Below are 57,671 nucleotides of genomic sequence, written 5' to 3' on the forward strand. Positions count from 1 at the left end.
TTTGGTGAGCGGCACTGTTACCTGCTTCAAAAAAAAGATGGTGGTGAGATTTTTTCAGGTGAAACACTGATTAGTCATAAAATTTTCCATGTATCGCCATTTTGTGATGTTTCTGGTGAGTATCGGTTTCGGTTTCTTTTTTCCAAAGACAGCCAACGCAAAATAGATTCGGTATGTCGCATTGAGCTTTATACCGATCATCGGCCACTGATCTACACCAGCATTAGCGGTCAAGATTTTCCCCTATCACGCTCTGCTCTAAGCCGCGCGAAGTTGCGCTACCCAATGATGACCTTTGGCGTGATTGCGCGCATTCATTGGCAAGCCCTCAAACTTTGGTTAAAAGGGGTACCATTTCATTCAAAACCAACACCTCCCAGAATTGAAGTGAGTTCATGATTCGCCCCGGACAAACCCTACTTCATAAATTATCGGCATCGCGCACTGAAAAAATCCCGGCAGATGGAAAACTAAGTCTTGCTGCTCGGACCATTGAGCGCCTCTTAAAGCAGTTATCCATCGGTCATCTGGTGATGACTTTTCCAAATGGTGAACAGCGTGAATTTGGCAATCGCACCGACTCCTTACATGCTGAGATTCACTTCCATCGCTGGTCTGCATTCCAAGATATCTTGCGGCATGGTGATATTGGCTTTGCTGAAGGGTATATCCGCGGGGATTGGGACAGCCCCCATCTTGAGAAGTTACTCGATCTTGCCGTTAAGAACCGAAATGTTCTCGAGCGTGCCATCTATGGTAATTGGTTTGGTTCCCTAGTATATCGATTTCGGCATTTTCTAAACCGAAACAATAAGGCGGGCAGCAAAAAGAATATTCATGCGCACTACGATCTAGGCAATGCCTTTTATCGCCTGTGGCTTGATCCCAGCATGACCTATTCGAGCGCTTGGTTTGGGGCTGACTCGAATGCCAGTTTAGAGCTTGCGCAACGGGCAAAATATCGCAATATCCTAAATTCTCTGGCACTTCAACCCAATAGCAAGATTCTAGAGATCGGTTGTGGGTGGGGTGGATTTATGGAAGAAGCAGCCCTTGCCGGTCACCGGGTTACAGGACTCACCCTCTCAACCGAACAGCAGTCATTTGCAATGGACCGCGTCAATCGACAATGGCGCAATCGCCATGAAGTACGACTTCAAGACTATCGGGATTGCAAGGATCAATTTGATGGAATCGCCTCCATTGAAATGTTTGAGGCGGTTGGCGAACAATATTGGCCAATGTATTTTGAAACGATTGCTCGCTGCCTGAAGCAAAATGGCAAAGCATGCATTCAAACGATTGTGATCGCTGAAAACCTGTTTGACCGCTATCGTAAAAGTACAGACTTTATTCAGCAATATATTTTCCCGGGTGGGATGTTGCCATCCCGAGAAGCATTTAAACACTATGCACAACAAGCGGGACTCCAGATCGAATGTGAATTCGCCTTTGGGCATGACTATGCCAAAACCCTTTGTATTTGGTATGAGCACTTTAATCAAAAACTCCCTGAAATCCGAGAGCTTGGGTTTGATGAACCCTTCATTCGGTTATGGAACTTTTATCTGATGTACTGTGCAGCCGGCTTCAAAGAGCAGAATATTGATGTCGTTCAATTCACGCTAAGCCACCAACCGAAATAGGTCAAGCAATGAAGCAACCAGCGATTACTAACTATCAGCAACAACGCGTATGGGTGATTGGGGCATCGAGTGGCATCGGTGAGGCTTGCGTTAAGGCTCTTTTTCAAAAAGGTGCTCGTGTTGCACTATCTAGTCGTCGCGTCGAACGCCTTGAGGCAATTGTGCAGAATCATGCCAAGGATGATTATCTAATTCTGCCTGTTGATGTCATGCGCGAGGCTGATATCCAAGGAGCCTATCAAAAAATAGAGAAAGAATGGGGCGGCATTGATTTACTGCTTTTTGTCTCCGGAATTTATATTCCGATGCGAGCCGATACTTTCAATATGGCCGATGCTGAGAAAACTGTCGATTCGAATCTGTTGGGTCCGATGCGTGCTGTTGGGGCTGTATTACCGGCCATGCTTGCCCGCAGTAGCGGTCATATTGCCATTGTCGGCAGTGTTGCAGGCTATAGTGGTTTACCCAAGGCCTTGGCTTACGGACCCACAAAGGCAGCCATGATTAATTTCTGCGAAACCTTGTTTTATGATCTGCAGCCAAAAGGTATCGGGGTTCATATGATTTCACCAGGCTTTGTGGAAACAGAGGCAACTGCTCAAAATGACTTTGAAATGCCGGCCCTGATCTCTGCTCAGACCGCTGCTAATGAGATCCTAGATGGAATTGCGCGCGGAGAATTTGATATTCACTTCCCTAAACGCTTTTCAGGCTTTTTAAAGTTCTTACGCATCTTGCCCTACCCAATCTACTTTTGGATATTGCGTAAGTTTGTGAAGATCTAAATCTATTTATAGCCGTCTTTGCGGACTTTATTCACTAAGAAATCCATCACTTGAATGGACTTGGCGCGTGACCCAGCAATCGATGGCGATGTAATGTATTTCCCCTGAATCGCCACGGTTGGAACACCATCAATTCGGTAGGCATTCCCTAACTGATTAGCAGCACGCGCTTTTGAAAGAACAGCAAATGAGCGATAGGCTGCTAAGAATGCATTACGATCAACGCCTTGAGCGGCGACCCAATCGGCAATTTCGTTTTCATTCAGGAGTCGCTTATTTTCACGATGCATGGCAAACATCACTTTGTCATTAAGCGCTTCACCTTTTCCCAAAGACTCTAGGGCATAAAACAATAAGCTGTGGGGCATGAGTTCGTCACGAAAGGCAATGGGCACTTTCTTAAATACGACATCTTTATTCTGACGCTTTAACCAAGCCTTTAGATCGGGCTCAAACTCAAAGCAATGGGGGCAGCCATACCAAAAGAATTCAATCACCTCGACCTTGCCTTTGACATCAATTGGCTGGGCAATTGGTAAAACGCGGTAATCAAAACCTTCTTCAACCTTAATTGGGGCTTGGGCAAGCGCAAATGATTGCAGACCAAATAAGGTCAAGATCAGGACAAGGGATTTGAATAACGATTTCATGATCGATTTACACGAATTACGGTTGGTTTGATTCCAAGGATGGTTAATTTACTTCGCACAGTAGTGGTATCTTCGATACTACCAAATGGGCCGATACGAACACGCCAAACTGAGTTTCCATCGACTGCACTTTCACTCAGTTGCGCCTGAATACCCTGCATCGCTAAATTTGCTTTTTGTGCATCGGCTTCAGTGCGCTGATTAAATACTCCGGTCTGAACATAAAACATCGTATCGGCTTTAGGCTCAGGCTTCGCTTCGGGGGTCTTACCCGCTGCAATATCTGCAATTGGATCGCGTGCGGGGTCGGCTCCGCCAATGCCAGGAACTTTAGTCTGTAGCGGCTTATTAAGGTCAAGCTGAGGTGCGGCAACCGCAGTCTCTTCCTCGGTCTCTTTGTCTGATTTTGGTGGGAGCGGCTTCATAAATACGGGCGCGCTTGGGGCCCGAACTCCTGGCTTTTCTTGCGGCTGCGATTTCATTAAATACCAAGCCACAATCAGCGCTAAACCAACCCCAACAAAAACGCCAATCAAAACACCCATAATCATTCCGCCCGACTCGGATGAGCCCAGTATTTGGGTAGCAGATCGCTTTTCTAGTGCGTCAGATGATTTAATGTCATTCATGACCTCTATCTTAACCTTTGCTCAAAAATGCGAGCAAGCCGCTCAAATTACATCTTTTGTGGGGCACTAACCCCTAATATTTTTAGGCCATTTTCCAAGACTTGGCGTGTGGCAGCCAGTAATGCCAAGCGCGCTAACTTCAACTGTTCGTCGTCCACCAAAACGCGGTCGGCGTTGTAGAAGGTATGAAAATCCCCGGCAAGATCGCGCAGATAGAAGGCAATAGCGTGTGGAGCCAAATCGTACGCAGCATTAGCTAATACCTCGGGATACTCCGATAATCTCCGTAGCAAGTGATCGGCCGCCTTACTATCTAACAGACTTAAATTCGCATGCTCTAGGGCGCTAGAGGACCCGCCCCATTGCTGAAGAATCGAACAAATCCGTGCATGGGCATACTGCACATAAAAGACGGGATTCTCATCATTTTGTTGCAAAGCTAGATTTACATCAAATACAAATTCGGTATCTGCTTTACGTGAGATCAAGAAAAAGCGGACCGCATCGCGCCCGCGTTGCAAGGCTAAATTGCGCTCATCATTGCTCATGTCTGGATGGGTACCACCAGACCATTCGACCAAATCTCGCAACGTGACATAGGAGCCAACACGCTTGGAGAGTTTGACCTCTTCGCCATCGCGAATGACCGTGACCATCTTATGCAACACATAATCGGGATAGGTGGTTGGAATTGGCCAATTACGTTTTTGTGCTACTCCCTGTATTCCAGAGCGAACTCGAGCAATCGTGCCATGATGATCACTGCCCTGAACATTAATCACCTTTTCAAAACCGCGGCTCCATTTATTGATGTGATAAGCCACATCTGGAACAAAATAGGTATAGCTACCATCGGACTTACGCATTACACGGTCTTTGTCGTCACCATCTAAGGTCGTCTTTAGCCACAAAGCGCCATCAGCCTCATAAGTTTTATCAACCGCCTGCAGATCGCTAATCACTTGCTCAACGCTTCCATCGGTATACAAAGAGGATTCCAAATAAAATTGGTCAAATTGCACACCGAAGGTTTTCAAGTCAATATCTTGCTCTTTGCGCAAATAGGCAACTGCATGCTGACGAATCTGTTCTAAATCAGACAGATCATGGCCAGCACTTTGGTAAGACTCAGCAATCTCAGCAATATACTCACCGTTATAGGCCTCCTTGGGCCAATTGGGACTTTCGGGATTTAAACCCTGTAAACGCGCTTGCACCGATAGCGCGAGATTATGAATCTGAACTCCGGCATCGTTGTAATAAAACTCCCGATGTACATCAGTATCTTGGCTGTCTAAAAGATTGGCCAATGCATCACCGAGAGCTGCCTGACGCCCGTGTCCAACATGCAAAGGTCCGGTGGGATTTGCAGATACAAATTCAATCATGGCCCGCTTAGGCAAGCTCGGGTCTGCCTTACCCATGCGATCCCGACGGCCAAAACGCGCGCCCTCACGCAATATAAGCCCCACCACCGCAGACTTGGCGGCAAGACTCAAGCGAAAATTAATAAATCCAGGCCCAGCAATTTCAGCGCTTGCAATCAGTTGTCCGTATTCAGGAAATTGATTTAATTGGCTAAGAATGGCTTGTGCCAACTCGCGCGGATTGGTCTTCCATGCCTTCGAAATTTGCAAGGCAATATTGCAAGCAATATCACCATGGTCAGCCACCTTAGGCCGCTCCAGATGCGGAATCGGAAACTCACCGGCTGCGAGTCCACGCTCTTGCGCTAGGGCATTCAAAGCATTCGTGATGCATTGCGTAAGCTGAGTTTTTTGGCTAGACAACATAGAAATGAAAGTTTATCAGTGATGGTATGCTTGATGGATGATTCATCAATTTCAGACCAAAAATGCAGCTCCCGTCATCATGCTAGATGACCTAACGCATCGGATTTTTAATGCGATTGGACGCCCTTTTGAGAATCAGGGTATTTTTCTCCCAGAACAAATTCCGGGATATATCGAACGACTGCAGACCGCGATTGATGCTGAACAAGATAAGGCGCCTAGCTCAGACGGTGCAAACGATGACGAGGATCAGTCGTCTGAATCGGACCCTCTAGGACGAAGGGCTTACCCGTTTCTTGAACTGCTACGTCAAGCGCTAAAAGACCAAGAGCCCATAGTCTGGGGCGTGTAAATCACTGATCCAAAGAACTGGCAAGCGATCGCTTAATTTGATCAAGCGATTGTCCGCTTCGCTTGGCTAAATCATCTGCCTGATCCATCCCGATCTTACCGACATTGAAGTATTGGGCATTCGGATGGGCCAGATAGAAACCGCTCACACTCGATGCAGGATTCATGGCCAATGATTCTGTGAGACTCATGCCAATTTCGTCTGCTTTTAAGGCAGCAAACATCGCTAGCTTGACATCATGCTGGGGGCAGGCTGGATAACCAGGGGCCGGACGAATTCCTTGATACTTTTCATCGATTAAATCATCTGGGCTTAGTTGCTCATTAGCTACATACCCCCAAAGATCGGTCCGGACCCGCCAATGCATGAGCTCCGCAAATGCCTCCGCTAAACGATCGGCCAGCGCTTTGAGCATGATGGCGCTGTAGTCATCATGGTTGGCCATAAATTGAGCGACTTTTTCGTCAACCCCATGACCTGTAGTCACCGCAAAGCAACCTGCGTAATCGCGCACACCACTGGCTTTACTGGCGACATAGTCTGCTAAACACCGATTGGGTCGCATCACACCATCAACGATGGGGCGCTCGGCTTGTTGTCTTAAGTTATGCCATACAAGGAATGGTTGTGAGCGCTCCTCATCGGCATAAAACAAAATATCATCGCCGTCACTATTGGCAGGGAAAAGACCAATCACCGCATCCGCCTGAAGCCATTGGCCCTTAATCAGCTTCTCCAGCATAGCCTGCGCATCCTGGTAGACACGGCGGGCCTCAACCCCCACAACCTCATCGTCCAAAATAGCAGGGAATTTACCTGCGAGGTCCCAAGTCTGAAAAAATGGAGTCCAGTCGATAAACTTAGCAATCTCAGCCAATGAGTAATTTTTAAAGACCCGTCGGCCAATAAATTTTGGCTTGGCTGGCTGACTGCTCGTCCAATCAATCGATTCACGATTAGCACGGGCAGCCTCTAAACTAATTAAAGGGGTACTTTTTCGATTCGCGTGCTGCTGACGAATACGCTCATAATCGGTCAGCAAATCATGCACAAATTTCTTTGCCCCCTCATCGGAGAGCAAACTCGATGCAACCGAAACAGAACGAGATGCGTCCGGTACGTAAACTACTGGACCTTCGTAGTGTGGTGCAATCTTAACGGCTGTATGGACACGCGAAGTTGTTGCACCGCCAATTAGTAATGGGATTTTTTTCTCCCGAAAATGCGCATCCCGTTGCATTTCTTGGGCAACATAGGTCATCTCTTCTAAGGAGGGGGTAATTAATCCAGATAAGCCAACGATATCGGCATTTTCTTCCTTCGCCTTCTTTAGAATTTGATCGCAGGGAACCATCACCCCCATATTGACCACTTCAAAGTTATTGCATTGCAAGACTACCGTCACAATATTCTTTCCAATATCGTGCACATCGCCTTTGACCGTTGCTATCACAATTTTGCCCTTGGCTTTACTCTCCCCGCCAGCCGCAACTAATTGCTTCTTTTCTTCCTCGATATACGGAATTAGATGGGCCACAGCCTGCTTCATCACGCGAGCACTCTTGACCACTTGAGGCAAGAACATCTTGCCAGCACCAAATAAATCGCCCACCACATTCATTCCATCCATGAGTGGACCCTCGATTACCTCAATAGGTCTTCCACCGGATCCCATAATCTCAGCGCGCAGCTCCTCGGTATCGTCCACAATAAAATTTGTGATGCCATGAACAAGTGCATGGGTTAAGCGCTCGCGCACAGGCGCCTCGCGCCACACCAAATTTTCTTCTTGCTTGATGCCCCCACCCTTGTACTGATCCGCGATCGCTAGCAATCGCTCCGTCGGCGTTTGGCCGTCTTTCTCCACAAAGCGGTTTAGGACGATATCTTCAACACGCTCACGTAACTCAGGGTCTAGGTCAGCATATACACCAAGCTGCCCAGCATTCACAATTCCCATATCCATACCCGCTTGAATCGCGTGGTACAAAAAGACCGTATGAATAGCCTCGCGAACTCGGTCATTACCCCGGAAAGAGAAGCTCACATTCGATACACCACCACTGACTTTGGCGGCTGGTAAATGCTCTTTAATCCAACGGGTAGCTTCAATAAAATCGACCGCATAGTTATCGTGTTCTTCGATGCCCGTTGCAATGGCAAAAATATTGGGGTCAAAAATAATGTCTTCGGGCGGAAAGTCCAACTCATCAACCAAGATCTTGTATGAACGTTGGCAAATTTCTATTTTTCGTTGATAGGTATCGGCCTGGCCTTTTTCATCAAAAGCCATCACAACCGTTGCTGCTCCGTAGCGTTTAATTAATTTAGCCTGCTGCCTAAATTGCTCCTCGCCCTCTTTCAACGAAATTGAATTAACAATCGGCTTACCTTGAATACATTTCAACCCCGCCTCAATGACAGTCCACTTGGACGAATCAATCATGATGGGCACTCGAGCGATGTCGGGTTCGGAAGCAATCAGGTTGAGAAAGCGCACCATGGCTGCTTCTGAATCCAACATGGCCTCGTCCATATTGATATCAATCATTTGGGCGCCATTTTCAACCTGCTGACGGGCAACTGCTAACGCTTCATCAAATTGATTATTCAAAATCATGCGTGAGAAAGCTTTTGAGCCGGTCACATTGGTGCGCTCACCAATATTCACAAAGCCAATCTGGGGCGAGATATTACAGGGCTCGAGGCCAGATAAGCGCATTGGCTGCATTATTACTTTACTCATGCCACTTCCTCAGTTCGATCACTATGAAAGGGCCTAGGCTTTCGTTTAGTCATCGCCTTTGCAATTTGGCGAATGTGGTCTGGGGTTGTTCCACAACATCCGCCAACTAGATTGACTAAGCCATCCCGAGCAAATTCATCAACAAGTCCTGAGGTCACTTCGGGAGTCTCATCAAAACCGGTATCACTCATTGGATTTGGCAAGCCTGCATTGGGATAGCACGAGACCGCTGTATCGCAAACGCGTGCTAATTCAGCAATATAAGGTCGCATTAATGCTGCACCAAGAGCGCAATTTAATCCGAACGTCAGAGGTTTAATATGGCGCAAACTGTTCCAAAATGCTTCAACGGTTTGCCCCGAAAGAATTCGACCCGATGCATCGGTGACCGTTCCTGAAATCATCACCGGTAAGCGCTCACCGGATTCTTCAAAAAACTCATCAATTGCAAATAATGCGGCTTTGGCATTGAGGGTATCAAAGATGGTTTCCACCAATAGCAAGTCAACACCACCCTCAAAGAGTCCTTCGACTTGTTCGCGATAAGCAGCACGCAAACTATCAAAATTAACATTGCGAGCACCAGGATCGTTTACATCCGGCGAAATGCTCGCAGTCTTGGGAGTCGGTCCAATGGCACCAGCTACAAAACGAGGTTTATCGGGCGTTGAGTATTCATCACAGGCTTGACGTGCCAGCTTCGCTGCCTGCACATTCATCTCGCGCGCCAGCTCTGGCATTTTGTAATCCTCTTGGGCAATCGAAGTGGCACCAAAGGTATTGGTCTCAATCAAATCAGCGCCCGCCTCAAGATATTGCCGATGAATATCTAAGATGGCTTCTGGTTGAGTAATCACCAGTAATTCATTATTACCTTTGAGATCAATCGGATGATTAGCAAAGCGCTGCGTGGTTTTTAAACCCCGATAATCCTCTTCCGTAAATTTTTTCTGCTGAATCATGGTCCCCATCGCCCCATCCAGAATTAAGATTCGTTCTCTTAATAAGGCAGGAAGAATAGCGCCCCGGGTATAGGGCGAACCAGACTTCGATTGACTTCCTTGGGATTGCATTGGCGCAGAACTCGTATTAATCTTCATTGACCCATCATTTTATCGATAATGGGATTATTTAGCCCGCGAGGAGAGAATATGTTTGGCGCAATACCTGACTTTAACCAAAGCCTAGAAATGTTCAAAACGATCTGGGGTCAGAATGCCACTGGGGCTCCTGGAGCCTCTTTTATGCCAGACATGAGTGCTGGCATGCCAGGCTTTAACGGTGCCATGCCAACTTTCGATATTGAGGAATTGGATAAGCGCATCAAAGATCTCAAAAGCGTTGAGTCTTGGCTGAGCATGAACCTCAATGTTCTAAAGTCAACCATTCAGACCCTTGAGGTGCAGCGTGCCACTCTCATGGCAATCAAATCATTTGGTGATGCAATGGCCAATCCTCCCAGCCCATCGGGTGCCAAAAAATCCTCAGAGTCTAAATCGAGAGAGCGCAAAAGCGCCAAATCCCGTCCGCGCTCAAAGAACGCTGCAAGATCCTCTGGTGCCACAGATAGTTCAAGTGAGCAATAGCTTCGCCCATCGCAAAGCTAAGCTGATGGTTATCAAGCGGTCGCCGAAATAAGACTGGAACAATTTCATAAGCGGTTCGCGGCTCTTGACAGGCCATCACGGTCTCACTTAACCGAGCTCGGTGATGCTCATGCAACTGCTCAATCCGCTCATGTAAGCCCACAAACGGTTTACCATGCGATGGCAAAACGAGGGTTTTAGCAGGCAATGAGCGCCAACGATCAATCGATCGTAAATAAAGATCCAAGGGGTTTGCATCGGGATCGGCATCGTAGACACTGACATTGGTAGAGATACGGGGCAAGACCATATCACCCGAGATAAAGATCCCTAAGGATGCGCAATAGAGGGTGGCATGTTCAGGTGCATGCCCATAGCCCATCGATACTATCCAATCATGCCGGCCTATTCGAATATGGTCACCATCCATGATGCGGCGATACCGTTTGGGTACTTCAGGCACCAAGCGACTGTAATAGTCTGCACGGCTACGAATGCGCTCGAGATCTTCGGCATGCTGCAAGCCATGGTGCGCATAGTGATCAGCCGTTCCGCCATTGCCTGGCGTAGAACCAATCGCGGCACCACCCTCTTTACTACTTAACCATTGAGCCATTAGAAAGTCGCTCATGGAGATCCACAAGCCAACCTGCCAGCGCTCACATAAATAATGAGCAAGTCCAATATGATCAGGGTGCATATGGGTTACCAATACTCGCAAAATTGGCAAACCTTGGAGATGATTGGCAAAGATGGATTCCCAGCACGACTTCGTAAGGTCGTTGGTAATTCCACAGTCAATAATGGTCCAACCCTCTTGGCCATCCAATTGATCCCGTAAGAGCCATAAATTAATGTGATCAAGGGCAAATGGCAGTGGCATCCGTATCCAATACACGCCATGGGCAACTTCTAAGGTTGCTCCCTGCGCCACTAGGGTCTCTCCATATGGATAGACCAATTGCTTTATTACATGATGGTTGCCTGTAGGGCCTGGCTGGGTCATCTTTGAATCCTAATTAATTGCTAGATACACTCTTGGTATGAACAATCCGTTTCCAAAACTATTATCGTCGCAAGTCGCTTTTGATATGGCCCAAACCCTGCTGCAAGGATTTATGCGCCATTACAGCATTTTCAGAGATGCTGGCCGCTTAGCCAAGGCAGCATTTGAGAACCAAGATTGGCATGGCATTCGCCAGCTACTACGGGATCGGATCACCTTTTATGACCAACGGGTTCTTGAAACAGCCCGCCACCTTGAGGAAGAGTTTGACGCACCTGCCTTGTCCGATGAAATTTGGCAGCAGGTGAAATTACATTACATCGGACTTTTATCGAATCTACATCAGCCAGAGTTAGCAGAAACATTTTTTAACTCGGTCACCACACGGATTCTGGTAAGTAAGTATTTCAATAACAAATTTATCTTTGTGCGCCCCACCATATCCACTGAATATTTAGAAAACGATGAGGCCCCCTCAAAGCCGTCCTACCGGGCGTACTACCCAGGCGATATTGGGGGTCTTCAAACTGTCTTAAAAAGTTTGGTTTCTAGTTTTGATCTTAAAAACTCCTTTGAAAATTTGGATCGTGATCTTGAGCTAACAACCAAACTCATCAAGCAGTCCCTCTCGAACACAACGAGCTCAACGGATTTTCAGATTCATGCTCTAAGTACACTATTTTTTCGCAATAAGACCGCCTACATCATGGGGCGCATCATTAATGGAGAAAAGATTTCTCCCCTAGTGCTGGCTCTGATGCATAACCCAAAAGGTGAATTGATTATTGATGGCATCTTGCTCTCGGAAGTTGACCTGCGTCTTATTTTTAGTTTCACGCATAGTTACTTCTTGGTCGATATGGAGGTCCCATCGGCTTATGTCACGTTTATGCGAAGCCTCTTACCGCATAAACCCCGGGCTGAGCTCTACAACATGGTTGGACTACAAAAACACGGCAAGAATCTGTTTTACCGTGACTTTCAGCATCACCTCATGCATTCCACCGATCAATTTCGGATTGCCCCCGGAATACGGGGTCTGGTGATGCTGGTGTTTGATCTACCGAGCTATCCCTATGTATTTAAGCTCATTAAAGATTATTTTCCGCCACCCAAAGAGACCTCGCGCGATCAAATTATGGCGAAATACCAATTGGTTAAGCAGCATGATCGGGTTGGACGAATGGCTGACTCTCTGGAATTCTCCAATGTTGCCTTTCCGTTAAATCGGTTTACCCCGGAATTACTAGCCGAGCTTGAGGAGCACTGTGCATCACTTTTAGAGTTCAGCGGTGAAAAAGGCCCTGATGCCGAATTAGTCATCAGACATCTTTATATCGAACGGCGCATGACCCCTCTTAATATTCGCCTTCAAGAGGGCTCGCCTGCTGAAATTGAAGACGGCGTGATTCAGTATGGCGAAGCGATAAAAAATCTCATCGCGGCCAATATTTTTCCAGGCGACTTGCTTTATAAAAACTTTGGGGTCACGCGCTATGGACGTGTCGCCTTTTACGACTACGATGAAATTGAATACTTAACCGATTGCGAAATCCGAGAAGTTCCTGCGCCTCGCAATGAAGATGATGAAATGGCGAGCGAGCCCTGGTATCGCATTGGCCCTAAAGATATTTTTCCAGAGACTTATAAAACATTTTTGCTTGGTAATGATCAAATCCGTGATCTTCTACTTAAACACCATGCTGATCTATTCCAACCTGCGATGTGGCAATCGTATAAGAATCGTTTACTCGCAGGAGAAATTCCTGACTTTATTGAGTATGATCAGTCCTTACGGCTTAGAAATATTTTCCCGGACAATTACCGATGATTCGAAACATAGATGGCAGCATTGGCTCACCATGCGTCAACTGGTGTGAAATGAATCCTACCTCAAACTACTGTTATGGCTGCTTTCGAAGCATTGATGAAATCGCAAATTGGTCTGTCTTCAGCGAGGCAGAAAAAGAAGCGGTTTGGCAGTCGCTAACCTTACGCCAGGCGACTGCGAACTCTAACGATTAACGTCCACAATCACGCGACCACGAACCTTGCCGTTCATCAAATCTTCAGCATATTGAATACTCTCACCCAAGGAAATTTCCTTAGCAATCGTCATTAATTGCTCAGGTTTACACAAGGATGCGAGCTGGGCCCAAGCCTCAATGCGTTTTTGCTTTGGCTGAGTAACGCTATTGATTCCATAGAGGGTAACGCCCCGCAAAATGAATGGGGCAACCGTAGCCGGAAAATCCATTCCCTGTGCTAGACCGCATGCGGCAACCGCACCATTAGCCTTAGTGGCAGCACATGCATTCGCTAAGGTATGACTTCCTACTGAATCAACCACCCCAGCCCAGCGCTCTTTTGCTAAAGGCTTGCCTGGCTGAGATAAGGAGGCGCGATCGATCACTTCGGATGCGCCAAGTGATTTCAAATAATCTGTTTCTTCGGGGCGACCGCTACTAGCGACAACGTTATAGCCCAATTGATGCAAAAGACTAATTGCAAAACTACCTACTCCACCTGCTGCACCAGTTACCAAAATTTCACCGTCGGCAGGCTTCAGACCATGTTTTTGAAGTGCCATAATGCACAGCATGGCGGTATACCCTGCTGTCCCAATCGCCAAGGATTGCTTAGGTGTAAAGGCTTTGGGTAAGGGAATCAACCACTCAGACTTCACACTTGCCAACTGGGCCAAGCCGCCCCAGTGAGACTCCCCCACACCCCAACCGTTTAATACCACCAGATCACCAACCTTAAACTCGGGACTCTGACTTTCAATGACCTCTCCGGTTAAGTCAATTCCAGGGATCATTGGAAATTGCCGAACAATTGGACCCTTACCCGTAATTGCTAAGCCATCCTTGTAATTTAAGGTCGAGTAATGCACCTTAATCCGGACATCCCCTGCGGGTAAGGCGCTCTCATCAAGGTCACTTAATTGAGCACGATAACCTTGTTCGTCTTTATTAATTAAAATGGCTTTAAACATAGCAGATCCCAAAATAGATTAAATATTGAATGCGTGTACTTTATAAAACCGTTTATCCTACTGTGTCAGGATTGATTATGGGGCTTTTCATGAAACGTATTGTATTAATAGTTGTGACCCCTCTTGTTTTAAGTGCCTGCGCCTCGACCGAGCTAACGATGTCTTTAGGCAATATGCGCTTAATTAGCTCGAGCGCCGATCCTCAGCAAGTGATGGATTTTGCAAATAAAGTCTGTAAAGATGACTTTTATATGGGCGCCAGTTTTATTTCCAAAGCAGGCAAAGATTATCGGTTTAAATGTGTCAGGGCCGATGAAAATGAAGCTCTAGTTCCTATTCCCACCACCAAAATCAATCCGTCTAAATAAAGTTTTTTCATTGCAAACTCAATTCTCATCCCTCGAGTTAAGACAAGCGTTTTCTAGCTTTCCAACTGGTGTCACGGTCATCACGGGGCTTGGCTCAGATAAAAAACCGGTTGGCATTACGATAAGTTCATTCAATACCGTATCTCTATCGCCTCCCCTCATTTTATGGAGCATTGGAAAACAATCTGACCTGAAAGATTGTTTTAGTGTTGGACAACGACAGCTGATTCATGTCCTCGAAGCCAATCAAAAGGATCTGGCTCTCATTTTTGCCAAGCAAATCAAGAAAAATATTCTTGAACTAAATCACAGTATCAATAGTAGTGGTTTATATCAACTCGCAGACTGTGCCGCCTATTACGAGTGCGAGACTGTTGCAGTACATGATGGTGGCGATCATCAAATTATTGTGGCTCGCGTTTTAGCGATTGAACACGATCCAGATTTACAACCATTGCTGTTTGCACATAGCCAATTTACACAACTGGCATTTGATCCAGAAGGGAGTCTCTGATGATGACGCTTTGGGGCAGAAAATCATCCATTAATGTTCAAAAAGTATTGTGGGCACTTGCTGAACTAGAGCTTGTTGAGGGACGCGACTTTGAACGGATCGATGCCGGTCTACACTTTGGAGTCAATAAAACGCCCGAGTTTTTAGCATTGAACCCCAACGGTTTAGTGCCGACTTTACGAGATGGTGAGTTAATCCTTTGGGAATCAAATTCTATCTTGCGCTATTTGGCACATAAATATGCTGATCGCAAACGCTTCTCGCTTGACCTTGCTCAAATGGCAGCCTCCGATAAGTGGCTCGATTGGCAATTAACAACCCTGTGGCCAGCGCTTCGTATCCCGTTTTTAGGATTAACGCGCATTCCTGAGGCCGAGAGGGACTACGCGGCAATCCATAAGGCATTCCAAGAGTCCAATCAATTGCTGGGGATTCTCGATGGTGTTTTGAGCAAGCAAGCCTATTGCTCAGGCCCTAACTTTCACTTAGGTGACATTGTTCTAACTCTATGCGTCAAGCGCTGGTTCATGCTGAGCGATCAATACCCAGACAAAACAGGTCCACGCGCAGAGTTAAACCATATTGCCCGTTGGTACGACCAAATTTGTAAATCAACTGAATTTACCAAAGCGGTTGAACAGTAATTAAACCTGCTTAAATTTCTTTTGTTGGTGATCGGCACCGATGTAGAGATACATCGCCGGCACTACAAATAAAGTAAATAGTGTGCCGATAGCAAGGCCAGTAAAGATCACGATTCCCATTGATTGACGGCCGGCCGCCCCAGCGCCTGAGGCAATCACAAGTGGAATAACGCCCAATACCATCGCAGCGGTCGTCATCAAAATTGGGCGCAGACGCACACTGCTTGCCTCGATAATGGCTTCAAGCTTTGAACGTCCAGCTTCTTGAAGCTCATTGGCAAACTCCACCATCAGAATTCCGTGTTTACTAATTAATCCCATTAAGGTTACTAATCCCACCTGGGTATAGACATTTAAGGTGGTAAATCCAAGGTTAATAAAGATTAATGCCCCAAATAATGCAAGCGGCACTGAAACCAGAATTACTAAAGGATCACGGAAGCTCTCAAACTGAGCGGCCAAAACCAAAAAGACGATTAATACAGCAAACATCATGGTCACCAAAAATCCACCCGACTCAGCCCTAAACTGACGCGATGGCCCTGCATAATCGATCGAGTAGCCCGATGGTGCAGCTTCTTTAATCGTTTGCTCCAGAAAATCCAAGACCTCTTCTTGGGAAACGAATGGCGTACTGACACCACTAATCGTCGCTGAATTTAACTGCTGAAAGCGATTAATCGATTGGGGTACAACGCGACTTTGTATCGTCGCAATGGTTCTCACCTGAATCATCGCCCCTGTCGGCGTTTTAATGTAATAGTCCAAAATCTGATCAGGGTTTAATCGATCCGCCTGCTTTACCTGTGGAATAACTCGATAGGAGCGGCCTGCGACTGAGAAGTAATTAACAAAGCCACCGCCTAAGGCGGCAGATAAAGCATTACCAACATCTCGCTGGGTCATTCCCAAAGCAGCCACTTTCTCACGATCAATTTGCAATACATCTTGGGGCTTATCAATCTTTAGATCAGAATCGACGAAGAAGAACATGCCACTTTGTCTGGCTTTATCGAGAACTGCTTGGGATACCTCGTTTAAATTGGAATAGGGCTCTGTCGTATTGATAACTACCTGAACAGGAAAGCCCTGGGCACCTGGCAGTGCTGGAAACTGGAATGCAGCAATCCGTGTTCCTGCAATGCTATTCCATTTATTTTGAAGGTCTTCTTGGAATTTACTCGCACTGCGACTGCGCTCGCCCCAATCTTTCATAATCACGCCACCAAAACTTGAATTTGGGCTCGTGATCTGAAACATTTGCTTGTATTCGGGCTCTTTACTCGCAATCTGAAAAACTTGATCGGCATACCCCTGCATTTGATTCACAGTGGAATTAGGCGGCCCAACTGCTGACACCAAAACGATACCCTGGTCTTCAGTGGGAGCAAGCTCGGAGCGAGCGGTTGCATAGAGATACACAACCCCGATTAGCAATAAAACGCCCATCACGATGATGACCTGCCAAGTTGATAGCAGGTCTCGCAATGTGTTTTGGTACGTATGTCGCACGCCCTCAAACACTCGATCGATCTTTTTCACAAAAGGAGACATCTCTTCCTCTTGTGAAAATAATCGTGAGCACATCATCGGCGATAGCGTTAATGCAACCACTCCAGAAACCGCGACTGCCCCCGCTAGCGTAAATGCAAACTCGGTAAATAGGGCTCCCGTTAACCCCCCCTGAAACCCAATCGGGATATAAACAGCGATCAATACGATTGTCATCGCCAGAATTGGATTCCCCAACTCTCGTGCTGCAATCAGGGATGCCTCGAGCGGTGACTTACCCTCTTTCATATGGCGATCAACGTTTTCGACCACAATAATCGCGTCGTCCACCACCAAGCCAATCGCTAACACTAAGGCCAACAATGTCAATAGGTTGATCGAATAACCAAGGACTTGCATCATGAAAAAGGTGCCAATCAATGACAATGGCATGGCAAGTACGGGTACTGCAACCGCACGGTAGCTACCCAAAAATAGGTAGATCACGACCGTCACAATAATCAAAGCTTCTAAGAGCGTTTGAACGACCTCTTCAATGGAAGTATTAATAAAGTCGGTTGAGTCATACACAATCTTGGCATTTAATCCAGTTGGCAATTGCTTCTGAATATCGGGGAACGTATCCCGAACCCGCTTAGCCACATCCAAAAGATTTGCATCGGGTGCGACCTTAATACCAATGAAGACCGACTGCTTGCCATTAAACGCGACATTGTTGTTGTAGTCTTCAGAGCCCAAGGTGACTGTTGCAACTTGGTCCAAATACACAATATCCGCGCCATTGCGCTTAATAATCAATTTACGGAATTCATCTAAGGAATGGAGATCAGTATTGGCCACCAAATCCACCGAAACCATTTGTCCTTTAGTACTTCCTACGGGAGCCAAATAATTATTGGCTGCCAGTGCCGCATATACATCGTCTGGAGCAACGCCAAGGCCTGCCATTCGGTCACGATCAAGCCAAGCTCGCAGGGCAAATTTACGACCACCTAGGATCTCGGCATTTTGCACGCCGTTAATTGAATCCAATTTAGGCTTAACAACACGTAATAAATAATCGGTAATGCTGTTATTCGCAATATCGTCGCTATAAAAGCCCATATACATTGCCGCGGTCGTTTGCCCCACCTGTACAGTCAAAATGGGTTGTTGTGCTTGGGGCGGCAATTGATTGCGTACCGAACTAATCTGTGTATTGATCTGAGTGAGCGCCTGATTAGCATCGTAATTGAGGCGCAGAGTAGCGGTGATAGTAGAGACGCCACTGATACTGATAGAGGATAAATAATCAATACCCTGAGCTTGAGCAATGGCTCCCTCCAGAGGCTGGGTAATAAATCCAGCAATCGTCTCTGGATCCGCACCAAAATAGGTCGTCGTGATCGTGACTACTGCATTTTGGGTTTGGGGATACTGATTAACAGGCAATGAACCAACTGCTTTGAGGCCCAATAGCAAAATCAGTAAGCTGACCACGATTGCAAGGACAGGGCGACGGATAAATAAATCCGTCCATTGATGGCGCTGAAAATCTTGGCTCATTGCTCTTGTGGTTTTGGATCTGGTGAATTAGTTGGCAAGACACTGTTATTCACGATTAAAGGGGTACCGTTTTTCAATTTCAACTGTCCGCTGGTGACAACGGTCATACCAGGCTCTAAACCTTTAAGAATAGCAACCTGGTCGCCTCGGGTGGGTCCAGTGGTGACAAAGACCTGCTGCGCCTCAAGAACAGGAGCGCCTTTTTTATCTAGGCGATTGGTTTTCTTGGCAATAAATACCGTACTGCCATACGGATTGTAGGTAACAGCGGTTTGAGGCAAGGTCAATAACTCAACCTTATCACCCAAATTAATATTGACGTTTGCAAACATACCAGGCAAGAGCTTCTTGTCTGGATTACTAATTTGAGCCTCAATCTGAATATTGCGAGTATTGAGCTCCACCTTGGGACTAACGGCCGTAATTTTTCCAACAAATGGCGTTTCTTTAAATGCATCGGTCTGCAACTCAATGGTTTGACCCACCTCGATAATACCGGCGGAGCTTTGTGGCAAGGTGAAATCCACAAAAATAGGATCAATGGTCTGCAAAGTTAATAGTTTGTCACCAGGATTGACGTACTGGCCAGGATTAATCGTGACGATGCCAACGCGACCGCTAAATGGAGCCTTGAGATTCTTTTTGGCAATTAAAGCAATTTGCTGTTCTACCTGCGCTTGCTTTGCCTTCATATCCGCAGTGCTGGTGTCATAGACATTCTTACTGATCGCCTGAATCGCTAATTGAGCCTTATCACGCTCATTAATCACCTTCGCTAAATCAGCCATCGCTTTTAAAGAGTTCAGTTGGGCGACATCCGCGGAGTCATTGAGCTTGATAAGCAATGAACCTTCTTTAACATCCACTCCGGACTTTACCGGAACTTTTACAACCAATCCGCCAACTTCAGTACTTAGATCAACGCCCCGGAATGCGCGCACATTACCGACACTGTTCATGCGGGGTTGCCATTCTTGTTTTTCAATAACAGTAGTGGTCACCGTCGCAGGAGGAATCCCCATGCCCGCCATAAACCGATTAAACATGAATGTTTTTAATTGGTTAAATCCGAAGATTAGACCTAACAAAATAAATACCCCAACCAGCATCACTATCATGCGACGCTTTAGGGGGGGCATTTGCATTAAAGCGGCGTATGCTTTGGTCTTTTTAAAACGCTCACGCGGGCGCAGACGAGCCCCAATCCAAGCAAATGGTGCCCAGATCAGCCTAAGGGTTTTCTCAGTGAGAAGCGTATTTTTTATCCATGCGATGAGTTGATGAACTAGATTCATGAATCGATCTCTTAATGACTTTGTTTAGGCGGATTAACTTGCTCACTGGCTTGGGCCTGAAAAGCGGGGCCACTGCGATTCCACCAGCCACCACCCAGTGCAGCAAATAATGCGGCAGTATTCGCAAACCGACTTGCTTGCACATCAATCAAGCGGAATTTAGTTTGCTGATACTGTCGCTGAGCAATTAATACTGCGAGATAACTACCAGTACCGAGTTTATATTGTTCCTCTAATAAATTGAGGTACTCCAAGGCATTGCGCTCTGCCTCTGAAGCAGCCCGCAGTGCAAGAGCGTCACTCTCAAGGGCTTGCAGCGCATTTGCTACTTCTTGAAATGCATTCAATACCGTTGCTTGATACTGAAATACTGCAGCCTCATAGGTTGCAATAGCGCCACGCCGTTGAGCTAGCAATGCACCCCCTTGAAATAAAGGCTGAAATACCCCGCCAGCCACAGACCAAATAGCAGCATTTGGTCCAAATAGGGCGCCAGTCGTCAAAGCCTGCGAGCCCATCGCGCCACTTAAGGTGATTTGAGGCAAGAGGTTAGCAGTTGCAACACCTACTAACGCATTCGTTGACTTGATATATGCCTCGGCGGCACGAATATCAGGACGTTGACGAACCAGATCCGATGGGATTGAAAGTGGGATGCGCTCCGGTAGGTTCAGTTTAGCCAGATCAAACTTAGCCAACTGTGCATTACCAGGAAAATCGCCCACATAAACTGCCAATTGATTTCGGGTGAACGAAAGATTCTTATCAATATTCAATAAATCAATTTGTGAGCTGGCTGCAAGCGAAATCTGTGAAGTTAGATCAACGCGCGATGCTGTTCCTATTTCTAACTGCTTACTAATTAGATCAGCCAGATTTTTCTGGGACTCGTAGATCTCTAAATTGGATTGATATTGAGCACGAAGTGCAGCCTCGCGAATTGCCGTCGTGACAATATTGGCTGTCAAACTTAGATAAGCACCTTCTAATTGAAATCCGGTGATTTCTGCTTGAGCCTGGGCGCTCTGCACGGCACGTCGCGCCCCTCCAAATACATCCAAGTTGTAATTTACGGAAACCGAGGTATTGTAAAGATTGAATATGTTTGGATTGCCTGAGCTGAGCCCAAAGGTCGACGGCGTAATTTGTTGGCGCGTTGCTGATGCTCCCAAACCAATACTTGGAAACAATAAAGATCCAAAGGCTGCGTTCGCATTCTCTTGAGCAGCTCGCAAAGTTGCATCGGCTGAGGCTAGGGTTGGATTCCGCTTTAAAGCTTGCTTGATGAGTGCATCTAATTCAGGGGAACGATACAGAGACCACCACTCCGCTGGAATATCAGCAGCAGGATCTAAGGACTGTTTTGTTCCACCAATACTTGGTGCAGTTGCCAACTCTGAGGAAACGGGTTTTTCTGTATAAGAAGCAACTTTTGGAGCATCGGGTTTTTTAAAGTCTGGACCCACAGCGCAGGCCGTTAAGCCAAGGCAAACCAAAAGACTAAAGCCATGCTTGAGTGGATTTAGCGAAATGGAATGACAAAGAGAAGATTGAAAATCGAAAAGGCTCTTCACACCTATTATTTGACCACAACGAGCTTACTTTTGGATGAATTACTCGACCGTAACGCTTTTAGCTAAATTACGTGGTTTATCAACATCTGTACCAAGGGCTACTGCAGTGTGATAAGCCAAGAGCTGGAGCGGAATAACGTGTAATAGCGGGGATAAATTACCGTAATGCTCTGGTAAGCGAATCACCTGAATACCATCTTCACTTCTAATTTCGGTACCCTGGTCAGCGAAAACATAAAGGCGACCTCCGCGAGCTTTGACCTCTTGCATATTCGATTTCAGTTTTTCGAGTAACAAGTCATTAGGCGCTACGGTAACAACCGGCATCGCCTCAGTCACTAAAGCAAGCGGTCCGTGCTTGAGCTCACCAGCTGGATAAGCTTCCGCATGGATATAAGAAATCTCTTTTAACTTTAGGGCGCCCTCAAGGGCGATCGGGAAATGCAAGCCGCGCCCCAAGAAAAGCGCATTTTGACAATTCGCGAATGCCTGGCTCCAGGCAATGATTTGTGGCTCTAATGCCAATACAGCATGAATGGCTTGTGGCAAATGGCGCAAATCATCGAATACTTTCTTCTCGGCCAGAAGTGATAAATGCCCTGAGCGTTTGGCAATCGCATTAGCCAATAAATACAACGCAACCAATTGAGTAGTGAAGGCCTTGGTCGACGCTACTCCAACTTCAGTACCAGCGTGTGTCAAAAAGTGCCATTTCGTTTCTCGCACCATCGCGCTCGACGCTACATTGCAAATTGATAAGCTTAGTGGGTGACCTAGCTCTTTGGCATGACGTAAGGCGGCTAAGGTGTCTGCTGTTTCTCCAGATTGGGAGACAACCACAATCAAGGTTCTTGGATTTGGAATCGATTGTCGATACCGGTATTCGCTAGCAATTTCAACCTGCGTCGGAATCTTTGCAATGTCTTCAAACCAATATTTAGCGACGCAGGCTGAGTAATAACTTGTTCCGCAGGCAAGGATCAATACCTGATCAAATTCCTGCCACTCTTGCGGACCCGCAGCAAATAAAGCCGGGCCAAGTTCAGCAATATTTGCAATCGTGTCGGAGACCGCACGGGCTTGCTCAAATATCTCCTTTTGCATGAAGTGCTGATAGGGCCCCAATTCAACTGCTTGCGCCTGAACGGGCATCGGTGTAATTTCACGCGTCATCGCCTGACCAGTTCGATCCCAAACCTCAAATCCATTAATAGTCATAGCAACCAGATCGCCCTCTTCTAAATAAGCCATGGTTTTGGCCTTACCGGCTAAAGCAAGCGCATCTGAAGATAAGTAGTGGCCATCTTCACCGATTGCAATAATGAGCGGTGAGCCGGCACGAGCGCCCACTAAGAGATGGGGCTCGGCTTGAGCAATGACGGCAATCGCATAAGCACCTTTTAATTGTTCGATCGCTTGCGCAACTGCGTTCTTTAGATCTGGCTTAGCAAGCTTAATAAATTCCTGATGAACTAAATGGGCAATGACCTCGGTATCAGTTTCCGATTCAAACACATAGCCAGATGCTTTTAGCTGATCGCGCAATACTTCATAGTTTTCAATAATGCCGTTATGCACAACCGCTATTTGGCCATTCGAAATATGTGGGTGCGCATTATGCGTATCGGGTCTGCCATGCGTCGCCCAACGCGTGTGCGCGATCCCAACCTGACCACAAAACTCCTGTGCTTGCTTTGCCAAATCAGCTACACGCGCAGTAGTTCTAGCTCGCTCGATCGGATGACCCGGTTGCTGACTATCAATCACGGCGAATCCGCAGGAATCATACCCACGATACTCTAAGCGTCGCAATCCCTCGATTAGGGTATCGACTACATTTGTTTTGGCAACTGCCCCAACGATTCCACACATAAAAAGGATTTACTTTCGAGCAATCTTTTTTGTTTTTGGCGACGCACTTTTCAATTTCGTGGGACGTTGCCATTCAATCGAAATTTGCTTTGCCCGCGATACCGTTAATTTTCCTGCAGGTGCATCCTTGGTGAGTGTAGTGCCTGCGCCTAGCGTGGCGCCTTTGCCTACCTTTACAGGGGCAACCAACTGCGTATCCGAGCCAATAAATACATCGTCTTCAATCACTGTTTGGTGCTTATTAACTCCATCGTAATTGCAAGTAATCGTGCCTGCGCCAATGTTGACGCGTGATCCAACAATCGAATCACCCACATACGCTAAGTGATTGGCTTTGCTCTGTGATGCAATTTTGCTATTTTTAACTTCTACAAAATTGCCAATATGAACATCGCTTGCCAATTCAGCGCCCGGCCGAATCCGTGCATAGGGTCCTATTCGATTAGCAGGGCCAATCCTAGCGCCGTCAAGATGGCTAAATGCTTCGATCGTGGTGCCCTCTCCAATGTTCGTATCTTTTAAGACGCAATAGGGTCCGATGCGAACCTGATCAGCTAGGGTTACGATTCCTTCAAAAACACAACCGACATCAATCCATACATCCTTGCCACAGCGCAACTCACCGCGAACATCGATTCGATTAGGATCAAAAAGCGTGACACCATTCTCTAAAAGCGCTTGAGCGATCTGACGCTGCAACACGCGCTCTAACTCCGCTAATTGTATGCGGTCGTTTACCCCCAGAATCTCATAATCATCGATCGCTTGGGCGGATCGCACTGGCACACCCGCCTTAACCGCCATGGCGATGACATCCGTTAAGTAATATTCACCTTGCGCATTTTTAGCTTTAATCCCTTTAAGCCACTTGCCCAATTGCTTAGTGGGCAAAACCATGATGCCGGTATTAATTTCTGAAATCGAGCGAATGGTCGAATTAGCATCCCTTTCCTCAACAATGGCTTGCACATTGCCATCAAGGTCGCGCACAATACGACCATAACCAAATGGATTTTGCATGCGGTGAGTTAGTAAACCAACTGCTCCATCGCTTAAGCGGGCAAGCTTATTTAAGGTTTCTTTAGAACATAGAGGTACATCGCCATACAACACGAGTGTGGGCAACGCAGGATTTAATTTTGGCAAAGCTTGCAATAGTGCATGGCCCGTTCCTTTTTGCTCTTTTTGCAAAACGGTCTTGACCTTATTAAAGCGCTGATCAAAATCAGCTAAATGGCCTAAGAATGTTTGAACCTGTTGTGCACCATGCCCAATCACAACAAGCGGCTGGGCCTTGGGCACAAGCGCTAATGCGGTTTCAAGCACATGCTGTAGTAACGGTTTTCCCGCTAGAGGCTGCAATACCTTTGGCAAAGCGGATTTCATACGCTTGCCTTGCCCAGCAGCCAAGATGACGATATTCATGGGATTAATTATAGGGCTTAGAAGCAACCTAGTGATGCAGATGGACGTACTTTAGTCCTTATGGATCCAGGTTAGCGATGACCAAGCGGGCTCTGTTGCGACACACACATCAATACCCTCATCGATTGCACGATCACCCTCATACGATTTAACGAAATGGGTCAAATCCGAGTGAATGGATAGATTCTGAAAATCAAAAGCGTCTTGGTCTAAAAGGTGAGATGGAACAATCTGATGTAAGGAACGAAACAGGTTTTCAATCCGACCAGGAAACTCCTTCTCCCACTCCCGTAGTAATTTTTTCATGGCAGCCCTTTGCAAATTGGGCTGACTGCCACATAAATCACAAGGAATAATTGGAAACTGCATCGATTGTGCATAGCGCTCGATTAATTTTTCAGGAACATACGCTAAAGGCCGAATGACCAAATGACGTCCATCATCAGAGCGCAATTTAGGCGGCATTGCTTTTAACTTGCCTCCATAAAACATATTGAGTAGTAATGTTTCTAAGATGTCATCGCGGTGGTGACCTAATGCGATCTTAGTTGCCCCCAGCTCATCGGCAACTCGATACAAAATCCCACGACGTAAACGAGAACATAATCCGCAGGTTGTTTTCCCCTCAGGAATCACCCGCTTCACAATGCTATAGGTATCTTGCTCTTCAATATGAAAAGGGATATTGAGTTCGCGTAAATAATTAGGTAGCGTGTCACTGGGAAAGTTAGGTTGTTTTTGATCTAAGTTCACAGCAACCAGATCAAATGAAATCGGCGCCCGTTCACGTAACTTCAATAAAATATCAAGTAAGGTATAGCTATCCTTACCGCCAGACAGACACACCATCACCTTATCACCATCGGCAATCATGCCAAAATCACCGATCGCTTGGCCAACCAGGCGACATAGTTTTTTATCTAGCTTATTCTCTTCAAATGCTTGCTTACGAGGGTCTACCATCGGCGGCTCCCATTAGTCAGATGCTTGCTTCATCTTAAAGACTTCAACACCAACCGCTTCACAATCCGGATAGACATCGGGCTTTGCAGTACTAACTCGTACCGCCATCACATTTGGATGCTCAAGAATTGCTGCCACGATCTCATCGCAGAGGGTTTCTTGTAAATGAATATGGCCGCGTTTAACGCGCTCTACGATGGTCTTTCGAATGAAATCATAATCAAGTACCTCTTCTAAAAGATCTTGCTTCGGGGTATTTAGTTCCAGGGGAACATAAATCTCGACATTGAAGATCACCCTCTGCTCGGCGCGCTTCTCAAAATCATGAACGCCAATATTGATATAAACCTCGTAGTCTTTCAAAAAGAGACGTCGACAATGAATCAGGCTTGGATGAGATAGTAATGAGTGCATAGAAACTATTATTTAATTTTGAACATCACATCCCGATCGGATGCAAGTAAATGTTGTCCGCCATCAACATACAGCGTAGTCCCCGTAATCGACTTAGCATTGGCTAAGAAAAATGCGGCGCTCGCAATATCCTGTGCGGTAGATGATTGCCCCAGCGGAGTAGCTTGGTGGGCTTTCTCAAACTCGGATTGACTCTGATCACCCGATGGCAAGGTAATCCCTGGGGCCAAACCAACAGAGCGCATATATGGGGCGAAATCGCGAGCCATCATTTCGGTAGCGGTTAATAAGGCACTTTTAGAAAGCGTATACGAAAAATAATCCGGATTTAAATTGATTAACTTTTGATCTAATAATTGAATGGTTGCGGGAACAAAGTCTTTGCTGATTGGCTGAGTCTTAAGATGATGAAACATTGCTTGAGCCATCAGAATTGGGGCTGCAAGATTAATTTGGGCATGGCGCTCAATTAAGTTCGCACTCACCAAATGATCGTCCTGGCTGGGTCGATCGTATTCGAAAATTGCAGCACTATTAATTAGACAATCAATTCTTGAAAATTGATTGATGCTTTTTTCGATCAAAGATTCGACTTCTGCTTGATGCGACAAATTTGCCTGCAGCGCAATCGCCTTCACTCCCAATCCATGAATCTCAGCAACCACGGCTTTTGCCTCTTGGGTAGATTGGCCATAATGAACAATGACATTCCAGCCTTCGCGAGCAAAATACAGGGCGATTTCTCGACCAAGGCGCTTGGCTGCGCCGGTGACCAAAACTGTCCGATCTGCCATTGTTTTCATGTGCTGTAGAAAAAACTCACTTAGACTAGCGAGCTATGGATATTAACCTGACACGGGCGCAAGCGGAACATTTAGAGGCCATCCTAACCAAAATTTCCCAAGAAATTCAGGAAAAGGGTGGTTGGATCCCCTTTTCACGTTACATGGAGCTCGCCCTGTATCAGCCTAGCCTGGGTTATTACACCAGCGCCCTAGAAAAATTTGGACGCTCTGGAGATTTCATAACCGCTCCAGAAATCAGCCCATTTTTTGGCCAAACCATTGTTAATACGATTCTGCCCGTACTAGAAGGATTAAGAAAGCAGGGGCAACAGACCCGCATCATCGAAATCGGCGCGGGGACAGGGCAGCTTGCCAAGACGATCCTATTGGATCTGCACCGTCGCGGCTTTAAACTCGATGAATATCACATCATTGATGTGTCACCGAATTTAACTGAACGTCAACAAAAATTACTGCTAGACATATGTCGCAGTCATGGGATTGAAACGCATTGTCAGTGGCATTCAGAGGTATTGCCTTCTTTTCATGGCGTCGTTATGGCCAATGAAGTACTCGATGCAATTCCCTGTGAACGTATTGTGTATCAAGACCATGCTTGGCACTATGCTGGGGTTGGGCTTGGAACAGAGCCTGATCAATTTCTTATATCTGTACCCGGAGAAAAACTAGAGGTCCAACCATTGATCAACTGCGCGAGCAATGGGTATATGACTGAAATCCACCCTCAGGCCGAGGCTTGGTTTGCAAAAGTGATTGATCGGCTCGATGAGGGTTTATTGCTGATAATTGACTATGGCTTTCACCAGCAGGAGTATTACCACCCCCAACGAAATACCGGCACACTCATGGCGCACTTTCATCATCAAGCGCTAAGCAATGTGCTAGCCTTACCCGGTATCTCGGATATCACCTGCCACATCAATTTCTCGAAGCTTTTGCATTCAATAGAGAACAAAGAAAATGTACAGTCATTTTTTTCTAGCCAAGCATCGTACTTGTTGGATGCTGGCATTACCGATTTAGTATTGCAGCAATCTGATCCAAGCGACCCTCAGCAGATGATCGCCATATCGAATGGAATACAGAAATTAATTTCAGAAGCTGAAATGGGAGAGCTCTTCAAAGTATTGGCTTTCGGTAAACACCTAAAAGCTCTTGATTTGGATCTCTATGCACTCCCCGGCTTTGGGGGCCGTAACCGAGTTTATTAAGACAGCGCTTCTTGAATGGTGAAGAGGCGCACCCTCTCAAGCTCCGTATGAATTGCTTTACCTAACTCATTGACATCTGAGCGTTGGCTTACAGACTTCGCAATTTGTCCGGCATCAATACCTATCAATTTGCTAACCAGCTTTTGCCAAACTGCTATATCAATCCCTAGCACCTCAAAAAGACTAAGTAGTTCCATGATACGGTGAGGCTTTCTCCATAAGTCAGCCCGATTAAAAAATGCCAGAATATCGTTTGGAATTAATTTGGAGTGCACTGACTCAAAATCCGCCGCAATCTGGCAATATTCGGCAATCTCATTTGGCACCTTCGACCCACGAGCCCACTCCTGGATTTCGGCTGGAGGAATGGTTCTTGATAAACAGGCGATACGCTGATTTAGCTCGGGGCGCGCCGCGACAACTAAATGCATTGAATGCCGAATGCTCTTTTGAGCAGCTTCCTGATGCCACTGTTTCTCAAAGCTAGCTGGCAACACATCCGATAGGGCATTGCACTGATTAAGTGTTTCGATAAAGCGGAGTGGATCTGTTTCTTCCATGGCACGCGCTAGCTCTTGCCAGATGCGCTCCTTTGATAAGGTTTCTAACTCACGCGTGCGAACCATTCGCCCCATGAGAACGAGTGTCTCGGGCGCGATATGAAAATCTGGAAAACGTGCTGCAAATCGGGCAACGCGTAATACCCTTAAAGGGTCCTCTAAAAAGGCATTTGAGACATGTCGCAATATGCCCGCCCTCAGATCAACCTGACCGCCATAGGGATCAACGATCTCTCCGACCGGCTCACCGACATCATTGACTGCTTCGGCCATGGCATTGATGGTCAAGTCGCGCCGTTGCAGATCCTCCTCTAGGGTCACGCTTGGATCTGCATGAAAAGTAAAGCCCTGGTGACCCGGCGCTGTCTTGCGCTCCGTCCTAGCTAGTGCGTATTCTGCATTGGTGATGGGATGCAAAAATACTGGGAAATGACTCCCCACCGGCCGAAATCCTTTTTGCATCATTTCATCGGCAGTTCCGCCAACCACTACGTAATCGACATCATGAACCGCTCTTCCAAGCAAACGGTCCCGTACTGCCCCGCCGACTTGATAAATCTTCAAGTCAGCAAACTCTCAATACGCTGTTTGGCAATCCTAAACTCATCAACCAAAGCGTCTTTTCCACCCGCAGGCAATATATTGGGGATACTCATGGAGGCAATATTGTCACGGGACATTAAAGTGGGGCCTGGGCCAAACTCAAATGCCAATGCCTGAAGGTATCCAACCCAATTTGGCAATGAAACAATGAGACGATCCTTACCCGCTTTGCGAGCCGCAAATTCAACCAATTGTTTCATCGTGAACACTTCAGGACCGACCAAATCATAGGTCTGATGAATGGTACTAAGGTGAGTTAATGCCATGACAAATGCACTGGCAACATCGTTTACGCTTACCGGCTGAAACTTGGCATGTGAATATGCCAATGGAATCACTGGGAATACCTTCGCTAGATTAGCAAATGTATTAATGAACTGATCATGCTCTCCAAAAATGACCGATGGTCTAAAAATGGTCCAATCTAAACCGCTGGCTAGCACCCGATTTTCACCGTCGCCCTTACTGCGTTGATACATGGAAGGGCCATTCGAGTCGGCACCCAAAGCGCTCATGTGCAAATAGCGTCTGAGCTGTTTGGCTTTCATGGCCTCAATGATCATCTGAGGTAAATCCACATGAACTCTTTTAAAACCAGGGCCATATGGTTTTGCTACTTGATCTTGCAAGATACCAACTAGGTTGATAACCGCTCCGTGTGGCTTTACGTGTCCGCACAAGCGTTCAATAACTCCAGGCTGATTTACATCTGCTTCAACTAAGGTCACACTAGGTAATAGTCGTAGGTCTCGCATAGCGCTATAACGCCGCGATGGAATCAATACGGAGTAGCCTTTACTTTGCAGCTTCTGGCTAATCGCCTTGCCAACAAAGCCGCTCCCGCCAATTAATAAAATGTCATGTTTCATGGTAGTTCACTCAATACGGCAGTTTTAGGGGCAATCACTCCCAGGCGTTGTTTCATGGGAGTGGTTTGTCCATCCATTAAAAGTGAATAGTAGCTCGCATTGGCGAGTACATTCTTCACATAAGTACGTGTCTCATTAAAGGGAATCGATTCCACAAAAATTGCTCCTTCAGTGGATTGGTTTAATCTCTCTCGCCACGATTTTGGCCGTGATGGGCCGGCATTGTAGGCGGCAGACGCCAATACCCAAGAGTCATCAAGGTCTTTTAAAACCATATTTAAGTAATGGCTTCCCAAGGTCAAATTTGTTTGCGTTTCTTTGAGACGTTCATTGGTATAGGAATTCATACCGATTTTCTTAGCAACATACTTGGCGGTATTGGGCATCACCTGCATCAAACCCGAAGCGCCCACTGATGATGAGGCGTTGGTAATGAACCGAGACTCTTGACGGATCAAACCATAAGCCCAGGCTAAGTTCAAGTCGATGTTTTTAGCAATTGGACTGAGTTGATCTTTAAAGGGCGTTGGATAACGCAGGGCAAAATCATGCTCGCCTTTGGTACGATCGGCCGTATTGACCGTACGATCATATAAATGGATGCGTTTGGCATATTCTGCAGCGGCTAATAACTGGCGATCGCTCATGCCACGTAACTCCCAGTTCCATTCACGATTTCCTTCAAAGCGAAGGTTCATGGCATAAAAACGCTCAGCCCGAGTAAACCCAGGGCGCTTACCCATCTCCTTAATTTCCCCGTCGCTAACTTTCACTTTGGGCGGAATCACAATAGGCTTACCCAACTCCTCGCGGGCTAACTGTCCATAAAAATTAAATTGGTCTTCCAGCAACTGAAACTGCACATTGGCTTTCTCTGGATCGCCCAACTCTTTTAATGATCTGCCGTACCAATAAGTCCACGCTGGATCGCGTTCGCGAACGACCGGATTCATGGATTCAATCGACTCGCGCACCAGCTGCCAATCGTGAGCCCGTAAAGCCGTACGAACTTTCCATTCCTGAGTTTCTGCGGATAGTAAGGAATTAAAGCCCAATTGCTGTTGACGCCGATAGGCATCGTATGCGTTGCGATCTAAGCGTTTTGCTAAAAATTGCCCAATCACACCCCATGCCATCGCTTGATCTTCTTTGCTATAGCGCAAGCTAGTTTGCAAGAAGTCACGATACGTTTTAGTTGAGTCTGCTCTTGCGCTACGCACTATGCTAGCAATCGGATCCTCTCCGCCGATGCGTCGCCCTGCGGTTTCAAAATTCATTTCAGCAGCAGCGCGACCAAGCGCTCTTGCCTGAGAGTTGGATAGACCATTTGCCTGGACTAATGCAGGCACCAACTCTTGGCAAGCAGACCCAAACTGGCGAGGATCAACCATGATTTTGAGTGTATCTTGACCAACACGCTTTGCGTCCTCTTGCTTTATCAGCCGTGAATGAAGCGCATAACACTTCACATTCGTATCGTCATCCAAAACAAACTTTGGATACTCTCGATCAAATTGGGTCCAATCTTTTCGCTTGCCAAGAACTAGCAGCCAATCGTTACGCATGCGATCACCAATCGCAGTCCCCTCATAGGTTTTTAGAAAAGCCCCAACCTCTTCGTCGACCGAGGAATCTGCCCGCGCCTCATTTCCCCTATCAAACATTTGGGGTTTGATTCGAAAATACCTCACATAATCCGTATCCGGATAGTTACTTAATTGCGCTGAGAGCTGTTGGGTTTTTGGTACATCATTACGCCGTGCAGCATCGCGTAGCTCAATAAATAATTTATCAGCTTCTGTGATCTCAAAAGGAGTTGGCTGACCTTGGGAGGATTTGTTGAGATTTGGCTTTTTAGCAAAGCCACTTTCCCAGGCTCCCAAGCAAAGTACTAGGATTGCAAAAAGAAGAAAATGCTTGATCGGAGGTTTTGGCATAAAAGCAAAATTTTGGGTCATTTTGTTATTTTCACCCGATAATAAGTGCCATGCATACCCCTATTCATCAAATTCGACAGGATCTTTTGAGGCGGCGCACGTCATTTGCTCAATCCCCCGAATTTGATCCTGCATATGCCCATTTTTTATCGTATTTCAGTCAATTTCTACTTCAAGAAGCAGGGGCATATCAATCCATTGCATTTTGCTGGCCTTATCGTGACGAACTTGATCTACGCGAGCCCCTGCGTGAATGGCGATCCTCAAACCCGAATCGATACCTCCTATTACCCAAAGTTAGACCCGATCGGCAATTAAGCTTTTATACCTGGTCGGACTCTGACCCCCTGATTCTCAATACCTATGGGATTGCGGAACCCGATCCGACTGCAAGCGGTGTGCAAAGCAAGACCCCCGACTGCATCCTGATTCCCTGTGTTGGGTGGCTCAATTATCAGAACCAATACTGGCGGCTTGGCTATGGAGGAGGTTATTTTGATCGTACCATTGCTTCCTTGAAGCAGACGGGGCATCGATTCACAACGATTGGCATCGCATTTGACTGGCAGGCACTAGATCTTGATCGCTGGACCCCCGAGGTTCATGATCAGGCGCTTGATTTGGTGGTCACAAACTTTGGTATCTATCGAAGCTCGATTAAGTCTTAGATGCTTGGTCCAATTGTAGATTCTGAGCAATACGAATCACGGGCTCTGCTTGGTTTAGCGAGTAAAAATGTAGTCCAGGCACTCCAGCAACGATAAGTTGCTCGCACAATGCGCTCACCACATCCTCGCCAAAGGCTTTAATCGAAGCGCTGTCATCGCCGTATGCCAAAAGACGCAGACGAATCCAGCGCGGTATTTCTGCGCCGCATGCATCTGAAAAACGTAGCAATTGGGTACTACTGGTAATCGGCATAATGCCGGCAACCACAGGCACATCAACACCTAATTGATAAGCATCATCTACAAACCGAAAATACGCATCGCTGTTAAAAAAGTATTGGGTAATTGCTGAGTTAGCGCCCGCCTTAATTTTTTGGGCAAAGTAGGCGACATCCTTGCTGGGCGACTGCGCCTGCGGATGGGTCTCGGGATAAGCGGCTACCTCAATATGAAACCAGTCACCGGTCTCTTGGCGAATAAATTCCACTAACTGATTGGCATGCTGCAGCTCACCGTATTGCCCCATGCCAGAAGGTAAATCACCACGTAAGGCCACAATTCGTTTGATACCCAAGGCCTTGTATTGTGCAAGAAGTTTCCCAATTAATTCCTTAGAGCTACCCACACACGATAAATGAGGAGCTACTACCTCTCCCGCCCGATGAATTGCCTCAACGGTCTGCAAGGTTCCCGATTGAGTCGAACCGCCCGCACCAAAGGTCACCGAATAAAAGGCGGGCTGCAGTGCCGCTGTGATTCGCTCTCGCGTTTGCAACAAGCGTGCCTCCCCCTCCGGGGTTTTGGGGGGGAAGAACTCGACGCTTAATTCCATAGCAAACCCTTTAGCTTTTTAATAACGATAAGTTTCGGGCTTAAATGGGCCTTCTTTCTTAACGCCAATGTAAGCCGCTTGTTGATCCGAAAGCTCCGTTAACTGTGCGTTCAATTTCTTCAGTTGCAAACGAGCAACTTTTTCATCTAAATGCTTAGGCAAGGTATAGACCCCAACAGGATATTTATTCGTCCCTGCCGCACCCCAGAGCTCGATCTGTGCAATCACTTGATTGGCAAACGAAGAGCTCATGACATACGAAGGGTGTCCAGTACCGCAGCCTAAGTTCACTAAACGGCCCTTGGCCAAAATAATCAGGCGCTTTTCTGGAAGACCGTTGGCCGCTGGGAAGATCACGTGGTCAACCTGTGGCTTAATTTCTTCCCATTGGTATTTTTCAATACTAGCAATATCAATTTCGTTATCAAAGTGGCCGATATTGCACACAATCGCCTGGTCTTTCATCTTCTTCATATGATCGTGCGTAATAACGTGATAGTTACCAGTGGCAGTCACAAAAATATCGGCTTTGTCGGCGGCATACTCCATCGTGACTACGCGATATCCTTCCATCGCGGCCTGAAGCGCACAGATTGGATCAACCTCTGTAACCCATACTTGAGCTGAGAGGGCTCGCAATGCTTGTGCAGAGCCTTTACCCACATCACCATAACCAGCCACAACGGCAATCTTGCCGGCAATCATCACGTCAGTTGCGCGCTTAATTGCATCGACTAAGGATTCGCGGCAGCCGTACAAATTATCAAATTTGCTCTTAGTAACTGAGTCATTGACGTTAATGGCTGGGAAATGCAATTCGCCTTTGGCGTGCATTTGATAAAGACGATGCACACCCGTTGTGGTTTCTTCGGTAACGCCGTTAATCTTCGCTAACCGAGTTGAGTACCATGTTGGATCGATCGCCAATTTACTCTTAATCGCCGCAAAGAGAATACGTTCCTCTTCGCTCGTTGGATGGTTCAGAACGGCTTGGTCTTTTTCAGCCTTACTGCCTAGGTGTAGCAACAGGGTTGCGTCACCACCGTCATCCAAGATCATATTGCTGTATCCACCATCGGCCCACTCAAAGATCTTATGAGTGAAATCCCAATACTGCTCGAGGGTCTCACCTTTAATCGCAAATACTGGGGTGCCATTCGCAGCGATCGCGGCAGCAGCATGGTCTTGTGTTGAAAAAATATTACATGATGCCCAGCGCACTTCGGCACCCAAGGCCTCAAGCGTTTCAATCAGAACCGCAGTTTGAATGGTCATGTGTAGCGATCCGGTGATGCGCGCGCCGCGCAATGGCTGCTTGGCGGCAAACTCTTCACGAATCGCCATCAAACCAGGCATCTCGGTTTCTGCAATTTTGATTTCTTTACGGCCAAAGTCGGCTAAGCCAATATCGGCAATTGCAAAATCGCCATTTAACTTTAAATCAGCAACGGTATTCATGAATAGCTCCAGCTAAAGAACGCCAGCGGAGCCAATAGTGACTCGCTAACCGCCAGCATTCGGGTTAGCGAGCGCAGTTGCAATGAAGTTACTAAGTAACTCCCCTTCAAGCCTGGGGGGCGACGATGCGCCCCTTGCAACGCTCCTTGAAGGAATTGCCTAAATTGTAATCAATTTTGGGCTAGAGGCCTGCGCCAGCCTTCAAAGCAGCCGCCTTGTCCTTGCGCTCCCATGTGAATTCAGGCTCCTCGCGGCCAAAATGGCCATATGCAGCGGTCTTTTTATAAATAGGCCGCAAGAGATCAAGCATTTTCACAATACCCTTCGGACGCAGATCAAAATGCTCAGATACAAGTTTTGCAATCTGCTCATCCGCAATCTTGCCAGTACCAAAGGTGCTAACCATCACCGATGTAGGACGAGCCACACCAATCGCATACGAGATCTGAATGAGGCATTTACTTGCCAGACCTGCAGCGACTACATTCTTAGCTACATAGCGGCCAGCGTAGGCAGCCGATCGATCCACCTTAGACGGATCTTTCCCAGAAAATGCACCGCCACCGTGAGGAGCTGCGCCACCGTAAGTATCCACAATAATTTTGCGTCCGGTGAGACCGCAATCGCCTTGGGGGCCGCCAATCACAAAACGACCGGTTGGGTTTACTAAATATTTAATATCGCCCTTGATTAAATGCTTAGGTAAAACGGGTTTGATAATTTCTTCAATCACCGCTTCACGTAATTTCTCCAAAGGAATATCCGCAGCATGCTGTGTCGATAGCACTACCGTATCAATCGAGTCAGGCTTTCCATCGACATAGCGCAAGGTCACTTGGGATTTTGCATCGGGGCGTAGCCAATTTAGACGCCCATCGCGACGCAATTGAGATTGGCGCTCGACTAGACGGTGCGACAAATAAATTGGAAGGGGCATTAACTCAGGGGTCTCATCGCAGGCATAACCAAACATTAATCCCTGATCGCCTGCACCTTGATCTAAGCCATCATCGTGCGCTTTATCAACACCTTGCGCAATGTCTGGACTTTGTTTGTCATAAGCCACCAAAACTGCGCAGCCTTTGTAATCGATGCCGTATTCAGTGTTGTCATAGCCAATCTCGCGCAGGGTATTGCGTGCGACTTGAATGTAATCAACATTAGCATTGGTGGTAATTTCACCAGCGAGAACTACTAAGCCAGTATTACAAAGTGTCTCAGCGGCAACACGCGCCTTTGGATCTTGTGCCAAGATCGCATCTAAGATTGAATCTGAGATTTGGTCTGCAACTTTATCGGGATGTCCCTCAGAAACCGATTCTGAGGTAAAGAAATAATCATTAGCCATTCTATTCTCCATTTAATTAAGCACTGACAACACCACGTGCCGGGGAATACAACGGCGACGCTTTAGCAGATTTTTTTAATTCGCCCCGCAAGTTGTCTTTAACTCGGCGAATAACCAAATTCTATCGCATCTATGGACTGGCCGCCAAATCGCATAGTGAATTGAATATCATTAGCAAATGTCACAGTGGGCTTTGAATTTCATTCTAAAAGGTATCGCCAGTCTCCCCTTGAGTTTGGCTCAGATTCTGGGTGGCTTGGGCGGAATGATGGCCTATACCTTTTCCTCTCATTTTCGTGGCTTATTTCAAGAAAACTATCGCCATGCGATGCAACTTCATGGCAAGACAACTCATCCATGGAAAGCGGCTGCAGCCTCTGGCATGCTTTTTATCGACAGCCTTTGGATCTGGCATAACCCCCAAAAAGCACTTTCACGCGCTCACATTCAAGACTGGAGCCCAGTCGATCAAGCAGTTCAAGAGGGCAAGGGCTTGGTGATGCTCACACCCCATCTTGGCGGCTTTGAAATCATTCCCCGCATATTGGCCAATCATTTCCCGGCCACCATCTTGTATCGGCCGGCCCGTCAAGAATGGTTAAATCATCTGATCGAAGAGCAACGCGCCTATCCCAATATGCACTTTGTACCCACCAATCTGCAAGGAGTACGAAAAATGGTCAAAGCCCTTCAAGAGAGTGAGGCGATTGGCATTCTTCCAGATCAGGTGCCCAGTGGCGGTGATGGGGTGTGGGTAAAGTTTTTTAATCGCTATGCTTACACGACCCCACTGCCCGCTCGCTTAGCGAATCGCAATCAAACCCCTGTCATCTTGTTTTCAGCCATTCGCAAATCGCTTGGCCAAGGCTGGATCATTAAAGCGCAACGCCTAAAGGCATTTTCAGAGGATCCCTATCAGGCGGCCACTCAAATGAACGAGGCGATTGAAGCAGTTATTCTTGAGGCTCCAGAGCAATTTATTTGGTCGTACAACCGTTATAAACACCCCGAGGGCGCCGAGCTTCCGCCCCAAGACTAATCACTCGATGAGCTGGCTACATACCCTCCTCAATTACATTGGCCTGAGCATTCTTAAGCTTTTTGCTTTCCTGCCCTACGCATGGACCGTTCAAATTGGGTACGGCCTCGGATCACTATTTGGGCGACTGCCTCACCAACGTAAATATGTTGTTCTTCGTAATTTAGAACTGTGTTTTCCAAATCTCACTACCGATCAACTACAAACCTTAGCTAATGAGCACTGGCGCCTATTGGGGCGTGCAGTGATTGAGCGCAGCCGTGTTTGGCTTGGCAGTGCAGAGCAAATTTTCTCGATGGTCGACATTGAGACCGAAATTCCTTTAGGAGATAACAAACCTCGGATTTTGGTGATCCCCCACTTTGTCGGCTTTGAATGTGGATTCATGGCGCTCTCCGCCCTTGGGGAAAAAAATGGCTGGCAGCGTGGTGCTGGCTTTTATCAAAATATGAAGAACCCATTTTTCAATCAAAAAATTATTGAATGGCGTAATCGCTTCGGCGCGAAGTCTATCAATCGACAAAATAGACTTTTTGACTTAATTCGAGAAATTCGTAAAGGCAATTTTGTCGTCATTGCTCCCGATATTGATCTTGGTCCTAAAGACTCGGTTTTTGTACCCTTTTTTGGCATACCAACCAATACAATCACTGCAATATCGCGTCTAGCAAAAGCATGTGATGCGGAAGTATGTTTGATGATCACAACACTGAATGCGGATAAGAGTAAATACATTTGCAAAATCCATAAAGCGCTGCCCAATTTTCCAAGCGATGATCCGGTGTCTGACACTGCTCGGCTAAATCAATACTTTGAAGAAGAAATTCGTAAACGCCCCGCTGAATACTATTGGGTTCATAAACGCTTTAAATATCGCCCTCCAGGCGAAGCAAGCTTGTATGATTAGTCTCACAGATACTAAACACGTGTTATGACCCGATTACGCTTTACCAAAATGCATGGCGCCGGCAATGACTTTATTGTGATTGACGCGACTCGCCAAGACATTCGATCGATTACCCCAAGCATTTGGCGCAAGCTAGCACATCGCCAACTTGGTATCGGGGCCGATCAAATCTTGCTCGTGGAGCAAAGTAACCTGCCGGATATTGATTTTAAATACCGCATCTTGAATGCAGACGGCGGTGAAGTGGAGCAATGCGGCAATGGTTCAAGATGCTTTGTTCGCTTTGTTCATGAAGAAGGCCTCAGTACTAAAGACCAAATCCGGGTTGAGGTGCGCAATGGTCTTCTAACGCTTAAACGCTTAACGAACGGGTATGTAGAAGTTGATATGGGCAGCCCCGTCTTTGCCCCTCACGATATTCCATTTGATCCCTCGGGCCTTACAAGCAAACAAGAATTACACGAAACTCTTTATGCGCTTCCACTTAGCCGCAATAGCGGTGCACATGCCGATTGGATTGCTGCTGTATCAATGGGTAACCCTCATGCCGTTCAAGTGGTCGAAGATATTGATAGCGCACCAGTATTAACGGATGGTGCTCTCATTGAGTCACACCCTGCTTTTCCAAATCGAGTCAACGCTGGCTTCATGCAGGTGATGGATCGCCATTCAATTCGATTACGAGTTTATGAACGTGGGGCAGGCGAGACCCTATCGTGCGGCACCGGAGCGTGTGCTGCAGCGGTATCGGGCATTCGACGCGGACTGCTAGATTCCCCCGTGAAGGTAAGCACCCGTGGCGGGGAGCTCGAAATTTTGTGGGATGGCTTTCAGAATCCCCATGCCCCCGTTTTGATGCGCGGACCCACTCAAACCGTGTATCAGGGCGAAATTGATTTAAATACGCTTTAAATTCCGTATCGAGCGCGGTAATTTTGAACTGCGGGTAGATGCGTTTGTAATTGCTGATCATTTGATTGCTGTAAATAACGCATTAAGCTATCCAAATTAGCGATCGCAATTACTGGTAAACCAAATTCTTGCCCGACACTTTGTACCGCAGAATATTGGCCAATGTTGACTGCGTCTCCTGATTTTTCCATGCGATCGAGTGCAATTAATACCGCGCAGGGCTTGGCACCGACCCGCTCAATTAAATCAACCGACTCACGCACCGAGGTGCCCGCTGAAATCACATCATCAATAATGACAACCCGACCACAAACTGGAGCACCAATCAGGGTTCCGCCTTCACCGTGATCTTTAGCCTCTTTGCGGTTATAGGCAAACGGGGTATTACGACCGGCATGCGCTAGTGCAATTGCTGTACTTGCCGCCAAAGTAATGCCCTTGTATGCGGGCCCAAAGAGCATATCAAAATCAATTTTGGATTCCAGTAGTGCTTGGGCATAAAACTCACCCAGCCTTCCCAGATGTGCACCATCATTAAAGAGTCCGGCATTAAAAAAATAGGGGGACAGTCGCCCAGCCTTCGTTTTAAACTCCCCAAAGGACAGTACTTTTGCCTCAAGCGCGAATTGAATAAAGTCCGATTGAATTTGTTCTGAATTTACACTCATAGGTCTGTATGTTACGCATCATTTCTGCCAATCTCAATGGTATTCGCTCAGCAGCCAAAAAAGGCTTTATGGAGTGGATGCAGGATCAGCGTGCTGATTTTATCTGTGTCCAAGAACTCAAGGCTCAAGAAGCTGACCTAGAAAGCACAATCCTCTCACCCGATGGACTAAATACCTATTTCCATTACGCCGAGAAAAAAGGGTATAGTGGCGCCGGGATCTTCACCCCTCATCCCATCGATGACTTACAAATTGGTTTTGGTAACCCTGAATTTGATGCCGAAGGGCGCTATGTCGAGATCTCGATAGGCTCCCTGTCAGTGGTCTCGGTCTACATGCCTTCTGGCTCAAGTTCTCCTGAACGACAAGAGGCTAAATTTCGTTTTCTAGATGCGTTTTTACCCCACCTCATCAAACTTCGAAACAAAGGGCGGCAAATTGTTTTGTGCGGGGATGTCAACATTGCGCATCAAGAGATTGATCTTAAAAACTGGAAAGGTAATTTAAAAAATTCTGGGTTCTTACCGGAAGAGCGCGCTTGGCTAACCAGACTGTTTACCGAAGAAGGCTATATGGACGTCTATCGACATCTCGAGCCTCATGCGAGTGACACTTGTTATACCTGGTGGAGTCAGCGCGGCCAAGCGTATACCAATAATGTTGGATGGCGTATTGATTATCAAATCGCCACACCAGAGTTTGGCAAATCCGCTAAGAAGGCGAGTGTTTATAAAAAACAGCGCTTCTCAGACCATGCGCCGCTTATGATTGAATATGATTGGGCCCTTTAACCTGTATCCGAATCGCGATCCCAATCAAGATGAGTACTGGGATGCCAATCAATGCGGTTGAAATAAAAAAGCTCTCATAGCCAAAGCGATCGACATACACCCCAGAAAATCCTGCCAGCCATTTTGGCAGCAACAGCATCATCGAACTAAATAATGCGTATTGCGTTGCTGAATATTGAACATTGGTTAATGAAGAAAGGTAGGCGATAAACGCAGCTGACGCAATGCCGGAACTCAGATTATCGGCTGAGATCACCCAAATTAAACCGGTCAGATCATGGCCTCGCGTACTGAGCCACGCAAAAAGAAGATTGCTGGCCGCCGAGAGAATAGCTCCTAAAAATAGAATGCGCATCACTCCAAAACGCAGCGCCAGAACCCCACCAATAAATGCTCCCAATAGGGTCATGATGACCCCAAATACTTTGGTGACTGCCGCCACCTCATCCTTGGTATAGCCCATATCCACATAAAACGGGTTCGCCATAATCCCCATCACAACATCACTGATGCGGTAGACCGCAATCAGTGCCAGAATCAAAAGAGCATGCCAGCGGTAGCGGCCAATAAAATCTGCAAATGGCTGAATCAGGGTTTGGTGCAACCACTCGCCTGCGGTACGCGCTTTGGGTAGCTGAACCATTTGGGGCTCAGGGCTTAGTAAAGTGGTGATCACACCAACACCCATCGACAATGCCATTACCAAATACGCAAATTGCCAAGCGTTGGCAAAGTAGAGGCTGGTGCTTTCTTCAGCACGGGCCGCCAACCACAATGCTCCAGCTCCCGCCCAAATCATGGCTAAGCGATAGCCCGTTTGATAACTGGCTGCTAAAGCAGCCTGGTACTCTGGCTTAGCCGACTCGATCCGAAAGGCATCAAGTGCAATATCTTGTGTGGCTGAAGCAAAGGCAACCAACAATGCAAACCAAATAATGATCTGTAAATCTTGTTTAGGATCGTTCATGGCCATACCAACTAGACCAATCATGATGAGCGCTTGAGCGAATAGCAACCAACTGCGCCGACGCCCTAAGTATTTTGTAACCCCAGGAATTGGTACCCGGTCCACTAAGGGGGCCCAGAGCCATTTACCAGCATAGAACAGACCCACCCACGATAAATAGCCAATGGTGCTGCGATCAATGCCAAGCTCCCTTAAACGAAAACTTAAGGTGCCCAATACTAAGAGAAGTGGAAGGCCGGCCGAGAATCCTAAAAAGAAAATACGAATACTAGGCCACTCAAAATAGACCCGTAAATCACTGAACCACGAGCGAATGCTATTTGGCTCCACGCACGCGGTAGATTGCTAAGCTACCAAATAAATTAGGTAACCAGTGGACTGTCTTGCCATGATGCAAAACAACCCGCCCCAAAATCTCAATTCCTAATTTGTGTGCCAAGGCTTCAAAATCAGCAATGGTCAGAACTCGTACATTGGGGGTATTGAACCACTCATAGGGCAAGGATTTCGAAACAGGCATGCGGCCAAGCGCAACTGCATAGCGGTGCGACCAGTGTCCAAAGTTTGGGAAAGATACAACGCATTGCTTTCCAACCCGCACCACCTCACGCAAGATTCGCTCGGTTTGATGGATCGTCTGTAGAGTTTGAGACAGCACAACAGTATCAAAGCTTTGATCCTTGAAAAGCGCTAAACCACCTTCCAAATCCTGCTGGATTACGTTTAAGCCCTTTTCCACACACGCCAATACCGCGCTATCTTTAATTTCAACACCATAAGTAATCGCTTGACGCTTTGCACGAATGAACTCGAGGAACGATCCATCACCACAACCCAAGTCTAGTAAAGAGCTGTTCGTTTCAACCCAATTAGCGATCGCATCAAAATCAGATCTTAATTGCATTGCGCCTCCGCCATCGTCGCAAAATAGGCTCGCACTAGGCGATGGTAGCGCTCATCATTAAGTAAGAATGCATCATGTCCATGCGGTGCATCAATTTCAGCATAGCTCACATCTGCTTTGTTATTGAGTAGAGCTTGCACGATTTCGCGACTACGATCGGGTGAAAAGCGCCAGTCCGTTGAAAAACTGATGACTAAAAATTTAGCTTGAGCATGCGCTAGGGCTTGACTCAAGTCCCCCTGATGACGTTTTGCTGGGTCAAAATAGTCTAGCGCACGCGTAATTAGCAAATACGTATTGGCATCAAAATATCCCGAGAACTTATCGCCCTGATGCCGCAAATAACTCTCAACGGCAAACTCCACATCAAAACTAAAACGATATTCGTCTGGCGCGCCAGCTAAGCGCTGCAAATCACGCCCAAACTTTTCAGCCATATCATCGTCTGATAGATAAGTAATATGTCCAACCATCCGCGCTAAGCGCAAGCCTCGCTTGGGAACGACGCCATGTTTGTAATAATCGCCGCCATAAAAATCAGGGTCTGACAAAATTGCATTGCGCGCAACCTCATTAAATGCGATATTTTGTGCACTAAGCTTTGGCGTCGAGGCAATAACCACACAATGGGCAACACGCTCTGGATATTGGATCGCCCATGACATGGCCTGCATACCACCTAAACTGCCCCCCATAACCGCCGCAAACTTCTCAATCCCCATCTGATCGGCTAAACGTGCTTGTGCGTTAACCCAATCCTCAACGGTGAGCACTGGAAAGCGCGCCCCATAGGGTTCATTGGTTTGTGGGTTAATGCTCATCGGGCCCGTTGAGCCAAAACATGAGCCTAGATTATTTACCCCAATCACAAAAAAGTGATTGGTATCGACTGGCTTGCCAGGTCCAACCATGTTGTCCCACCAACCCAACTCATTGGAACTGTCTGGATCAATGCCTGCAACGTGATGCGATGCATTCAGCGCATGGCAAATTAGAACCGCATTGCTTGCATTTGCATTCAGCCGTCCATAAGTCTCAACGACTAAATCGTATTGATCAATGCTAGCGCCGCTTTGCAACCTCAGCGGTGCATCAAAATGATAGGTTTTCTTTGAAAGATACAACTCACTCATGCAGTCAGCAGAATTCGTAGGCTTGGCTCAATTCCTTCGCTGGGTAACTTCTTAAAACCACTTCGAGCAAAGCGATGCCAGCGACCAACCACATAACTCATCAGAAGCGCAGACTGCAAGCCAGCCGTATCGGTAACAGCTCCATCCTGATGTTGACTCTGTGCAATCCGCAATGATTGCTTTAAGGATGTTTCGACGCGATCCAAAACTTGATTGATACGCTCTTGTAGCCGCTCGTCTTCCTGCAGCAATGCGTCGCCCAATAAAACGCGCACCATACCAGGATTTTTCTCAGCAAAAACCAAGAGCATTTGCACCATCCCCTTCACTTGTGCAATGCCCAATTCCTCTTTTTGATTGATCTGATTAATCAGTCCAAAAATGGTTTGCTCGATAAATGCTATTAATCCCTCAAACATTTGCGCCTTACTAGCAAAATGTCGATAGAGAGCAGCCTCTGAAACACCAATCTTGGCAGCCAAAGCGGCTGTGGTGACGCGATCCCCACTTGGGTTTTGCAACATCTCGGCCAAAATTTGCAGAATTTGTAAACGACGCTCGCCCGGGCGTGGGCGCTTACGCGTCTTGGTATCGCCCCCGCTAACCTCAGAAGCTGATTCTTGATGAAGGGGGCTACCGCTACTGTTCATGATTTATTTTTTATCTAGAACGTATCATGGTACCAAAAGCTTGTTCGGTCAGAATTTCTAAGAGTAGAGAGTGCTCAATACGCCCATCAATAATATGAACCGAGTTGACGCCGCTCTTGGCGGCATCTAACGCAGATGAAATTTTGGGTAGCATGCCCCCTGAAATCGTACCGTCTGCAAAAAGCGCATCGATCTCGCGCGCACTTAAATCGGTCAAGAGCTTACCCGATTTATCCATGACGCCCGGTATGTTGGTCATCATCACCAATTTCTCAGCTTTGAGGATTTCAGCCATTTTGCCCGCAACTAGGTCCGCGTTGATGTTGTAGGCCTGACCCTCTTCACTAAAGCCAATCGGTGAAATCACGGGAATAAAGGCGTCATCTTGTAAGGCTTTCACCACGGCCGGATTAATCGATTCGATTTCACCGACAAAGCCGAGATCGATTGGGGCACCAGAGGGGGTTTGCTCATTAGGCACCATCATTTTCTTGGCATGAATCAAACCGCCATCTTTGCCAGTTAGACCAACCGCTTGACCGCCAAAATGATTAATTAACATCACGATGTCCTGCTGCACTTCGCCGCCCAACACCCACTCAACCACTTCCATGGTCTCCTCATCCGTAACCCGCATTCCCTGAATAAAGGTGCCAGTCTTACCAATTTTCTTGAGGGCCTCATCAATTTGAGGGCCGCCACCATGAACGACAACAGGGTTCATGCCAACTAGTTTTAGCAAAATCACATCGCGCGCAAAACTCTCTTTGAGACGCTCTTCAACCATGGCGTTGCCGCCGTACTTAATCACAATGGTTTTGCCATGGTATTGCCGAATATAAGGCAAGGCCTCGGCCAGAATCTCGGCCTTCAATAATGGGGGGATGTCAGCGAGTGTTGGTACTGCTTTAGTCATGATGAATAGAAATCCTATTCACCAAATAACTTTTGGCGCAGCTCACGACGCTCTTGAGCCTCGAGTGAGAGATTAGCGGTTGGACGGGCAATTAGGCGCGATAAGCCAATCGCTTCACCAGTTTCTTCGCACCATCCATAGTCACCCGACTCAATCCTTGCCAACGCTTGCTCAACCTTCTTTAAGAGCTTACGCTCGCGATCTCGGGTTCGAAGCTCTAACGCATGCTCCTCTTCAATCGTCGCCCGATCAGCAGGATCGGGGACCAGTATGTTTTCACGTAAGTGCTCGGTTGTTTCGCTCGCGTGCTTCAAGATATCTTCTTTGAGCGTCTGCAATTTGGTGCGAAAGAACTCCAACTGAGCGGCATTCATATAGTCCTTTTCAGACATCTTTAGTAAATCAGCCTCAGTTAGGGGGGCGCCCTTAGCGGACGATCCAGAAGCTTTCTTGCTGGACTCAGCAGACTTCGCTTTGGTACTCGCTTCTTTTGTCGTCATCGTTTTTCCTTCGTTCCAAATAATCAACACCTTAAACCCTAGAGCAAAATCGCCAATCAGGGTTACTACTAAAAGTTACTTAATTGCACTTTCAAGGGTGCATTATTACGCTTTCTATAAAAGTTTCAATGGCTTTTTAAATGCAACCGTGGCGGCGCATTGTACAGTAATTCAATTAATTCAATTAGTTAGCCAAGCAGCCTTCTAATCCGGCCAGCAAAGTATCTTTTGGTAGATCAATCCCAATAAATACCATCCGAGTTTGTTTGGGCTCCGCCCCCCATGGGCCAGCCAAATCACTACCCATCATTTCATGAACGCCCTGAAGAACCACTTTGCGGGCCGAGCCCTTCACATACAAGACGCCTTTGTAGCGCAACATCTTCTCCCCAAACACGGACAAGACCCCTCCTAAGAAGTCCTCTAACTTGCGGTGATCAAAGGGTTTGTCGCTCTTAAAAACAAATGATTGAATCCGATCGGTATGACCATGGTGATTGTGATGATTGTGGCCATGGTCATGGTGATGCTCATGATCGTGGTGGTGATCATGACCGCACTCGCTATGGTCGTGATCATCCTCTTCCAAAAAATGGGGGTCAATATCAAGCTTCGCGTTTAAATTAAATCCCCGCAAATCCAAGACGGAATCGAGCGGCACAACACCCTTTGTAATTGTTTGGATAGGTGCTCTCGGGTTCATATGCATCAACCGATTTTTTAGAGCCGCAATTTCTTCTGGGCCTGCAAGGTCTGTTTTAGTAATGAAGATGCGATCGGCAAAGCCAACTTGGCGCTGCACCTCCTCGTGCTCGTTGAGCTGTTTCTGTCCGTGCTTAGCATCGACTAGCGTAACAACGGCATCTAACACGTAATGATTCGCAATGTCATCATCAATAAAAAACGTTTGCGCAACCGGACCAGGATTTGCCACACCAGTCGTTTCAATGACAACCTGGTCAAACTGAATTTTTTTACTCTTGCGCTGCTCCCATAGCTGATTTAATGCTTCAACCAAATCGCCGCGGATTGAACAACAGACACAGCCATTGCTCATTTGCACAATTTGCTCTTGCGTATCTTGAACCAAAATATCGTTATCGATATTCTCTTCACCAAACTCGTTTTCAATCACCGCAATTTTCTTGCCATGCTCACCGGTCAAAATATGCTTTAACAAAGTGGTCTTGCCGCTGCCTAAAAATCCCGTGAGAATCGTTACTGGTATTAATGCCATCGTGATGTCATTTCTAAAAAGAATGGATAAAGAGCTATCTTACCGATTATTGGGTACGCTGGAGCAGCAATCCCTTGAGATACTCCCCTTCCGGAAAACTAGCCAGAACCGGGTGATCCAATCCCGCCGCCAAACGCCGCATGACCCGGTAGCTTGTTCCATGATCTTGCATATGTGCCATGGCCTCATTCACGGATGAGGTGATCATTTGCTCAAAATGCTGGGGGCTAACAGCGCCCGAGCAGGAAAATGTGAATAGCAGACCGCCCGGGTTGAGCAATTGCAAGGCGGCACGATTAATCTCTTTATAAGCTTTTAGGGCACGCTCGAGATGCTGAGCCGATGGGGCAAACTTTGGGGGATCCAAGACGATTAAGTCAAATTTTTCTTGGGCGCTTCGTAATTCGCGAAGGGTAGAAAAGGCATCGGCATCATGCCAAGTGGCCAATTCCGGAGAATAGCCATTCATTGCCATCTGACGCTGTGCCAACGCTAGGGCATCCCCCGATGAATCAACCGACATAACGCTCTTCGCCCCTCCTTGCAAAGCCGCCAAAGAGAAGCCGCCGGTGTAGCAAAACATATTGAGCACCCGGCGATTGCTTGCGAGCTCAGACACCAGCTTGCGGTTATCGCGCTGATCAATATAAAAACCGGTCTTATGACCTTCTAGCACATCGATTCCATACTGAACCCCATGCTCATTGACCAAAATGAGCTCTCCATCATGCTCGCCAGACAAAATACCACTCTGCTCAGCTAATCCCTCTCGGGCTCGCACTGCAGCATCCGATCGCTCGACCATCAAAGAGCACTGGGTTTGCTCTTGTAAGGCGCTGATGATGGCATCTCGCCAATATTCCACACCTGCACTTAGAAATTGACAAACAATTACGCGGTCATATTGGTCAACAATCAGACCGGGCAATCCATCGGCCTCGCCAGCAATTAATCGAATTGCATTTGTGCCCTTTATCCATTGCTGCCGATGCTGTATTGCGGTACTAATTTTGCGCTTGAAGAAGGCATGATCGATGGCTTCGGTTTCATTCCATGACCAAACGCGCACACGGATCTTCGAGAGCGGACTGTAGGCTCCCTTAGCAATCCAACGACCATCTTGACTAAGGATCTGAACTGTTGCACCCGCTTTTGGCTTTCCATCAACCCGCTTGATTGCAGTGGCATAGACCCAAGGGTGCCTGCGCACAATGGGCCGCTCTTTTCCGGCCTCAAGGATGATGCTGTAGTTCACGCTTTATTACTCTTCACTTTGGCACGGGGGTGAGCATTGTCGTAGGCTTTTGCTAGATGCTGAAAATCCAGCGCAGTATAAATTTGCGTACTGGCAATACTCGCGTGACCCAGCATTTCTTGTACGGCTCGCAAGTCATGGGACGATTGCAGAACATGGCTGGCAAAGCTGTGGCGCATCATATGTGGGTGCACATGAGTAGGCAAACCGGCACGAATAGCCATTGATCGCAAACGGGCCTGAACGGTTCGTGGCGCAAGCCGCTTACCCACAATAGATACAAATAAAGCCTGCTGATCCTGCAACGTTAATAAAGCGCGTTGCGATTTCCAACGCTGTAACGCTGCCATGGCAGGCTTTCCAACTGGAATGGTTCTGCGCTTATTGCCCTTACCAAGAACCGAAACCTCACTTGCAGTCCAATCAATCCAACCCAAAGAATCTCGACTGGGCTCACTATCTAAGCCTAGGAGCTCTGAGAGGCGCAAGCCTGATGAGTACAAAAGTTCGATCAAAGCATGATCACGACTCAGTTCCCAATTGTCGTTTTCAGCCGCCTCCTTGGCAGCAAACTCAATGAGGGCTAGTGCTTGTTCTACCGATAATGCCTTTGGCAGTAACTTACTGCGTTTGGGAGCCTTGATATCAGCAACCGGATTTGATCCTAGTTCGAGCTGACCTTTACATTCCAACAGGAGCCAGTCATAAAAACCGCGCCATGCTGATAAAACCCGAGCAATCGATCGCGCAGACAATCCCTTCGCATGAAGTGTTGCAGTCCAACGACGAATGAGCGCATGATTTATTTGATCGATCGCACACTTCTCGGCTTGCGCATTCTCGCAGAGAATTTTTAAATCGGCGCGATACGCTTTAATCGTATGAACTGATAATTGCCGCACAACATGCAAGTTATTTAGGTAAGCCTCGATCTTTGCCGAGAGAGCGTCCACAATCGTTTACTTATCTTGAGCTTAACCGGCAACCCGCCGCAACGCTGCTGCAGCCAAACCAGCAATTTGTCTTAAATAAAACACGCCCATATCCTCTGTAAAACGTTCACCGTCTTTACTAAGAAGGGCTAAGCCAGCAAAGCGATTTTGCTCCAATGGTATTGCTAATATCGCAACGCTCTGCCAATCATCATCGGCCTGTAAATGGGCTAGCTTTTCTTTAAATACATCTGGGCATTTCGCGAAGGACTGGCAAATGGGGCGTTCTAGCAATGCCTCAAACGCAGAATCGATTGGCAATACTTTACAAACCTCGACCTCAAAGACAGAGGAAAGGCCACTCTCAATTGCGCTACTTACTTGCTGGCTATCTTGCGCTTCAATCAGCTTTTGTAACCAAGCAACCATTGCTACTTGGGTCTTATCATTGCGACTGCCAAAACGCAGCATTTCGTTTAAGCGGGAGTTGAGTTCTTGATTTTGTGAACGTAACAAATGCATTTGCCGCTCTTGCAAGGAGATGGCTCGATCGCTATTGGGATCTTTTAGGCGAACCTCTTGCAACACTTCAGCATGACGCTCAAAAAAACCTGGGCAAGCTTTTAGCCATTGGGCCACTAAGGCTTCTTGTTCATCCTGACTAAGCTCCGGAGCACTCATCACATTTCCTATCCATTTTGTAATTTCTTACGCAGTAACTCATTGAGTTGCTGAGGGTTTGCTTTACCTTGTGAGGCTTTCATCACCTGCCCAATTAAAGCGTTAAAGGCTTTCTCTTTGCCAGACTTAAACTCCTCAACGGATTTTGCATTGGCCTGCAATACCCCATCAATAAGCGCCTCAAGGGCGCCAATATCGGTAATTTGCTTTAATCCCCGTTGCTCAATGATTTCATCAATTGAGATGGCCGGTTTATTGGCAAGCGCATCTTCCCAAATGAAGATGAATATCTCTTTTGCAATCTTGTTGGAAATCGTTCCGTCTAAAGAACGATTAAGTAGCGCCTCGATCTGAGCAATATCAATTGGTAATTCATGAACAGATAAATTCGAACGATTTAACGCCGAGGCCAAATCACCTGCAATGAAGTTCGCAATGGTCTTTGCATGTTTTGCGCCTAAACGACGGACTAGCTCAATAAATAAATCGGCTGTGGCGCGATCCTGGCTGAGGATTTGACTATCGTAAGGGCTTAGTCCATATTCAGATTGCCATTGCGCGCGTAGCGTGGCTGGTAATGCTGGCATACCAGCACGAATTTCTTCAATCCAATCCGAATGAATGACGAGCGGTAATAAATCAGGGTCTGGGAAATACCGATAATCTTGTGCATCTTCTTTACTGCGCATGCTGCGCGTTTCCTGAAGATCAGGGTCATATAAACGTGTCTCCTGAATGACCGTACCGCCATCTTCAATCAATTCAATTTGGCGACGCACTTCATACTGAATGGCCTCCTCTAAGAATCGGAAAGAATTTAAATTCTTAATCTCGCAACGCGTCCCGAATTCACTCTGTCCCATGGGCCGCACCGATACATTGGCATCGCATCGAAACGAGCCTTCTTGCATATTGCCATCGCATACCCCTAACCACACCACTAAGGCATGAAGGGCTTTGGCATAAGCAACCGCCTCAGCAGCACTGCGCATTACGGGCTCAGTGACAATTTCTAAAAGAGGAGTGCCGGCTCTATTTAAATCAATCCCGCTAGCTGGTTCGCCATGAGGGCCAGCAAAGTTCTCGTGAACGGATTTGCCAGCATCTTCCTCTAAGTGGGCTCGCGTTAACTCAACCACCTTTGTCTGGCCATCGACAACGATTTCAATTTGTCCACCGACGACTACTGGTATCTCATATTGACTAATTTGATAGCCCTTAGGCAGATCGGGGTAAAAATAATTTTTACGAGCAAAAATACTGCGCGGAGAAATCTGGGCACCAATCGCCAAGCCAAAGCGAATCGCGTGCTCAACTGCTTGACGATTAAGAACGGGTAATACTCCCGGTAACGCTAAATCAACTGCACATGCTTGCGTATTTGGCTGAGCCCCAAATTGCGTACTCGCCCCACTAAATATCTTGGAATGGGTTAACAGTTGCGTATGCGTTTCAAGTCCGATGACAATTTCCCACTTCATCATGCAATCCCTTCGGGTCTGCGCAAATGCCAATCGCTTGCTTGCTGATACTGGTGCGCAACTTGCAATAGTCGAGCCTCAGAGAAATAATTTCCGATCAATTGCATACCAATTGGCAATCCAGCGCTTGAGAATCCGCAGGGCGCACTCATCGCCGGCAAGCCCGCCAAATTCGCTGACAAGGTATAAATATCTTCTAAGTACATCTGTAAGGGATCTTTGGTCTTTTCACCCAGACCCCAAGCAACATCTGGGGCTACTGGCCCCAAAATCACATCACACTGAGTAAAGGCCTGTGCAAAATCTGCTGCGATGATGCGACGAATCTTCTGGGCTTGCAGATAGTAAGCGTCGTAATAACCGTGCGATAAGACATAACTACCAATTAAGATCCGTCGCTTCACTTCCGAACCAAAACCCTCACTACGGGAACGTTGATACATCTCTAATAAATCAGAGTACTCGCTCGCGCGATGACCATAACGCACCCCGTCGTAACGACTCAAGTTACTCGACGCTTCAGCGGGAGCTAAAACGTAATACACCGGGATTGATAGCTTAGTTTTAGGCAAACTCACTTCGCAAACAGCAGCGCCCAAAGACTGAAGCACCTCTTTAGCAGCTAGAACCGCTTGCGCTACATCGTGCGAAAGGCCTTCGGCAAAGAATTCTTTTGGCAAACCAATTCTTAGACCAGTTAAGGGATTTTTAGCATCTTCGCCCGACCAAGCTTGATTGAGAAAACGCCCATAGTCTTCGCCGCTATCAGCAAGGGATGTTGAATCGCGCGGATCGTGCGTCGACATCGCGCTTAGTAATAGGGCGCAATCCTCGGCAGTTTTTCCAATTGGGCCCGCCTGATCCAATGAGGAGGCGTAAGCAATCATGCCGTATCGTGAAACACGTCCATAGGTTGGCTTGATGCCGGTCAGGCCACAAAAAGCAGCGGGCTGGCGGATCGATCCACCGGTATCGGTTCCCGTCGCAATTGGCGCCAAACCTGCGGCAACCGCGACCGCTGAGCCGCCTGAAGAACCACCAGCAACCCGTTGTGTATTCCAAGGATTAAGTGCCGGCCCAAATGCTGAGTTCTCATTGGAGGAGCCCATTGCAAATTCATCCATATTGGCTTTGCCTAGGCACACCATTCCTGCAGCCTTTGGATTATCTGCGTCTGGCAAGCCCAAACTTGCCACCACGGCTGCATCAAAAGGGCTTTTATAGCCTGCCAACATTTTTGAGGCGGCTGTGGTGGCCCATTCTTTGGTAACAAAAACATCTTTGTGGGCAATCGGGATTCCGGTTAAGGGGCCAGCAACCCCTTGTGATATCAACTGATCAGCACGTCTGGCCTGCGCTCGCGTCTGATCTGGCAAAACATCAAGGTAGGCATTTAGATGCTGATATTTTGTCATCCGCCCCAGAAAAAATTCACATAACTCTAGGCTGGATATTTCCTTACTAATCAATGACTTAGATAAGCTTTTTAGGGTTTGGTGCTGCCAATTCATTCGATCACCCTCGGGACCAAAAAGTAACCCTCGGCTTGGGCGGGTGCGTTCGCCATATTCTGTTCCCGCGTATTTGCCTCGGTGCATGCGTCGGCCCTCAAAGGCTGAGCCAAATCTTCTATAAACAAAATGGGGTGGGGCAAAGGCTCAATCTGCTCAGTATTGACCGCTTGCATTTGTTCGACGAGAGCAAAAACGGCCTCTAATTGTGGCAGCACTACCTCGGCTTCTGAGGCGCTTAACTCCAGGCGCGAGAGCTTCGCTATACGGTGAACTTCATTTATATCCATGGGGTGCTAGAGTATCATTTCATCTTTGAGCTAATTAATATTTCTATTTTCCCACTTACATTATGTTTGGTCTCTTTCGTAGCTATTTTTCCAATGACCTAGCCATTGATCTAGGTACCGCAAACACCTTAATTTACATGCGTGATAAGGGCATTGTGCTTGATGAGCCCTCGGTGGTTGCGATCCGCCAAGAGGGTGGCCCAAATGCCAAAAAAACTATTTTGGCGGTGGGTCGTGAAGCAAAAAGCATGTTGGGTCGAGTGCCTGGAAACATCGAAGCAATTCGCCCTATGAAAGATGGTGTGATTGCAGATTTCACCATTACCGAGCAAATGCTCAAGCAATTTATCAAAATGGTTCACGAGAGCAAGCTATTAAAACCCAGCCCTCGAATCATTATTTGCGTGCCTTGTGGTTCAACACAAGTGGAGCGTCGTGCGATTCGTGAGTCAGCTTTGGGTGCAGGAGCCTCTCAAGTATTTCTGATTGAAGAGCCAATGGCAGCTGCCATTGGTGCAGGGCTGCCAGTTTCTGAAGCTGCGGGATCCATGGTGGTTGACATCGGTGGCGGAACCACCGAAGTGGGTGTGATGTCCTTAGGTGGCGTCGTTTACAAAGGTTCAGTTCGGGTTGGTGGAGACAAGTTCGATGAAGCAATTACGAATTACATCCGACGCAACTATGGGATGCTGATTGGCGAACAAACGGCTGAAGCAGTTAAAAAAGCAATCGGTTCAGCCTTCCCAGGTGCAGAAGTTAAAGAGCTAGAAATCAAAGGTCGCAATATCTCAGAAGGTATTCCCCGTAGCTTTACTGTGACCAGCAATGAGATCCTAGAAGCATTAACTGATCCACTCAATCAAATTGTGACAGCGGTAAAAGCAGCTCTTGAGCAAACTCCGCCTGAGCTAGCTGCCGATATTGCTGAACGCGGCATTATGCTCACTGGCGGTGGTGCCTTGCTACGTGACCTCGATCGCCTTTTGATGGAAGAAACAGGCTTGCCAATCCATGTCGCAGAAGATCCTTTGACCTGTGTTGCTCGTGGTTGCGGCATTGCATTAGAGCGCATGGATAAATTAGGTGGAGTGTTCTCACAAGAATAGGCGGCTAAGCGCCGGAGCGGGCTGTGCAATATAGCGCCCCACCACTTTTCAAGCAAGGCATTCCAGCGCTTGCCAAATTAATTGCGTGCCTTGTAATTAGCCTGGCACTGATGATTATTGATTTTCAGATCAAATCGCTGGACTTTATTCGCAATCAAGTCAGCGTTGTTCTACGTCCATTGGAGCAGCTAATGCTCCTGCCTGGCTCGATGATTTCAGGAGGTAGTGACTATTTAACAAGTCGCAGCACGCTTGAAAAAGAAAATGAGGCTCTCAAGTTACGACAAGCAGAACTCTCCCTGCTAGCCAATCAATCCGCACTTCTGGCGATTGAAAATCAAAATCTTCGCAGCCTCTTAGATTTACAAAAGAAGGTGGCGTTCAAAACTGTCCCTGTGGAAATTTTATTTAATCCACCCAACCCCGTCTCACAACGCGTCGTGATCAATCGGGGTAAAAACCAAGGCCTTCGATTAGGCTCACCCATTGCCAATGACATGGGCATTCTCGGTCAAGTGGTTCGTCTGTATGACAATTCGGCCGAAGTATCTTTATTGGAAGATCGTGATTTTGCAGTCCCCGTTCTTGTCGCTCGCAATGGGCTTCGCGCTGCGGTGGTTGGAAGCGGACGTGGTCAATTATTGCAACTCCGTTACTTACCCGTAGCCAGCGATCTGGAAGTGGGCGACATTCTTTTAACGTCAGGGGTTGATGGGGTATATCCCCCAGGGTTTGCGGTAGCAGTAATTACCAAGATCGAGCGCAATCTTGATCAAAACTCAGCAAATGTCTTCTGTAGTCCGATTGCTGAGGTTAATCGTCACCTCCAAGCACTTGCCTTAATCTACGATCCGCAGTTAGACGCCAAGCCAGCGTCTAACAGTAATGCACCGTCATCGACCGGTCGACGACAAACGCGACCAAAGGGGCAGCTATGATTGATTATCAGAGCGGCTATATTCTTCGCCCAGTCAAGCCACCCTTCATTTACTTTAGCCTACTCATTGCGCTGTTGCTAAATTTTTTACCGTGGGGCAATCATGCGTGGGTTCCAGACTGGCTCATTATTTGCATTGTATTTTGGAATATTCATCAGCATCGCTTTGTTGGCGTGATTACCGCATTTGTATTTGGATTGGTGATGGATATTCATAGCGGGACCTTGCTCGGGGTTCATGCCTTTAGTTACTCTCTGGTGGCATACATTGCAATTGCCTGGCATCACCGCATTACTGCTTTGCCTGTGACCACTCAAATCCTGAATGTATTTCCTATCTTTGCTTTAGTGTCTGTTTTTCCAGTCCTTGTGCTTTGGGCTCTAAATGAGCAAATCTATTGGTGGGGGCTTACAAGCCTTATCCAAGCGGCCATTGAAGCCTTGCTTTGGCCCCTAGCCAGCTATCTTTTGCTCTTGCCGCAACGACGACCGATTGATGTCGACCCACATCGACCTCTATAAGCTTCATGTCCTCAATTAAAAAACCCGATCTCTATTCGTTTCAGGAGCGAGCGCGGATCGCAATCATCTTCGTTGGCGTCTGTTTTGGCTTGCTCGTCGTCCGCTTATTTTGGTTACAAATTGTTAGTCACCAGCAATATTCAACGCTTGCTGAGAGTAATCGGATTGCGATTGTCCCAGTTCCCGCTAATCGTGGCTTACTGATTGATCGCAATGGCATTGTGATTGGACGTAATTATTCAGCGCTAACGCTAGAAGTAGATGCCTCCCAAATTAAAGGTAATGTTGATGATTTAATTAATCAACTATCTGAGATTATTCAGATTAGCCCCAGAGATCGTCGCAACTTTAAGCGCGCCTTGGAAGATTCTCGAAACATGGGTACTTTTCCATTACGCTCCATGTTGACTGAAGCTGAGATGGCTCGATTTCTAGCAAATCGCTATCGCTTTCCGGGTGTCGATGTCAGTGCACGTAATTTTCGTGAATACCCATACAACGAATTAGCCTCCCATCTGATTGGATACATCGGGCGAGTCTCACAAAAAGATAAGGAGCGGATGCAAAATGAGCTTGAGGCTACGAAAGGCAGTCAAGACCCTTATGCACTTCAAGGCGCGTTCTTGCCTGGCATTCAATATGTTGGGAAGATTGGCATTGAACAAACGTATGAAAGGGTCTTACGCGGCGTTCCAGGCTACGACGAGGTTGAAATCACCGCTGGCGGCAAGCCTGTGCGCACTCTATCAAGTAGGCCATCCATCCCTGGCAAAAACGTCATTCTCTCGATTGACATTAAATTGCAAGCCTTGGTTGAGCAGCTTTACGGCAACTATCGTGGGGCATTTGTCGCCATTGAACCTGAAACGGGCGATATTCTCGCCTTCGTTTCAAAACCGAATTTCAATCCCAATGATTTTGTCGAAGGCATTGATCCTGTGACTTGGAAGGAATTGAATGAATCCAAGGAAAAGCCGCTCTATAACCGACCTTTGAAAGGAATTTATCCTCCCGCATCAACCTATAAGCCCTTTATGGCACTCGCGGCCCTTGAGCTCAATAAGCGCAAGCCTGAAGATGCGATTGCCGATCCAGGGTTTTTTACATTTGGCAATAATACCTTTCGTGATATTAAGGTGGGTGGTCATGGGATGGTGAATATGGAGAAATCTCTAGTGGAGTCTTGCGATACCTACTACTACCTGTTAGCGCGCGACATGGGCGTCAACATGATGCATGATTTTATGAAGCCATTTGGCTTTGGTCAGCTGACAGGAATTGACTTAGAAGGAGAAGCAAAAGGCGTATTACCGTCGACGGAATGGAAAAAAACTGCTTTTAAGAAGCCTGAACAACAAAAGTGGTTCGAAGGCGAAACCATCTCACTCGGAATTGGGCAGGGATATAACGCGTTTACGATTTTGCAATTAGCGCACGGACTCGCCAATATGCTCAACTACGGTGTCGTGATGAAGCCTCACATTGCAAAGGCGATTGAAGATCCATTTACACGCCAAAAAGAACTCACAACACCCAAAGAAAGTTATCGCATTACCCTCAAACCCGAAAATGTTGAAATCATCAAAAAGGCAATGGCGGAAACCAATAAAACGGGTACATCAGCATCATCATTCCGTGGCGCGGCCTACACCTCCGGTGGCAAAACGGGAACGGCCCAAGTCTTCAGTTTGAACTCAAAAAAGTATAACCATGCCTCAACCCC

At 47.1% G+C, this 57,671-nt stretch carries 54 protein-coding genes, 1 pseudogene and 1 riboswitch (2 of these 56 cut by a window edge); of the genes and pseudogenes, 20 read left to right on the forward strand and 35 right to left on the reverse strand.

Annotated elements, in window-relative coordinates; genetic code table 11:
- The 3 genes in view from QUE64_RS08640 to QUE64_RS08650 are tightly spaced (at most 8 nt apart) and all read left to right on the forward strand, a layout consistent with a single transcriptional unit that may run on beyond the window.
- Window positions 1-399, forward strand: partial view of a DUF1365 domain-containing protein gene (locus QUE64_RS08640; RefSeq protein WP_286225347.1) — the 3' portion only. 387 nt of this gene lie to the left of the window's left edge; 399 of the gene's 786 nt are visible here — the last part of the coding sequence; the start codon falls outside the window, past its left edge; the stop codon is at window positions 397-399.
- Window positions 396-1,646: an SAM-dependent methyltransferase gene (locus tag QUE64_RS08645; RefSeq protein WP_286225348.1), complete on the forward strand. Its 1,251-nt coding sequence runs from the start codon at window positions 396-398 to the stop codon at window positions 1,644-1,646. Before QUE64_RS08640 ends, QUE64_RS08645 begins: the two co-directional genes overlap by 4 nt.
- A gap of 8 nt (window positions 1,647-1,654) precedes the next feature.
- Window positions 1,655-2,431, forward strand: a complete 777-nt coding sequence (locus tag QUE64_RS08650) for an SDR family NAD(P)-dependent oxidoreductase (protein ID WP_286225349.1) — start codon at window positions 1,655-1,657, stop codon at window positions 2,429-2,431.
- 2 nt (window positions 2,432-2,433) lie between these two features.
- On the opposite strand, the gene QUE64_RS08655 is transcribed toward QUE64_RS08650, so the two are convergent.
- The 3 genes from QUE64_RS08655 to argS are packed head-to-tail and all read right to left on the reverse strand — an operon-like array spanning window position 2,434 to window position 5,503.
- Window positions 2,434-3,081 carry a thiol:disulfide interchange protein DsbA/DsbL gene (locus tag QUE64_RS08655; protein ID WP_286223640.1) on the reverse strand — a complete coding sequence of 216 codons (648 nt, stop codon included), beginning with the start codon at window positions 3,079-3,081 and terminating at the stop codon, window positions 2,434-2,436.
- A complete protein-coding gene (locus QUE64_RS08660; RefSeq protein WP_286225351.1) occupies window positions 3,078-3,710 on the reverse strand; it encodes an SPOR domain-containing protein in 633 nt (210 codons plus the stop codon). The genes QUE64_RS08655 and QUE64_RS08660 overlap by 4 nt, the downstream gene beginning before the upstream one ends.
- A 47-nt stretch (window positions 3,711-3,757) precedes the next feature.
- Window positions 3,758-5,503 carry an arginine--tRNA ligase gene (gene argS, locus QUE64_RS08665; protein WP_286225352.1) on the reverse strand — a complete coding sequence of 582 codons (1,746 nt, stop codon included), beginning with the start codon at window positions 5,501-5,503 and terminating at the stop codon, window positions 3,758-3,760.
- 37 nt (window positions 5,504-5,540) lie between these two features.
- Here argS and QUE64_RS08670 point away from each other — a divergent pair, with 37 nt between their 5' ends.
- The gene (locus QUE64_RS08670; RefSeq protein WP_286223643.1) at window positions 5,541-5,855 is read left to right on the forward strand and encodes a DUF1840 domain-containing protein; all 315 of its coding nucleotides are present in this window, start codon (window positions 5,541-5,543) and stop codon (window positions 5,853-5,855) included.
- Between the two features lies 1 nt (window position 5,856).
- On the opposite strand, the gene metH is transcribed toward QUE64_RS08670, so the two are convergent.
- A complete protein-coding gene (gene metH, locus QUE64_RS08675) occupies window positions 5,857-8,601 on the reverse strand; it encodes a methionine synthase (protein WP_286225353.1) in 2,745 nt (914 codons plus the stop codon).
- Entirely contained in the window at window positions 8,598-9,674 is a 1,077-nt protein-coding gene (locus QUE64_RS08680) for a homocysteine S-methyltransferase family protein (RefSeq protein ID WP_286224771.1), read from the reverse strand. The genes metH and QUE64_RS08680 overlap by 4 nt, the downstream gene beginning before the upstream one ends.
- 78 nt (window positions 9,675-9,752) lie before the next feature.
- On the opposite strand from QUE64_RS08680, the gene QUE64_RS08685 reads away from it, so the two are divergent.
- The gene (locus tag QUE64_RS08685; RefSeq protein WP_286225354.1) at window positions 9,753-10,187 is read left to right on the forward strand and encodes a PhaM family polyhydroxyalkanoate granule multifunctional regulatory protein; all 435 of its coding nucleotides are present in this window, start codon (window positions 9,753-9,755) and stop codon (window positions 10,185-10,187) included.
- On the opposite strand, the gene QUE64_RS08690 is transcribed toward QUE64_RS08685, so the two are convergent.
- Window positions 10,093-11,193: an MBL fold metallo-hydrolase gene (locus tag QUE64_RS08690; RefSeq protein ID WP_286225356.1), complete on the reverse strand. Its 1,101-nt coding sequence runs from the start codon at window positions 11,191-11,193 to the stop codon at window positions 10,093-10,095. The genes QUE64_RS08685 and QUE64_RS08690 overlap by 95 nt on opposite strands.
- A gap of 37 nt (window positions 11,194-11,230) precedes the next feature.
- Here QUE64_RS08690 and aceK point away from each other — a divergent pair, with 37 nt between their 5' ends.
- On the forward strand, window positions 11,231-13,024 hold the full coding sequence (gene aceK / locus QUE64_RS08695) for a bifunctional isocitrate dehydrogenase kinase/phosphatase (protein ID WP_286225357.1): 1,794 nt from the start codon (window positions 11,231-11,233) through the stop codon (window positions 13,022-13,024).
- Window positions 13,021-13,218, forward strand: a complete 198-nt coding sequence (locus QUE64_RS08700; protein WP_286225358.1) for a DUF1289 domain-containing protein — start codon at window positions 13,021-13,023, stop codon at window positions 13,216-13,218. The genes aceK and QUE64_RS08700 overlap by 4 nt, the downstream gene beginning before the upstream one ends.
- On the opposite strand, the gene acuI is transcribed toward QUE64_RS08700, so the two are convergent.
- On the reverse strand, window positions 13,208-14,191 hold the full coding sequence (gene acuI, locus QUE64_RS08705; RefSeq protein WP_286225359.1) for an acrylyl-CoA reductase (NADPH): 984 nt from the start codon (window positions 14,189-14,191) through the stop codon (window positions 13,208-13,210). The genes QUE64_RS08700 and acuI overlap by 11 nt on opposite strands.
- An 89-nt stretch (window positions 14,192-14,280) precedes the next feature.
- Between acuI and QUE64_RS08710 the strand changes: the two genes are divergently transcribed.
- The 3 genes from QUE64_RS08710 to QUE64_RS08720 are packed head-to-tail and all read left to right on the forward strand — an operon-like array spanning window position 14,281 to window position 15,717.
- Window positions 14,281-14,559, forward strand: coding sequence for a hypothetical protein (locus QUE64_RS08710; RefSeq protein ID WP_286223650.1), 279 nt, complete (start codon window positions 14,281-14,283; stop codon window positions 14,557-14,559).
- Between the two features lie 10 nt (window positions 14,560-14,569).
- Window positions 14,570-15,073 carry a flavin reductase family protein gene (locus QUE64_RS08715; protein ID WP_286225360.1) on the forward strand — a complete coding sequence of 168 codons (504 nt, stop codon included), beginning with the start codon at window positions 14,570-14,572 and terminating at the stop codon, window positions 15,071-15,073.
- Window positions 15,073-15,717 (forward strand): glutathione S-transferase family protein, encoded by a 645-nt coding sequence (locus tag QUE64_RS08720; protein WP_286225361.1) that lies wholly within the window; start codon window positions 15,073-15,075, stop codon window positions 15,715-15,717. Before QUE64_RS08715 ends, QUE64_RS08720 begins: the two co-directional genes overlap by 1 nt.
- On the opposite strand, the gene QUE64_RS08725 is transcribed toward QUE64_RS08720, so the two are convergent.
- The 8 genes from QUE64_RS08725 to QUE64_RS08760 form a co-directional block, all read right to left on the reverse strand.
- Complete coding sequence (locus tag QUE64_RS08725; protein WP_286225362.1) at window positions 15,718-18,774, reverse strand: efflux RND transporter permease subunit; 3,057 nt, start codon at window positions 18,772-18,774, stop codon at window positions 15,718-15,720.
- Complete coding sequence (locus tag QUE64_RS08730; RefSeq protein ID WP_286226213.1) at window positions 18,771-19,913, reverse strand: efflux RND transporter periplasmic adaptor subunit; 1,143 nt, start codon at window positions 19,911-19,913, stop codon at window positions 18,771-18,773. The genes QUE64_RS08725 and QUE64_RS08730 overlap by 4 nt, the downstream gene beginning before the upstream one ends.
- 167 nt (window positions 19,914-20,080) lie before the next feature.
- The gene (locus QUE64_RS08735) at window positions 20,081-21,643 is read right to left on the reverse strand and encodes an efflux transporter outer membrane subunit (protein ID WP_286225363.1); all 1,563 of its coding nucleotides are present in this window, start codon (window positions 21,641-21,643) and stop codon (window positions 20,081-20,083) included.
- A gap of 39 nt (window positions 21,644-21,682) precedes the next feature.
- On the reverse strand, window positions 21,683-23,515 hold the full coding sequence (glmS, locus tag QUE64_RS08740; protein ID WP_286225364.1) for a glutamine--fructose-6-phosphate transaminase (isomerizing): 1,833 nt from the start codon (window positions 23,513-23,515) through the stop codon (window positions 21,683-21,685).
- 9 nt (window positions 23,516-23,524) lie between these two features.
- Window positions 23,525-24,940, reverse strand: a complete 1,416-nt coding sequence (gene glmU, locus QUE64_RS08745; RefSeq protein WP_286223656.1) for a bifunctional UDP-N-acetylglucosamine diphosphorylase/glucosamine-1-phosphate N-acetyltransferase GlmU — start codon at window positions 24,938-24,940, stop codon at window positions 23,525-23,527.
- A 51-nt stretch (window positions 24,941-24,991) separates the two neighbouring features.
- A complete protein-coding gene (gene ttcA, locus QUE64_RS08750) occupies window positions 24,992-25,903 on the reverse strand; it encodes a tRNA 2-thiocytidine(32) synthetase TtcA (protein ID WP_286225365.1) in 912 nt (303 codons plus the stop codon).
- 12 nt (window positions 25,904-25,915) lie between these two features.
- A complete protein-coding gene (locus tag QUE64_RS08755; protein WP_286223658.1) occupies window positions 25,916-26,317 on the reverse strand; it encodes a dihydroneopterin aldolase in 402 nt (133 codons plus the stop codon).
- A gap of 8 nt (window positions 26,318-26,325) precedes the next feature.
- Window positions 26,326-27,120 carry an SDR family oxidoreductase gene (locus tag QUE64_RS08760; RefSeq protein WP_286225366.1) on the reverse strand — a complete coding sequence of 265 codons (795 nt, stop codon included), beginning with the start codon at window positions 27,118-27,120 and terminating at the stop codon, window positions 26,326-26,328.
- 35 nt (window positions 27,121-27,155) lie between these two features.
- On the opposite strand from QUE64_RS08760, the gene QUE64_RS08765 reads away from it, so the two are divergent.
- On the forward strand, window positions 27,156-28,334 hold the full coding sequence (locus QUE64_RS08765; protein WP_286225367.1) for a class I SAM-dependent methyltransferase: 1,179 nt from the start codon (window positions 27,156-27,158) through the stop codon (window positions 28,332-28,334).
- A 488-nt stretch (window positions 28,335-28,822) separates the two neighbouring features.
- On the opposite strand, the pseudogene QUE64_RS09095 reads toward QUE64_RS08765, so the two are convergent.
- The 3 genes and pseudogenes from QUE64_RS09095 to QUE64_RS08780 form a co-directional block, all read right to left on the reverse strand.
- Window positions 28,823-29,458, reverse strand: a pseudogene (locus tag QUE64_RS09095) (hypothetical protein); the annotation flags it as partial.
- On the reverse strand, window positions 29,455-30,366 hold the full coding sequence (locus tag QUE64_RS08775; RefSeq protein WP_286225369.1) for a complex I NDUFA9 subunit family protein: 912 nt from the start codon (window positions 30,364-30,366) through the stop codon (window positions 29,455-29,457). The gene QUE64_RS08775 and the pseudogene QUE64_RS09095, both read right to left, overlap by 4 nt.
- Entirely contained in the window at window positions 30,363-32,324 is a 1,962-nt protein-coding gene (locus QUE64_RS08780) for a lytic transglycosylase domain-containing protein (protein WP_286225370.1), read from the reverse strand. Before QUE64_RS08780 ends, QUE64_RS08775 begins: the two co-directional genes overlap by 4 nt.
- A 29-nt stretch (window positions 32,325-32,353) precedes the next feature.
- Here QUE64_RS08780 and QUE64_RS08785 point away from each other — a divergent pair, with 29 nt between their 5' ends.
- Entirely contained in the window at window positions 32,354-32,971 is a 618-nt protein-coding gene (locus tag QUE64_RS08785; protein ID WP_286225371.1) for a 5-formyltetrahydrofolate cyclo-ligase, read from the forward strand.
- Here QUE64_RS08785 and metF read toward each other — a convergent pair.
- The 3 genes from metF to metK all read right to left on the reverse strand — a co-directional run bounded on the left by metF (window position 32,961) and on the right by metK (window position 36,609).
- Entirely contained in the window at window positions 32,961-33,803 is an 843-nt protein-coding gene (gene metF, locus QUE64_RS08790; protein ID WP_286225372.1) for a methylenetetrahydrofolate reductase [NAD(P)H], read from the reverse strand. The two genes, QUE64_RS08785 and metF, sit on opposite strands and share 11 nt — an antisense overlap.
- An 18-nt stretch (window positions 33,804-33,821) precedes the next feature.
- Window positions 33,822-35,261, reverse strand: a complete 1,440-nt coding sequence (gene ahcY, locus QUE64_RS08795; protein WP_286223666.1) for an adenosylhomocysteinase — start codon at window positions 35,259-35,261, stop codon at window positions 33,822-33,824.
- A 62-nt stretch (window positions 35,262-35,323) separates the two neighbouring features.
- A riboswitch (S-adenosyl-L-homocysteine riboswitch) is annotated at window positions 35,324-35,415 on the reverse strand.
- Between the two features lie 27 nt (window positions 35,416-35,442).
- Window positions 35,443-36,609 (reverse strand): methionine adenosyltransferase, encoded by a 1,167-nt coding sequence (metK, locus tag QUE64_RS08800; RefSeq protein ID WP_286225373.1) that lies wholly within the window; start codon window positions 36,607-36,609, stop codon window positions 35,443-35,445.
- 178 nt (window positions 36,610-36,787) lie between these two features.
- Here metK and QUE64_RS08805 point away from each other — a divergent pair, with 178 nt between their 5' ends.
- From QUE64_RS08805 to dapF, 3 genes are read left to right on the forward strand one after another with little or no spacing between them, the layout of a single operon-like run.
- Window positions 36,788-37,648: a lysophospholipid acyltransferase family protein gene (locus tag QUE64_RS08805; RefSeq protein ID WP_286225374.1), complete on the forward strand. Its 861-nt coding sequence runs from the start codon at window positions 36,788-36,790 to the stop codon at window positions 37,646-37,648.
- 7 nt (window positions 37,649-37,655) lie between these two features.
- Window positions 37,656-38,555 carry an LpxL/LpxP family acyltransferase gene (locus QUE64_RS08810; protein ID WP_286225375.1) on the forward strand — a complete coding sequence of 300 codons (900 nt, stop codon included), beginning with the start codon at window positions 37,656-37,658 and terminating at the stop codon, window positions 38,553-38,555.
- A 24-nt stretch (window positions 38,556-38,579) separates the two neighbouring features.
- The gene (dapF, locus tag QUE64_RS08815) at window positions 38,580-39,467 is read left to right on the forward strand and encodes a diaminopimelate epimerase (RefSeq protein WP_286225377.1); all 888 of its coding nucleotides are present in this window, start codon (window positions 38,580-38,582) and stop codon (window positions 39,465-39,467) included.
- On the opposite strand, the gene pyrE is transcribed toward dapF, so the two are convergent.
- Window positions 39,464-40,135, reverse strand: coding sequence for an orotate phosphoribosyltransferase (pyrE, locus tag QUE64_RS08820; RefSeq protein WP_286225379.1), 672 nt, complete (start codon window positions 40,133-40,135; stop codon window positions 39,464-39,466). The genes dapF and pyrE overlap by 4 nt on opposite strands.
- Before the next feature lie 8 nt (window positions 40,136-40,143).
- Here pyrE and QUE64_RS08825 point away from each other — a divergent pair, with 8 nt between their 5' ends.
- Window positions 40,144-40,926 (forward strand): exodeoxyribonuclease III, encoded by a 783-nt coding sequence (locus tag QUE64_RS08825; RefSeq protein ID WP_286225380.1) that lies wholly within the window; start codon window positions 40,144-40,146, stop codon window positions 40,924-40,926.
- Here QUE64_RS08825 and QUE64_RS08830 read toward each other — a convergent pair.
- The 13 genes from QUE64_RS08830 to gatC all read right to left on the reverse strand — a co-directional run bounded on the left by QUE64_RS08830 (window position 40,898) and on the right by gatC (window position 53,383).
- Window positions 40,898-42,223, reverse strand: a complete 1,326-nt coding sequence (locus tag QUE64_RS08830; protein ID WP_286225381.1) for an AmpG family muropeptide MFS transporter — start codon at window positions 42,221-42,223, stop codon at window positions 40,898-40,900. The two genes, QUE64_RS08825 and QUE64_RS08830, sit on opposite strands and share 29 nt — an antisense overlap.
- A complete protein-coding gene (metW, locus tag QUE64_RS08835) occupies window positions 42,210-42,797 on the reverse strand; it encodes a methionine biosynthesis protein MetW (RefSeq protein WP_108509217.1) in 588 nt (195 codons plus the stop codon). The genes QUE64_RS08830 and metW overlap by 14 nt, the downstream gene beginning before the upstream one ends.
- Window positions 42,788-43,930 (reverse strand): homoserine O-succinyltransferase MetX, encoded by a 1,143-nt coding sequence (gene metX, locus QUE64_RS08840; protein WP_286225382.1) that lies wholly within the window; start codon window positions 43,928-43,930, stop codon window positions 42,788-42,790. The genes metW and metX overlap by 10 nt, the downstream gene beginning before the upstream one ends.
- Window positions 43,927-44,580 (reverse strand): nucleoid occlusion factor SlmA, encoded by a 654-nt coding sequence (gene slmA, locus QUE64_RS08845; protein WP_286223676.1) that lies wholly within the window; start codon window positions 44,578-44,580, stop codon window positions 43,927-43,929. The genes metX and slmA overlap by 4 nt, the downstream gene beginning before the upstream one ends.
- A 10-nt stretch (window positions 44,581-44,590) precedes the next feature.
- The gene (argB, locus tag QUE64_RS08850) at window positions 44,591-45,496 is read right to left on the reverse strand and encodes an acetylglutamate kinase (protein ID WP_108509220.1); all 906 of its coding nucleotides are present in this window, start codon (window positions 45,494-45,496) and stop codon (window positions 44,591-44,593) included.
- 14 nt (window positions 45,497-45,510) lie between these two features.
- On the reverse strand, window positions 45,511-45,996 hold the full coding sequence (gene dksA / locus QUE64_RS08855) for an RNA polymerase-binding protein DksA (RefSeq protein WP_286225383.1): 486 nt from the start codon (window positions 45,994-45,996) through the stop codon (window positions 45,511-45,513).
- Between the two features lie 184 nt (window positions 45,997-46,180).
- Complete coding sequence (locus tag QUE64_RS08860; RefSeq protein ID WP_286223678.1) at window positions 46,181-47,233, reverse strand: CobW family GTP-binding protein; 1,053 nt, start codon at window positions 47,231-47,233, stop codon at window positions 46,181-46,183.
- Between the two features lie 46 nt (window positions 47,234-47,279).
- Window positions 47,280-48,488 (reverse strand): class I SAM-dependent rRNA methyltransferase, encoded by a 1,209-nt coding sequence (locus tag QUE64_RS08865; protein WP_286225384.1) that lies wholly within the window; start codon window positions 48,486-48,488, stop codon window positions 47,280-47,282.
- Window positions 48,485-49,441 carry a tyrosine recombinase XerC gene (locus QUE64_RS08870; protein ID WP_286225385.1) on the reverse strand — a complete coding sequence of 319 codons (957 nt, stop codon included), beginning with the start codon at window positions 49,439-49,441 and terminating at the stop codon, window positions 48,485-48,487. The genes QUE64_RS08865 and QUE64_RS08870 overlap by 4 nt, the downstream gene beginning before the upstream one ends.
- A gap of 21 nt (window positions 49,442-49,462) precedes the next feature.
- Window positions 49,463-50,101: a DUF484 family protein gene (locus QUE64_RS08875; RefSeq protein ID WP_286223681.1), complete on the reverse strand. Its 639-nt coding sequence runs from the start codon at window positions 50,099-50,101 to the stop codon at window positions 49,463-49,465.
- Window positions 50,102-50,109: 8 nt separating this feature from the next.
- The gene (gatB, locus tag QUE64_RS08880; protein WP_286225386.1) at window positions 50,110-51,585 is read right to left on the reverse strand and encodes an Asp-tRNA(Asn)/Glu-tRNA(Gln) amidotransferase subunit GatB; all 1,476 of its coding nucleotides are present in this window, start codon (window positions 51,583-51,585) and stop codon (window positions 50,110-50,112) included.
- Window positions 51,582-53,093 carry an Asp-tRNA(Asn)/Glu-tRNA(Gln) amidotransferase subunit GatA gene (gene gatA, locus QUE64_RS08885; RefSeq protein ID WP_286225387.1) on the reverse strand — a complete coding sequence of 504 codons (1,512 nt, stop codon included), beginning with the start codon at window positions 53,091-53,093 and terminating at the stop codon, window positions 51,582-51,584. The genes gatB and gatA overlap by 4 nt, the downstream gene beginning before the upstream one ends.
- Complete coding sequence (gene gatC, locus QUE64_RS08890; protein WP_286225388.1) at window positions 53,090-53,383, reverse strand: Asp-tRNA(Asn)/Glu-tRNA(Gln) amidotransferase subunit GatC; 294 nt, start codon at window positions 53,381-53,383, stop codon at window positions 53,090-53,092. Before gatC ends, gatA begins: the two co-directional genes overlap by 4 nt.
- A gap of 62 nt (window positions 53,384-53,445) precedes the next feature.
- Between gatC and QUE64_RS08895 the strand changes: the two genes are divergently transcribed.
- The 4 genes in view from QUE64_RS08895 to mrdA are tightly spaced (at most 23 nt apart) and all read left to right on the forward strand, a layout consistent with a single transcriptional unit that may run on beyond the window.
- Window positions 53,446-54,489, forward strand: coding sequence for a rod shape-determining protein (locus QUE64_RS08895; RefSeq protein ID WP_108509229.1), 1,044 nt, complete (start codon window positions 53,446-53,448; stop codon window positions 54,487-54,489).
- Between the two features lie 23 nt (window positions 54,490-54,512).
- Window positions 54,513-55,427 (forward strand): rod shape-determining protein MreC, encoded by a 915-nt coding sequence (gene mreC / locus QUE64_RS08900; protein ID WP_286225389.1) that lies wholly within the window; start codon window positions 54,513-54,515, stop codon window positions 55,425-55,427.
- Window positions 55,424-55,948 carry a rod shape-determining protein MreD gene (gene mreD, locus QUE64_RS08905; RefSeq protein ID WP_286225390.1) on the forward strand — a complete coding sequence of 175 codons (525 nt, stop codon included), beginning with the start codon at window positions 55,424-55,426 and terminating at the stop codon, window positions 55,946-55,948. Before mreC ends, mreD begins: the two co-directional genes overlap by 4 nt.
- A 5-nt stretch (window positions 55,949-55,953) precedes the next feature.
- Window positions 55,954-57,671: the 5' portion of a penicillin-binding protein 2 gene (mrdA, locus tag QUE64_RS08910; protein ID WP_286223687.1), read on the forward strand. The gene runs 193 nt beyond the window's last position; 1,718 of the gene's 1,911 nt are visible here — the first part of the coding sequence; it begins with the start codon at window positions 55,954-55,956; its stop codon lies off the right edge, out of view.

This window comes from Polynucleobacter sp. HIN7, assembly GCF_030297595.1.
In the GTDB taxonomy this organism is placed as follows: domain Bacteria; phylum Pseudomonadota; class Gammaproteobacteria; order Burkholderiales; family Burkholderiaceae; genus Polynucleobacter.

What these genes read in the sequence shown, in the direction of transcription:
- ttcA (WP_286225365.1), bottom strand. Translation starts at nt 25,903, where the DNA reads ATGGTAGACCCTCGTAAGCAAGCATTTGAAGAGAATAAGCTAGATAAA.
- QUE64_RS08700 (WP_286225358.1), top strand. Translation starts at nt 13,021, where the DNA reads ATGATTCGAAACATAGATGGCAGCATTGGCTCACCATGCGTCAACTGG.
- QUE64_RS08810 (WP_286225375.1), top strand. Translation starts at nt 37,656, where the DNA reads ATGAGCTGGCTACATACCCTCCTCAATTACATTGGCCTGAGCATTCTT.
- argS (WP_286225352.1), bottom strand. Translation starts at nt 5,503, where the DNA reads ATGTTGTCTAGCCAAAAAACTCAGCTTACGCAATGCATCACGAATGCT.
- QUE64_RS08730 (WP_286226213.1), bottom strand. Translation starts at nt 19,913, where the DNA reads ATGCCCCCCCTAAAGCGTCGCATGATAGTGATGCTGGTTGGGGTATTT.
- QUE64_RS08860 (WP_286223678.1), bottom strand. Translation starts at nt 47,233, where the DNA reads ATGGCATTAATACCAGTAACGATTCTCACGGGATTTTTAGGCAGCGGC.
- QUE64_RS08710 (WP_286223650.1), top strand. Translation starts at nt 14,281, where the DNA reads ATGAAACGTATTGTATTAATAGTTGTGACCCCTCTTGTTTTAAGTGCC.
- QUE64_RS08725 (WP_286225362.1), bottom strand. Translation starts at nt 18,774, where the DNA reads ATGAGCCAAGATTTTCAGCGCCATCAATGGACGGATTTATTTATCCGT.
- QUE64_RS08875 (WP_286223681.1), bottom strand. Translation starts at nt 50,101, where the DNA reads ATGAGTGCTCCGGAGCTTAGTCAGGATGAACAAGAAGCCTTAGTGGCC.
- QUE64_RS08655 (WP_286223640.1), bottom strand. Translation starts at nt 3,081, where the DNA reads ATGAAATCGTTATTCAAATCCCTTGTCCTGATCTTGACCTTATTTGGT.
- aceK (WP_286225357.1), top strand. Translation starts at nt 11,231, where the DNA reads ATGAACAATCCGTTTCCAAAACTATTATCGTCGCAAGTCGCTTTTGAT.
- gatB (WP_286225386.1), bottom strand. Translation starts at nt 51,585, where the DNA reads ATGATGAAGTGGGAAATTGTCATCGGACTTGAAACGCATACGCAACTG.
- QUE64_RS08670 (WP_286223643.1), top strand. Translation starts at nt 5,541, where the DNA reads ATGATTCATCAATTTCAGACCAAAAATGCAGCTCCCGTCATCATGCTA.
- metK (WP_286225373.1), bottom strand. Translation starts at nt 36,609, where the DNA reads ATGGCTAATGATTATTTCTTTACCTCAGAATCGGTTTCTGAGGGACAT.
- QUE64_RS08685 (WP_286225354.1), top strand. Translation starts at nt 9,753, where the DNA reads ATGTTTGGCGCAATACCTGACTTTAACCAAAGCCTAGAAATGTTCAAA.
- slmA (WP_286223676.1), bottom strand. Translation starts at nt 44,580, where the DNA reads ATGAACAGTAGCGGTAGCCCCCTTCATCAAGAATCAGCTTCTGAGGTT.
- ahcY (WP_286223666.1), bottom strand. Translation starts at nt 35,261, where the DNA reads ATGAATACCGTTGCTGATTTAAAGTTAAATGGCGATTTTGCAATTGCC.
- gatC (WP_286225388.1), bottom strand. Translation starts at nt 53,383, where the DNA reads ATGGATATAAATGAAGTTCACCGTATAGCGAAGCTCTCGCGCCTGGAG.
- QUE64_RS08825 (WP_286225380.1), top strand. Translation starts at nt 40,144, where the DNA reads ATGTTACGCATCATTTCTGCCAATCTCAATGGTATTCGCTCAGCAGCC.
- mreD (WP_286225390.1), top strand. Translation starts at nt 55,424, where the DNA reads ATGATTGATTATCAGAGCGGCTATATTCTTCGCCCAGTCAAGCCACCC.
- pyrE (WP_286225379.1), bottom strand. Translation starts at nt 40,135, where the DNA reads ATGAGTGTAAATTCAGAACAAATTCAATCGGACTTTATTCAATTCGCG.
- metX (WP_286225382.1), bottom strand. Translation starts at nt 43,930, where the DNA reads ATGAGTGAGTTGTATCTTTCAAAGAAAACCTATCATTTTGATGCACCG.
- QUE64_RS08805 (WP_286225374.1), top strand. Translation starts at nt 36,788, where the DNA reads ATGTCACAGTGGGCTTTGAATTTCATTCTAAAAGGTATCGCCAGTCTC.
- glmU (WP_286223656.1), bottom strand. Translation starts at nt 24,940, where the DNA reads ATGAATATCGTCATCTTGGCTGCTGGGCAAGGCAAGCGTATGAAATCC.
- gatA (WP_286225387.1), bottom strand. Translation starts at nt 53,093, where the DNA reads ATGAATTGGCAGCACCAAACCCTAAAAAGCTTATCTAAGTCATTGATT.
- glmS (WP_286225364.1), bottom strand. Translation starts at nt 23,515, where the DNA reads ATGTGTGGAATCGTTGGGGCAGTTGCCAAAACAAATGTAGTCGATACC.
- dapF (WP_286225377.1), top strand. Translation starts at nt 38,580, where the DNA reads ATGACCCGATTACGCTTTACCAAAATGCATGGCGCCGGCAATGACTTT.
- QUE64_RS08720 (WP_286225361.1), top strand. Translation starts at nt 15,073, where the DNA reads ATGATGACGCTTTGGGGCAGAAAATCATCCATTAATGTTCAAAAAGTA.
- QUE64_RS08660 (WP_286225351.1), bottom strand. Translation starts at nt 3,710, where the DNA reads ATGAATGACATTAAATCATCTGACGCACTAGAAAAGCGATCTGCTACC.
- QUE64_RS08780 (WP_286225370.1), bottom strand. Translation starts at nt 32,324, where the DNA reads ATGACCCAAAATTTTGCTTTTATGCCAAAACCTCCGATCAAGCATTTT.
- QUE64_RS08775 (WP_286225369.1), bottom strand. Translation starts at nt 30,366, where the DNA reads ATGAAACATGACATTTTATTAATTGGCGGGAGCGGCTTTGTTGGCAAG.
- QUE64_RS08895 (WP_108509229.1), top strand. Translation starts at nt 53,446, where the DNA reads ATGTTTGGTCTCTTTCGTAGCTATTTTTCCAATGACCTAGCCATTGAT.
- QUE64_RS08690 (WP_286225356.1), bottom strand. Translation starts at nt 11,193, where the DNA reads ATGACCCAGCCAGGCCCTACAGGCAACCATCATGTAATAAAGCAATTG.
- acuI (WP_286225359.1), bottom strand. Translation starts at nt 14,191, where the DNA reads ATGTTTAAAGCCATTTTAATTAATAAAGACGAACAAGGTTATCGTGCT.
- metF (WP_286225372.1), bottom strand. Translation starts at nt 33,803, where the DNA reads ATGGAATTAAGCGTCGAGTTCTTCCCCCCCAAAACCCCGGAGGGGGAG.
- QUE64_RS08645 (WP_286225348.1), top strand. Translation starts at nt 396, where the DNA reads ATGATTCGCCCCGGACAAACCCTACTTCATAAATTATCGGCATCGCGC.
- QUE64_RS08765 (WP_286225367.1), top strand. Translation starts at nt 27,156, where the DNA reads ATGGATATTAACCTGACACGGGCGCAAGCGGAACATTTAGAGGCCATC.
- metH (WP_286225353.1), bottom strand. Translation starts at nt 8,601, where the DNA reads ATGAGTAAAGTAATAATGCAGCCAATGCGCTTATCTGGCCTCGAGCCC.
- QUE64_RS08755 (WP_286223658.1), bottom strand. Translation starts at nt 26,317, where the DNA reads ATGCACTCATTACTATCTCATCCAAGCCTGATTCATTGTCGACGTCTC.
- QUE64_RS08785 (WP_286225371.1), top strand. Translation starts at nt 32,354, where the DNA reads ATGCATACCCCTATTCATCAAATTCGACAGGATCTTTTGAGGCGGCGC.
- QUE64_RS08760 (WP_286225366.1), bottom strand. Translation starts at nt 27,120, where the DNA reads ATGAAAACAATGGCAGATCGGACAGTTTTGGTCACCGGCGCAGCCAAG.
- QUE64_RS08680 (WP_286224771.1), bottom strand. Translation starts at nt 9,674, where the DNA reads ATGCAATCCCAAGGAAGTCAATCGAAGTCTGGTTCGCCCTATACCCGG.
- QUE64_RS08650 (WP_286225349.1), top strand. Translation starts at nt 1,655, where the DNA reads ATGAAGCAACCAGCGATTACTAACTATCAGCAACAACGCGTATGGGTG.
- dksA (WP_286225383.1), bottom strand. Translation starts at nt 45,996, where the DNA reads ATGACGACAAAAGAAGCGAGTACCAAAGCGAAGTCTGCTGAGTCCAGC.
- metW (WP_108509217.1), bottom strand. Translation starts at nt 42,797, where the DNA reads ATGCAATTAAGATCTGATTTTGATGCGATCGCTAATTGGGTTGAAACG.
- argB (WP_108509220.1), bottom strand. Translation starts at nt 45,496, where the DNA reads ATGACTAAAGCAGTACCAACACTCGCTGACATCCCCCCATTATTGAAG.